The sequence below is a fragment of the Frankia sp. EI5c genome (assembly GCF_001636565.1).
Taxonomy (GTDB): domain Bacteria; phylum Actinomycetota; class Actinomycetes; order Frankiales; family Frankiaceae; genus Parafrankia.
Genome location: NZ_LRTK01000082.1, coordinates 1 through 46,926, shown reverse-complemented (window position 1 = coordinate 46,926; position 46,926 = coordinate 1). Strand labels below are relative to the sequence as shown.

The 46,926-nt window shown below is 71.0% G+C and carries 35 protein-coding genes and 12 pseudogenes; 29 read left to right on the top strand and 18 right to left on the bottom strand.

Features of this window, described 5'->3' with window-relative positions:
* Positions 1-264 precede the first annotated feature (264 nt).
* The 3 genes from UG55_RS30265 to UG55_RS28835 form a co-directional block, all read left to right on the top strand.
* Positions 265-540: hypothetical protein (locus UG55_RS30265; protein WP_206779409.1), on the top strand; the 276-nt coding region annotated here is incomplete at its 5' end.
* A 98-nt stretch (positions 541-638) separates the two neighbouring features.
* Positions 639-884 carry a hypothetical protein gene (locus UG55_RS22700; protein ID WP_066072811.1) on the top strand — a complete coding sequence of 82 codons (246 nt, stop codon included), beginning with the start codon at positions 639-641 and terminating at the stop codon, positions 882-884.
* Positions 885-1,260: 376 nt separating this feature from the next.
* A partial coding sequence (locus UG55_RS28835) for a hypothetical protein (protein WP_206779408.1) occupies positions 1,261-1,938 on the top strand: 678 nt, incomplete at its 5' end.
* A 1,898-nt stretch (positions 1,939-3,836) separates the two neighbouring features.
* Here UG55_RS28835 and UG55_RS47910 read toward each other — a convergent pair.
* The 3 genes and pseudogenes from UG55_RS47910 to UG55_RS47900 all read right to left on the bottom strand — a co-directional run.
* A pseudogene (locus tag UG55_RS47910) lies at positions 3,837-4,151 on the bottom strand (recombinase family protein); the annotation flags it as partial.
* 1 nt (position 4,152) lies between these two features.
* A partial coding sequence (locus UG55_RS47905) for a recombinase family protein (protein ID WP_396230980.1) occupies positions 4,153-4,885 on the bottom strand: 733 nt, incomplete at its 3' end.
* A gap of 32 nt (positions 4,886-4,917) precedes the next feature.
* A pseudogene (locus UG55_RS47900) lies at positions 4,918-5,070 on the bottom strand (carboxymuconolactone decarboxylase family protein); the annotation flags it as partial.
* On the opposite strand from UG55_RS47900, the gene UG55_RS29645 reads away from it, so the two are divergent.
* Entirely contained in the window at positions 5,069-5,260 is a 192-nt protein-coding gene (locus tag UG55_RS29645; protein ID WP_199865227.1) for a hypothetical protein, read from the top strand. The pseudogene UG55_RS47900 and the gene UG55_RS29645 sit on opposite strands and share 2 nt — an antisense overlap.
* Before the next feature lie 9 nt (positions 5,261-5,269).
* On the opposite strand, the gene UG55_RS22690 is transcribed toward UG55_RS29645, so the two are convergent.
* Both UG55_RS22690 and UG55_RS22685 read right to left on the bottom strand, forming a co-directional pair.
* A complete protein-coding gene (locus UG55_RS22690) occupies positions 5,270-7,294 on the bottom strand; it encodes a serine/threonine-protein kinase (RefSeq protein ID WP_066072807.1) in 2,025 nt (674 codons plus the stop codon).
* Between the two features lie 246 nt (positions 7,295-7,540).
* On the bottom strand, positions 7,541-9,118 hold the full coding sequence (locus UG55_RS22685; RefSeq protein WP_066072805.1) for a protein kinase domain-containing protein: 1,578 nt from the start codon (positions 9,116-9,118) through the stop codon (positions 7,541-7,543).
* 456 nt (positions 9,119-9,574) lie between these two features.
* Between UG55_RS22685 and lat the strand changes: the two genes are divergently transcribed.
* Positions 9,575-11,056, top strand: coding sequence for an L-lysine 6-transaminase (lat, locus tag UG55_RS22680; protein ID WP_066072803.1), 1,482 nt, complete (start codon positions 9,575-9,577; stop codon positions 11,054-11,056).
* A complete protein-coding gene (locus UG55_RS22675) occupies positions 11,053-12,654 on the top strand; it encodes an aldehyde dehydrogenase family protein (protein ID WP_066072800.1) in 1,602 nt (533 codons plus the stop codon). The genes lat and UG55_RS22675 overlap by 4 nt, the downstream gene beginning before the upstream one ends.
* 34 nt (positions 12,655-12,688) lie before the next feature.
* Here the strand turns inward: UG55_RS22675 and UG55_RS22670 are convergent, their stop codons facing one another.
* A complete protein-coding gene (locus UG55_RS22670; protein ID WP_066072828.1) occupies positions 12,689-14,155 on the bottom strand; it encodes a cyclopropane-fatty-acyl-phospholipid synthase family protein in 1,467 nt (488 codons plus the stop codon).
* A 771-nt stretch (positions 14,156-14,926) separates the two neighbouring features.
* Between UG55_RS22670 and UG55_RS22665 the strand changes: the two genes are divergently transcribed.
* From UG55_RS22665 to UG55_RS42225, 4 genes and pseudogenes are all read left to right on the top strand, one after another.
* Positions 14,927-16,219 (top strand): pectate lyase, encoded by a 1,293-nt coding sequence (locus tag UG55_RS22665; protein WP_242424958.1) that lies wholly within the window; start codon positions 14,927-14,929, stop codon positions 16,217-16,219.
* Positions 16,220-16,234: 15 nt separating this feature from the next.
* A pseudogene (locus tag UG55_RS45690) lies at positions 16,235-16,630 on the top strand (family 43 glycosylhydrolase); the annotation flags it as partial.
* A gap of 1 nt (position 16,631) precedes the next feature.
* Positions 16,632-16,771: pseudogene (locus UG55_RS42230) on the top strand (arabinan endo-1,5-alpha-L-arabinosidase); the annotation flags it as partial.
* A 1-nt stretch (position 16,772) separates the two neighbouring features.
* Positions 16,773-17,230, top strand: a 458-nt coding sequence (locus tag UG55_RS42225; protein WP_242424957.1) for an arabinan endo-1,5-alpha-L-arabinosidase, incomplete at its 5' end; no start/stop codon positions are given.
* A 60-nt stretch (positions 17,231-17,290) separates the two neighbouring features.
* Here the strand turns inward: UG55_RS42225 and UG55_RS42220 are convergent.
* The 5 genes and pseudogenes from UG55_RS42220 to UG55_RS22650 form a co-directional block, all read right to left on the bottom strand.
* Positions 17,291-18,087 (bottom strand): annotated as a pseudogene (locus tag UG55_RS42220) (OB-fold nucleic acid binding domain-containing protein); the annotation flags it as partial.
* A 1-nt stretch (position 18,088) separates the two neighbouring features.
* A pseudogene (locus UG55_RS42215) lies at positions 18,089-18,546 on the bottom strand (DNA polymerase III subunit alpha); the annotation flags it as partial.
* A 1-nt stretch (position 18,547) separates the two neighbouring features.
* Positions 18,548-20,130 (bottom strand): annotated as a pseudogene (dnaE, locus tag UG55_RS42210) (DNA polymerase III subunit alpha); the annotation flags it as partial.
* Between the two features lies 1 nt (position 20,131).
* Positions 20,132-20,827, bottom strand: a 696-nt coding sequence (locus tag UG55_RS42205) for a PHP domain-containing protein (protein ID WP_242424956.1), incomplete at its 3' end; no start/stop codon positions are given.
* A 386-nt stretch (positions 20,828-21,213) separates the two neighbouring features.
* Complete coding sequence (locus UG55_RS22650) at positions 21,214-22,635, bottom strand: aminotransferase class V-fold PLP-dependent enzyme (RefSeq protein ID WP_066072793.1); 1,422 nt, start codon at positions 22,633-22,635, stop codon at positions 21,214-21,216.
* Between the two features lie 293 nt (positions 22,636-22,928).
* On the opposite strand from UG55_RS22650, the gene UG55_RS29640 reads away from it, so the two are divergent.
* Positions 22,929-23,108, top strand: a complete 180-nt coding sequence (locus UG55_RS29640) for a hypothetical protein (RefSeq protein ID WP_066072791.1) — start codon at positions 22,929-22,931, stop codon at positions 23,106-23,108.
* Between the two features lie 155 nt (positions 23,109-23,263).
* Here UG55_RS29640 and UG55_RS22640 read toward each other — a convergent pair whose 3' ends face one another.
* The 5 genes from UG55_RS22640 to UG55_RS22620 form a co-directional block, all read right to left on the bottom strand.
* Complete coding sequence (locus UG55_RS22640; RefSeq protein ID WP_199865226.1) at positions 23,264-24,646, bottom strand: DEAD/DEAH box helicase; 1,383 nt, start codon at positions 24,644-24,646, stop codon at positions 23,264-23,266.
* Between the two features lie 667 nt (positions 24,647-25,313).
* Positions 25,314-26,765: a glycosyltransferase 87 family protein gene (locus tag UG55_RS22635; protein ID WP_083987095.1), complete on the bottom strand. Its 1,452-nt coding sequence runs from the start codon at positions 26,763-26,765 to the stop codon at positions 25,314-25,316.
* A gap of 143 nt (positions 26,766-26,908) precedes the next feature.
* Positions 26,909-28,183: a DUF445 domain-containing protein gene (locus UG55_RS22630; RefSeq protein WP_066072789.1), complete on the bottom strand. Its 1,275-nt coding sequence runs from the start codon at positions 28,181-28,183 to the stop codon at positions 26,909-26,911.
* A gap of 92 nt (positions 28,184-28,275) precedes the next feature.
* Positions 28,276-28,584 carry a DUF6343 family protein gene (locus UG55_RS22625; RefSeq protein WP_066072824.1) on the bottom strand — a complete coding sequence of 103 codons (309 nt, stop codon included), beginning with the start codon at positions 28,582-28,584 and terminating at the stop codon, positions 28,276-28,278.
* Between the two features lie 176 nt (positions 28,585-28,760).
* Positions 28,761-29,870 carry a hypothetical protein gene (locus UG55_RS22620; RefSeq protein ID WP_066072787.1) on the bottom strand — a complete coding sequence of 370 codons (1,110 nt, stop codon included), beginning with the start codon at positions 29,868-29,870 and terminating at the stop codon, positions 28,761-28,763.
* Positions 29,871-31,613: 1,743 nt separating this feature from the next.
* Between UG55_RS22620 and UG55_RS42200 the strand changes: the two are divergent.
* The 17 genes and pseudogenes from UG55_RS42200 to UG55_RS22550 all read left to right on the top strand — a co-directional run.
* Positions 31,614-33,389: pseudogene (locus tag UG55_RS42200) on the top strand (nitrate- and nitrite sensing domain-containing protein); the annotation flags it as partial.
* A 1-nt stretch (position 33,390) separates the two neighbouring features.
* Positions 33,391-35,033 (top strand): annotated as a pseudogene (locus UG55_RS42195) (histidine kinase); the annotation flags it as partial.
* Entirely contained in the window at positions 35,033-35,452 is a 420-nt protein-coding gene (locus tag UG55_RS22610) for a roadblock/LC7 domain-containing protein (RefSeq protein ID WP_006538093.1), read from the top strand. The pseudogene UG55_RS42195 and the gene UG55_RS22610, both read left to right, overlap by 1 nt.
* Before the next feature lie 125 nt (positions 35,453-35,577).
* Positions 35,578-35,775: pseudogene (locus UG55_RS42190) on the top strand (DUF742 domain-containing protein); the annotation flags it as partial.
* A gap of 1 nt (position 35,776) precedes the next feature.
* The coding region (locus tag UG55_RS42185) for a DUF742 domain-containing protein (protein WP_242424960.1) at positions 35,777-35,949 on the top strand (173 nt) is incomplete at its 5' end.
* Positions 35,930-36,553, top strand: coding sequence for an ATP/GTP-binding protein (locus UG55_RS22600; RefSeq protein ID WP_066072781.1), 624 nt, complete (start codon positions 35,930-35,932; stop codon positions 36,551-36,553). The genes UG55_RS42185 and UG55_RS22600, both read left to right, overlap by 20 nt.
* Positions 36,554-36,615: 62 nt before the next feature.
* Positions 36,616-37,614 carry a LuxR C-terminal-related transcriptional regulator gene (locus UG55_RS22595; protein WP_066072822.1) on the top strand — a complete coding sequence of 333 codons (999 nt, stop codon included), beginning with the start codon at positions 36,616-36,618 and terminating at the stop codon, positions 37,612-37,614.
* 318 nt (positions 37,615-37,932) lie between these two features.
* A pseudogene (locus tag UG55_RS42180) lies at positions 37,933-37,998 on the top strand (TcmI family type II polyketide cyclase); the annotation flags it as partial.
* Between the two features lies 1 nt (position 37,999).
* The coding region (locus tag UG55_RS22590; RefSeq protein ID WP_242424955.1) for a TcmI family type II polyketide cyclase at positions 38,000-38,310 on the top strand (311 nt) is incomplete at its 5' end.
* Positions 38,311-38,799: 489 nt separating this feature from the next.
* Complete coding sequence (locus tag UG55_RS22585) at positions 38,800-39,057, top strand: acyl carrier protein (protein WP_066072777.1); 258 nt, start codon at positions 38,800-38,802, stop codon at positions 39,055-39,057.
* 107 nt (positions 39,058-39,164) lie between these two features.
* Positions 39,165-39,659: an SRPBCC family protein gene (locus tag UG55_RS22580; protein WP_066072775.1), complete on the top strand. Its 495-nt coding sequence runs from the start codon at positions 39,165-39,167 to the stop codon at positions 39,657-39,659.
* Between the two features lie 11 nt (positions 39,660-39,670).
* Complete coding sequence (locus UG55_RS22575; RefSeq protein ID WP_066072773.1) at positions 39,671-40,096, top strand: cupin domain-containing protein; 426 nt, start codon at positions 39,671-39,673, stop codon at positions 40,094-40,096.
* Positions 40,093-41,457 (top strand): beta-ketoacyl synthase, encoded by a 1,365-nt coding sequence (locus UG55_RS22570; RefSeq protein ID WP_304440447.1) that lies wholly within the window; start codon positions 40,093-40,095, stop codon positions 41,455-41,457. Before UG55_RS22575 ends, UG55_RS22570 begins: the two co-directional genes overlap by 4 nt.
* Complete coding sequence (locus UG55_RS22565) at positions 41,454-42,809, top strand: beta-ketoacyl synthase N-terminal-like domain-containing protein (protein WP_242424954.1); 1,356 nt, start codon at positions 41,454-41,456, stop codon at positions 42,807-42,809. The genes UG55_RS22570 and UG55_RS22565 overlap by 4 nt, the downstream gene beginning before the upstream one ends.
* Complete coding sequence (locus tag UG55_RS22560; protein WP_066072771.1) at positions 42,809-43,546, top strand: SDR family NAD(P)-dependent oxidoreductase; 738 nt, start codon at positions 42,809-42,811, stop codon at positions 43,544-43,546. Before UG55_RS22565 ends, UG55_RS22560 begins: the two co-directional genes overlap by 1 nt.
* Entirely contained in the window at positions 43,546-43,869 is a 324-nt protein-coding gene (locus UG55_RS22555) for an antibiotic biosynthesis monooxygenase (protein ID WP_066072769.1), read from the top strand. The genes UG55_RS22560 and UG55_RS22555 overlap by 1 nt, the downstream gene beginning before the upstream one ends.
* 65 nt (positions 43,870-43,934) lie before the next feature.
* Positions 43,935-44,252 (top strand): antibiotic biosynthesis monooxygenase, encoded by a 318-nt coding sequence (locus UG55_RS22550; protein WP_066072815.1) that lies wholly within the window; start codon positions 43,935-43,937, stop codon positions 44,250-44,252.
* 88 nt (positions 44,253-44,340) lie between these two features.
* Here UG55_RS22550 and ligD read toward each other — a convergent pair whose 3' ends face one another.
* Together ligD and UG55_RS22540 are read right to left on the bottom strand one after the other, a co-directional pair.
* Positions 44,341-45,318, bottom strand: a complete 978-nt coding sequence (gene ligD / locus UG55_RS22545; RefSeq protein ID WP_066072765.1) for a non-homologous end-joining DNA ligase — start codon at positions 45,316-45,318, stop codon at positions 44,341-44,343.
* Between the two features lie 80 nt (positions 45,319-45,398).
* Complete coding sequence (locus tag UG55_RS22540; RefSeq protein WP_066072813.1) at positions 45,399-46,277, bottom strand: PAS domain-containing protein; 879 nt, start codon at positions 46,275-46,277, stop codon at positions 45,399-45,401.
* Between the two features lie 335 nt (positions 46,278-46,612).
* Between UG55_RS22540 and UG55_RS22535 the strand changes: the two are divergent.
* Positions 46,613-46,926 (top strand): annotated as a pseudogene (locus UG55_RS22535) (amidohydrolase); the annotation flags it as partial.

The following is a 46,926-nucleotide window of genomic DNA, read 5'->3' as shown; positions in this document are numbered from 1 at the left end:
ACGGGAGACTGTCACGCCGGGATCTGTGGGAGCCCGGGGGTGAGATCCCCCCGGGCTACCCGACCTTTCCAGGGTGGTGCGGGTTCAACCCGCGTGTCTCGACGAGGTACGGGCGTACCGAGTAGCGTCTTTTCTCTCCCGTCTTCCATCTTCGTAGGCGTGGCTACATCAGGCCGGAGCGGGACCCGAGAACCCGGGGTCGGTGCGTCTTTCTTTCTGCGTGGCATTTCTTTCCTTTCGTCGAGCCCGCGTTTTCGAGGGCCNGAACTAATCGTGACACGGAATGGCCAAGGAATGGGAATCGGCCGGTACTATCAGAAAGAAACGCAGCCTACGCAGGGAAAATTACGCATGATTACAGAAAATGAAATGGCGAGACCCGTTCTTCGTCGGGCCTACGCGAAGCAACTGACAGTCGATGTCACGAGTCAGCAGCTCGAATTCCTGGCAGGTGTGCAGCAGCGCTCCGGCCGGACTCTGTCCGATGTTGTCCGGGCCGCTGTGGACTTCTGGCGCCACCAGGTAGAGCAGGCAGGCTAGCCGTGTGGGGGAGACGAGGGAACCTGGTCGACTTTTCCGCTGATTTGCCAGGCTCTTACAGGCGAGAGGACACCCCACTAGCCCGTTTTCCCGGTCGGGTGAGCAGAACCGTGGCCCCGTTCCGCCAGGACGAAGTCACGGAGTTTGAGGCAGTCGAAGGTGACGAGACCGATGACAGCGTGACCGTGGTGGTATCCCTGCCAGGGGGTCTAGCCGCGTGGCTCGACGAACGGGCGGGGGCCGCAGAAATGAGCGTCTCGGAGCTGGTGGAACTCGCGCTTCTGGCCCAGGTTCCGGACGACGTCGACGTGTGGACCCTCAAAAGTACCATTGACGGCCCGTGAGCCCTTGTGCAGTGCACGGATAATGCGGAGTCGATCAACTCCGGAGGGTTACATCTGTCGTTTGTTCCCGAGCAAGCGACGATTTTTCGTGCGGATGATCACGGGTCCGCTATGGCGTGTCCGGTGGACAATAGAAAGAGGACCTCCGGCCGCCTGGGAAGCACCGGAGGTCCTCATCACACACGAGACGAAAGAGCACCAACTACACATGAATTTTAGCATGACTGGCGGACCATCGGCGGAGTTGCCCTGGTCACACCTTGACGAAGAGAAATTTAAAAGAATGAAGAACGAATACGGGAAGTACTGGGCTCAGTACATGCACCCGACCGGGGCCCGGATCTTTAAGAGGCTCCTATTTCACGTGGACTATGANACCGGAGCCTGTTTCCCGGCTACGGAAACCATCGCATCGAAAGTGAGAGACAAGAGCGGGAAGCCGGTCGTACGGAAAACGGTCTCCCGCTACATCACCGAATATAGCAATCTGGGAATCTTCGACATCGTCACGGCTCACGAGGTAACCAAGAGGCGAGACGTCGGCGGGCGGATGGTCTCACCCCGACTACGGAACGGTAACCGCACCAACCGGTACGTCATCGACCTAGACCGGTACGCCCTTTTGGACGGGAACGGCGGCTTCCAGGCTGTTTCGAGTCGGCCGCTGGACCTTTTTGTTACTCACTTCAATGAGGCACCGCTACCGCGTTCGCACCCGAAATACCGGCACTTCTACCCCGGTATCGGTCCCGCAGACCTTCCAGATATCCCACGTGGCGAGCTACCGGCACTGCTAGCGAAAGAGCTTGCCGATCGGGTCGGCGCGACTGTCGGTACGCCCGGAGTCGATATCGCCCGTGCGGAAGGCGACATCGCACAGGCGCTCCGAAACGTCACCCCGGAAATGATGCTGCTCTCGATTATTCGTTTTGGTGACTCCTCGCAGTTCCACTCTGGCGACGTCTGGGATGCCTTCGCGGAGAACTACGAAAGGATCATGACGAATGTGCGGAATAATTTGATCGCACGGCAGGGACTCCGGGCAGTAGCTTAACGGTTTCCCTGGGTAGTTTCCCGCGCTGACAGGAAATGGCTCCCACCCTCCNGAAAAATGGAGTGGGGGCCATTTTCTATTTCCATTTCCGACCCGCTGCTCTTAGTGGGACATCCGGTGGGACATCTGGTGGGACATTTCGCGTGTGCTATGTCCCGCGTGTGTCCCACTAAGGAAATCGGCAAAAATGTCCCGTGGCTGTCCCACCGGTGTCCCGTCGGTGTCCCGCCGATGTCCCACTAATAAGGGCTATTAAGGGGCTTAAGGGTTCTAAGGGGTTGAAGAAGAACAAAGAGATTCCCTATTAGGAATCTCTGCGCGGCAGTCGCCGCGCGGGTCAGAGAACCACAGAAACTGGGCATCCACATGCGGTGGTACCGCTCGACGTGGGTTCCGCTGATTTCTCCCGCTGATCTCGCGGGGTACCGCTGGTCTCCCTCCGGTCGACACCAGCTCACCCGCTCGACACACCCGCTCGACTTCCCGAGACGCTCGACTCATCCGGCCGCCGTGGCGGCCTCCAGAATCGATGCTGCCGGGCGCGGAGCGCACGGGGCTAGTCAGGGGCGGGAGCGGCATTTCCGGAGCCTCAGCGACGATCTGAGCGGTTCCCGCTCCCGCGTCGATCGGCCGGGCTGACGGCCTGGTGCTCCGCCTGGTTTCCGCACGCTGGCGACGGCCGAACGGCCGGAAGGCTCAGAGCCCCTGTAAGCGTCGAGACAGCCACGGCTAGCCCTTCACACCACGGCGCGGGTTTCGTCGGTATGACGCATTTCTAGACGGCACGGCGGGTATTTCCTGCGGACGACAGCGGGAGCGTTGGCGGCATCCTCGCGGTTGTCCTGGCCGTGGTGCTGGCCGTGGAGCTGTGCGCGGGCCCGGAACGGGGGCGTAGCTGTAGCTGTCGCCGTGTCCGTACCGGGTGTGCCTGCGAAATGCGTCCCGAAAAGTTTCCGTCACGCACTGTTTTCTAAAATACTTTTTGGGTGACGACGCTATTTTTCCGGGGTCGGGTGCAAAATGGAGCCGTCACGCTCTGTTTTTCTCATTAATTTCTGAGTGACGGAGGCCTGTCACTGTCTGACCGATGCCCCCGGTGCCCTGCCCCCTGGTGCCCTGCCTACGGTGCAGCTCAGTCGAACGGCGAAAGGTCCGTGGGCAGGTCGATGTAATTCGCACTGTCGGCGGTGGTCCGGGACTTCAGCACCCACTGAGACCACGTAGGCGTCTTGAAGAAATCTTCGAGCCCGTTCTTTTCTGCGGCGCGTGCCCAGAACAGGAGCTTCGACACCATCGCCTGCGAGAGCTGTAGGGCTCCGGCGTCATCCTTCGGGGCGTCGGGATCGTCCTTCATGGCCCGGAGCCACTGTGCGACGGTTTCCCATCCGGGGGCAGACCCGATCAACAGGTCGTTAAGGACTGGACTCATTTCCTCGGTGAAATGCGGAGTGAAGCGGCTGCCATCCCACGGATCCCGCCCCTGAATCCCGGGAGAAATCTCGATGTATTTAAATACCCCGAAAATGATTCCGCGTATTTCTGAGAGTGGGAGATTCCGCCATGTCGCCGCGACGCCAATGTTAATGACCGGCTGGTTTCCTGCCCGCGCCTTCTCGCGTGCGAGCTTAATTTCCCTTTCTTTTTCTAGTAGCGTCTTCTCTCGGACTCCGGCGAGTCGTAGTGTGAGTTCTCCGGCGTCGAGCGCCGTGCTGAGTTCCTGTAGGTCCCGCTCGACCCGTGAGAGTTCGTCGTCAAAGTCGCGGACTTCCGCTGACCGCCGCATGAGAGGGGTGGCGAGAATGAACCGATCGATGAGACCTGCGACGTGATCCCACGTCTCGTCATAGGACGCGCTCAGCTTGTGACCGGCTGAGCACGGGCGAGACCTACCGGGGCCNGGATGACGGATGAACGATGAAACACTGTCCGAATTCGCTGCATGACGGAATAGCGTTTGCTGGCAGGCTCCACAGCGGAAGAGTCCGGCTGTCTCGGTAACGGCATCGTGCGCGGTAGTTCGTTCGGGCTTCTGGCTACGGCCTTTAAGGTTCAACCGGACCGCGTTCCAGGTTGCATAGTCGACGATCGGCGGGAACTGCTGTTCCTCGGGCTGGACGTCGGGAACTTCCCAGACCCCGTCAACCTGAAGTGCGTACAGTCCGCAGATACGCGGGTTCTGGGTAATGGCGCTGACGCTGCTGTACTGCCAGTAGNTGCTACGGCGCGGTTTAACTCCGGCCTGGTTGAGCCGCTCGGAGATCATAGACAGGGACTCGCCACGGAGGATCGCGGCGCACATCTCGCGTACGTGCTCAGCTTCGGATTCCTCGACGACCCAACGGATTCGGGTCTCGTAACGACCATCGACTAGTTCGGGGTAGACGTCCTTCTTGAATCCGAAGGGCGCGGGTCCGCCCGTCCACCGCTGCTTCTCGCGAAGCTTCTTCTGGGCTTTTCTGACCCGCTCGGAGATCTTGTCTGACTCCCGGATGGCGTCATGGAGGGCCTGGCGGAACTGGTCGCGTCCGTGGGAGGTGCTGAAGTCGTAGGTGATGCCTTCCGGGATCTTGACCACCTTTCCCTTGGCGCGGGTCATGATGCCCATGAAGATCCCGCCGGTCTCGTCCTGGCGAGAGATCCGGGTGACTTCGGTAACCAGGAGGTTCCGGACGCCGGACGTGTTCAGTGCCTTACAGAGCGCTTCGAAGCCAGGCCGGTCGATGTCGTATTTGCTTGCTGACACGGAGTTGTCTTCGAAGTGTTGCACCACTCGGAAGCCGAGTCGGGGGCCGTGTTCGTCGATGTCCGCGCGCTGCTCAGTGACCTTCCGCTTCTTGCCCTCCCGGTCGCGTGACAACCTCTCGTAGCCGTACGAGGGCTCTAGGTGATGACCCGGGGGGCTGTCCGGGTGGGGTCGCGGCGTGTCGTGGGGTGCACTGGCAGACATGCCTGTACATCCTGCCGTACGATGTTCCTTGATCGGGAGTGCGCCCAGCCGTTGAGGATCGAGGCGCGCAGCTTCACGAGTTCCAGCACCGTCCCGTCGACAGCTGACCGGACGTACTTCTCCAGCTGCATCACGGCCCCGTAGGCCCCTGGAACGACGCTTGCCATGTCAAGGCGTTGCTGCATGACGACGACCTCCCTGGCGCGGGCGGCTCCGTCGGGGCGCGATGACCGCGGCGGAGCCCGGGTGTTCACCGTCATCCTCGCGCACGAAGCTCGCCCGGTCGCGGTAGGTGATGGATCATCGCCCGCCATCGCGCCGGGTGGACGTCACGTTCCGCAGCGGCGAACGGCCCACCCGGAGGCCGTGAACTGATCCACCCGGTCAGCAGGGCTCGGCGGTCGGGGTGCTGACGAACGTGACGGCCCTGGTCCCGGCGGGGCAGGGCGTGGCGGTCGGGGAGCTGCCCGGACTGGTCGGCGCCGGGGCGTCGGTGGTGGGGGAGGCGCTGCTCGTGGGGGACGCCGGCGCGGTGGGCTGGGCGCCGGGGCCGCGGCTCGGGCGGACCTCGGTGCTGGGGTCGGTCTGACCGGTCCTCGGCAGGCCGCTCGACGGCGGGTCGGCGTGACTGGTGCGCGGCGGGACGGTGGCGGGGGTGGTCGCGGTGGGCCGGGCGGTGCCCACGGGCGCGGTGGTCGTCGTGACTCCGAACGGGGTCGGCTCCGGCGTGGACGGACCGGTACTGCCCTCCGCGCGCTGGCCGTCCACCGTGGTGAGCAGCACGACCACCCCGACCACGAGACCGAGGGCGACCGCCGCCGCCAGGACGGCCGCCCGCTCGCGCCGCCGGCTTCCGGTGAGCCTGGTCAGCCACATCCGCGGCACCGGCGGCCACCCGTTCCCGGCGAGGCGGCCGCCCATTCCCGCGACGGCCGCGGTGAGCCGGCCGGCGCCCGGCGTGCCGCCGCCGGCGGCACTTCGCGCGCCGGACCCGCCGGACCCGCCCGATCCGCCGGACCCGGTGCCGGCGGTCGCCGCGGCCACCGGCGCGGAACCCGCGGGCGACAGGCCGGTCGTCGCCGCCTTGGCCGCGGCGGCGGAGACGCCACCGGCCTGGCCGGTGGAGCCGGTGGAGCCGGTGGGTGGGGGTGCGGTCGTGGGCTGGCCGGTGGCGCTCCGCCGCGGCCGGATCGACGGGTCGGTCCGCTCGCCCCGGGTGTCCACCGGGCCGGTCAACCGCGGCACGGGGATGGTCCCGAGCGAGGAGTCCGCGCCGGGCGCCAGCTCCCAGCAGCCGGAGTCGGCGCGGGTGGCCAGCGGATGGGTGGGCTGGTCGACGACGGAGAGTCTCGCCTGGCCGCCCGCCTCGCCCGCGAGCGCCGCCGCGCCTGGCCGGGCCGGCGCGCCGCGGGCCCCGGCCCCAGACGCCCCGCGGTTCTCCCGCGCTTCGGCGGAGCCGCCCGAGCCGCCCGGGCTGCCGGAGGGACCCGGGCCGCCCCTCGGTTCCTGTTCCGACCCTGCGGGTGCGTGCGGGTCCCACCGCCAGGAGGTGCGGGCCTCCGCGGCGACCCGGGTCGGATCCGGGGCACCGCCGCCGTCGACCGCCTCGCTGACCAGCGCCCGGACCAGCTCCACCGCGGTCGGCCGGTCCTCGGGCCGGCGGGCCAGGGTGGCCCGCACGGCGTCCAGCAGGTTGGCCGGGACGCCGTCGAGGTCGGGTGTGTCACTGCGGTGCAGCATGGTCAGCACGTCGGCGGGTTCGCCGGTGCCGAACGGCGGGTGGCCGGTGGCGGCGTAGGTGACGCACGCTCCCCAGGCGAACACGTCGGCCGCCGGGGTGGCCCGCTCGCCGCGCAGCTGCTCGGGCGCCATCCAGGAGGGGGTGCCGACGAGGACGCCGGTGTGGGTGTGGGTCGGCATGCCGCTGGCCCGGGCGATGCCGAAGTCGATCACCTTGGGGCCGTCCCACGCGAGCAGGATGTTGGACGGTTTGAGATCGCGGTGCACGACCCCGGCCGCGTGGATGGCGACGAGCGCGTCCGCGAGCCCCACCCCGAAGCCGTGCAGCAGCCGCCGCTCCAGCGGGCCGTGCCGGATGACCGCGTCGGCGAGGCTGGTGCCCTCGACGTACTCGACGGCCATCCAGGGGAAGGTGGAGTCCGGGTCGGCGTCGACGACCGCGGCGACCGCGCGGCCGCGCACCCGGCGGGCGGCCTCCACCTCGCGCCGGAACCGGGCCCGGAACTCCGGGTCGTCGGCCAGCGCCTCGGCGGGCACCTTGACCGCGGCGGCCCGCCCCTCGGGGGTGAACCCCAGGTAGACCGACCCCATCCCGCCGGCCCCGATCCGGTTGTGGATCTCGAACGGACCGATGCGCCTGGGGTCACCCGCCGCCAGCGGTGTCAGCACCGTGCCCCCTCGTGACGGGCCCGCGCGGGCTCCCTGGTCGTGCCTGCCGAGGGCGCCGCCGGCGCGGTGCCCGTGATGTCGCGACCGTGACGCGTGCGTCCAGTTCGGTCGGGTGTCTCACCATCCCAACATTGGCGCCCGAATCGCGGTAGGCCCGTCCGGGTGGCTTCGTTGTGCCCGTCACATTTTCTTGGCCTGAAGGTGACTTTTCTTCCCAAGACAACTGCTTTCGCCGCCACGTCGGTGTCAACGATGGTTCGATACCGCCGGATCCGCGGACGGAATCTCGTCAAGTGGCGTGAAGCTGCGTCCGTCCCAGTGGAACCGGACGGCCGTCGCGCCGGTGGGGGTGGTGCCACCGGCGGCGTAGGTCTGGTAGTTGATGGTCACGTCGACATCGCTCGTCTGGGTTGTCGTGATCCTCGTGCTCGGGTCACGGGTGTCGGTGCCCCGGTACTCACCGCCGGCGAAGACGAACGCCGTCTCCTGGTGGCGGCCGCCGCTCTCCCGGGTGCCCCGGACGAGGTTGAGCGGCCGGGCCCGATCGTAGGTGGACAGGTCCGGGGTGTAGCCCAGGTTCCTGACGATGCGGCCGGCTTCCGCGGCTGACAGCACCCGCGTCGGCGACCCGTCGGAAGGCGCCGCCGAGGTCCGCGGCGCCGAGGTCCGCGGCGCCGTGGGCGCCGGGGAGGTCCGGGTGGCCGGGCTCCCGGTGCCCGAGGCCGCGATGTAGTCCGTGCCGGGAACTTCCCCCCGGTTGCGCGCGGTCAACAACGCCCCGGCGGTGGCGCCGCCGGCGGTCAGCACGAGCGCGAGCACCACCAGCAGCGTGACGGGCACCGTGCGTCGCCGGTCGGGGGGCCGGGGGCCCGGCTGCGGCGTGGGGCCGGAGCCGTACCCCGCGCCGGCGACGGCCGTGCGGGCGAGCGGCGCCGCTCCGGGGCCGCCCGGCGCGGGTGCCTCGTGCCACCACTGGCGGACGAGCTGACCGGGCTCAACGTGCTCGGTCGGGGTGCCCGGGGTGCGGTCGAGCAGGTTCGCCAGGATCTGCGCCGCGCTGGGCCGGGCCGCCGGGTCCTTGCGCAGAGCCGCGCGCACCTGCCGTTCCACGGTCGGTGGCAGGCGTTCGATGACGGGCTCGCCGCTGAGGATCTGAAGGGCGACGGCCTGGGCCTGGTCGCCGCGGAAGGCCGACCTTCCGGCCGCCGCGAAGGCCACACACGAGCCCCAGGCGAAGATGTCGGCGGCCGGCCCGGCGCGCTCCCCGCGCAGCTGCTCCGGCGCCATCCAGGCCAGCGTGCCCACCAGGCTGCCGGTCTGGGTCAGTGAGGTGGTGGCCGCGTCCCGGGCGATACCGAAGTCGATGACCCGCGGCCCGTCCCAGGCGAGCAGGATGTTCGCCGGCTTCAGATCGCGGTGCACGACCCCGGCCGCGTGGATGGCCACCAGTGCGTCCGCCAGCCCGACAGCCGCGGCGACGACCAGGTGCTCCGCCAGCGGGCCGCGGTCGCGCACCGCCTCGGCGAGGCTGCGTCCCTCCACGTACTCCGTGGCCAGCCAGGGCGTCGGGCCGGTGGGGTCGGCGTCGAGAACGGCGGCCACCGCGTTCCCGCGAACCCGGCTGGCGGCCGCCACCTCCTGGCGGAACCGCGTGCGGAACTCCGGGTCGTCCACCAGCGCCGCGGAGGGAACCTTCACCGCGGCGGGGCGGCCGTCATGGGCGAAACCGAGGTAGACGACCCCCATTCCGCCCGCGCCGATGCGGTTGGCGAGCCGGTAGGGCCCGATCCGGGCTGGGTCGTCCTTGGTCAGGGGGGTCAGCACCGTCTTCCGGGCACCTCTTCTCCGTCTCCCGTGACTTGTTCCGTGACGCGTCTGCATGGCCTGCGATGTGTCGTGACGCACGTGTTGTCGGACACGCACTCCGCGAAGCCGCCGCCGACGGATCGTGTAGACCCACGCTTCCCGGCGTGGACATCACGAATCGGGATTGGAGGGATGATTCCCCCCCGTTCACCGAGGCCGATCTTCTCAGAAAGATTGCCGTCGGGTTTCGGGGGCCGGCACGGGCCGGCCACGCGGCGGACGTTCGCACTGACGGCGGATGGTCGCACTGACGGCGGATGGTCGCACTGACGGCGGCTGCGAACGGGCGGGACTGATCGGGTTCGCGGTTCCGCTCGGTAACCGGGAGGCTTGCTCCCGGACGCCGCCCGGGCCGGGAGGCGGGTGCGCCGCGGCGGCCCGCGTGGAAGCGGAGCGGGAGGGAAGGAGAAAGCCGTGGCTGTCGGGCAGTTCCAGTTCCAGATCGGCTCCGCGGCGGGCCGCGGGGGCGATCTCGGGCCGGCGGACGTGATCGCGGCCCTGTCGCGACATGTGCTGGTCGACGGGTATGACATCGTCTGCGATCTCGAGGCCAGCTCGGGCAGCGCGGTCGTCGACGCCCGCACCGGCGTGCGTTTCCTCGACCTGTACAGCTTTTTCGCCTCGGCCCCGCTGGGGGTGAACCCGCCCGCGCTGACGAACGACCGCGGCTTCCTGGCCGAGCTGGCCCGGGCCGCGGTCAACAAGCCGGCGAACCCGGACATGGCCACCGTCGCCTACGCGCGGTTCGTCGAGACCTTCACCCGGGTCCTGGGGGATCCCGAACTACCGCACCTGTTCTTCGTCGAGGGCGGCTCGGCCGCCGTCGAGAACGCGCTGAAGTGCGCGTTCGACTGGAAGAGCCGGCACAACGAGGCACACGGCCGCCCGCCCGAGCTGGGCCGGCGGGTGCTGCACCTGCGCTCGGCGTTCCACGGCCGCGGCGGCTACACGCTCTCGGTCACCAACACCGACCCGGTCAAGACGGAGCGTTTCCCCGTCTTCGACTGGCCGCGCATCGACTGCCCGGCGATGACCTTCCCCTGCGCCGGCGCCGCCCTCGACGCGCTGGTGGCGGCCGAGCGGCGCGCGCTCGCCCAGGCCGCGGACGCGTTCGCCCGCCACCCGCACGACATCGCCTGCTTCCTCGTCGAGCCGATCCAGGGCGAGGGGGGTGACAACCACCTGCGCGGCGAGTTCCTGCGCGCGATGGCGGCGCTGTGCGAGCGCCACGACGCGCTGTTCGTCGTCGACGAGGTGCAGACCGGGGTCGGGCTCACCGGCTCGGCCTGGGCGCACACCCAGCTCGGGCTGCGCCCGGACGTCGTCGCCTTCGGCAAGAAGGTGCAGCTCGGTGGCGTGATGGCCGGGCGGCGGGTGGACGAGGTGCCCGACAACGTCTTCCGGCTGCCCGGCCGCATCAGCTCCACCTGGGGCGGCGGGCTGGTCGACATGGTCCGCTCCCGCCGGATGCTGGAGATCATGGAGTCGGAGCGGCTGTTCGACCGGGCCGCGGTGCTCGGTGCCGACCTGCTCGCCGCGCTCGAGGACCTGGTTGGCCGCCATCCCGGCCTGCTGAGCAACGCGCGGGGCCGTGGCCTGATGTGCGCGGTTGACCTCGCCGACCGCGCGCTGCGCGACGAGGCGGTGCGCCGGCTGCGGGAGGACGAGCGGGTGCTGCTGCTGCCGTCGGGGGAGCGGGCGCTGCGGTTCCGGCCCGCCCTGACGATCAGCGCGGACGAGCTGTCGGCCGGAGTGCGGGCGCTCGACCGGGTCGTCGCCGGGCTCGGCCGCCCCGCGCCCGAACTCACCGCGGTGCGGGGGACCCCGACGCAGGGAACACCGGTGCTGGGAACCCCGGCGCAGGAGACAGCAGGACAGGAGAAGGGACAGCGATGACGCTTGTTCATCCCCGTCGGGTGGCCGCGGTGATCGGCGGACGCCAGCATGACCTGTACGCCGCGGCCGGCCCGGCGGGCATCGCCCCCGAGGGTGCGCGGGTGATCACTTCCACGAACCCGGCGCGGCTCGACGAGGTCGTCGCCGAGGTCGTGCTGGACGGCCCGGAGGCGATCGTCGCCGCCGCCACCACGGCGCGGGCCGCGCAGCGGGAGTGGGCGCGGGTGCCCGCGCCCGTGCGCGGGGAGGTGATCGGCGCCTTCGGGCGGCTGGTCGAGGAGAACGCCGAGGCGCTGGCCCGGCTGGTCACCCGCGAGGTCGGCAAGCCGCTGGCCGAGGCGCGCGGCGAGGTCCGCGAGATCATCGACACCTGCGCGCTGTTCCGGGCCGAGGGCCGGCGTCCCCACGGCCAGACGGTCGAATCCGAGATGCCCGACCGGGAGCTGTTCACCTACCGTGAGCCCCTCGGGGTGGTAATGGTGATCACCGCCGGCAACTTCCCGGTGGCCGTGCCGTCCTGGTACCTGGTCCCGGCTCTGCTCACCGGGAACGCGGTGGTGTGGAAGCCGGCCGAGTACGCGGCCGCGTGCGCCGCGGCGCTGATGGACCTGATGACCGCGGCCGGGGTGCCCGCCGGGGTCGCGAACCTGGTTCTCGCCGACGGCCCGGCCACCTCGCTCGGGCTGGAACGCGCCCTGGACGCGGGCGCGGTCGACAAGGTCGGCTTCACCGGGTCGACGTCGGTCGGCCGCTTCATCGGGGCCCTGTGCGGGCGCCACCTGCAGTCCCCCTGTCTGGAGCTCGGCGGCAAGAACCCGATGGTCCTCGCACCGGACGCCGACCTCGACGCAGCTGTCGCCGCCGCGGTCTTCGCCGGGTTCGGCACGGCCGGCCAGCGCTGCACCTCGCTGGGCACGGTGATCGCCCACGAGTCGGTGCACGACGCGTTCCGCCGGCGGCTGGCCGCGGCTCTGGAGGCGGCCGCCATCGGTGACCCGGCCCGGGATGTGCTGTACGGGCCGCTGCTCGACGCCCGGTTCGCCGCCGGTTTCGAGGAGCACCTGGCGAGTATCCGGGCGCATCACCGGCCGTTCGGCTCCAGCGCGCTCGGCCGCATCGGCCCGGCCAGCCCGCGCCGCGGCTTCCTCGGTGACCCCGAGACGGGCCTGTACTACCACCCGGTGGTCGTCGACGGGGTGCGACCCGACGACGACCTGTTCACCGAGGAGACCTTCGGGCCCATCGTCGGGCTGACGTCCTACCGCAACCTGGAGGAGGCGATCGAGCTCGCCAACCTGCCCGGTTACGGCCTGTCCTCGTCGATCTTCACCGGGGACCCGGTGACGGTCCGGCGTTTCCGCCGGGGGATCAGGGCCGGCATGGTCAGCGTGAACACGTCGACCTCCGGCGCGGAGGCGCACCTGCCCTTCGGCGGCAACGGGCGGTCGGGCAACGGCGCCCGCCAGTCCGGCCAGTGGGTGCTCGACCAGATGACCCGGTGGCAGTCGCTGACCTGGGAGCTGTCCGGGCGCCTGCAGAAGGCCCAGCTGGACGTGCGCATCCCCGCCGCCGATCTCAGCTTCCGCCTGCCGGGCTGAGCCTGCCTGCCGGGCCGGGCACCACCGGGACGGGTCAGTAGGACGGGCGCAGTGGCTGGTGCGAGGCGCCGGCGTCGGGGCGGACGCCGAGGACCTGGTGGATCTGGGACAGGCCGGCTTCGAAGCTGAGCGCCGAGCCGGCCATGTACAGCCGCCAGACCCGCGCCCGGCCGGCGCCGACGAGGGCGACCGCCTCGTCCCAGTGTTCCTCCAGGTTGCTGACCCAGGCCCGCAGGGTGAGCGCGTAGTGCTCGCGCAGGTTCTCGATGTGGCGCACCTCGAAGCCACCCCCCTGCATCAGGGTGGTCAGGGCGCCGATCTCGTGCAGCTCGCCGTCGGGGAAGACGTAACGGTGCAGGAAGTCAGCGTCCTTCGGCAGCGGCACCGGGCCGATGCGGGGCCGGCTGCGGGCGGCACTCGCCGGGTCACCGGGGAATGAGATGCCATGGTTGAGTAGGCGACCGCCCGGACGGAGCAGCTCGAACAGGGTTCGGAAGTAGACGGGCAGCTTGGCCCGCCCGACGTGTTCGACCATACCGACCGAGCTGATCGCATCGAAGGGGCCGTCCGTGATCTCACGGTAGTCCTGGAGGCGGATCTCAATCCGGTCCGCCAGCCCGGCCTCGGCCACGCGGCGGCGGGCTTCGGCGGCCTGCTCCGCCGAGATCGTGATCCCGACGCCGGTCACCCCGTGGTGGCGGGCCGCGTGCAGGAGCATGCTGCCCCAGCCGCAGCCGACGTCCAGCAGCCGTTCGTCGGGCCGCAGGCCGAGCTTGCGGCAGATCAGTTCGTGTTTGGCCGCCTGCGCGGCGGCCAGGTCGGTCGAGGGGGATTCCCAGACCGCGCACGAGTAGGTCATGGCCGGCCCGAGGACCAGCCGGTAGAAGTCGTTCGAGACGTCGTAGTGGTGGGAGATCGCCTCGGCGTCGCGGGACCGGCTGTGTGCCCGCCCGCGCAGGCGGGCCTCTTCCGGCGGGGGCTGCGGCGGGCGCGGGCCGAACTGCCGGGCCAGCACCACCGCCGCCCGCAGCACCGCCGCCGACGGCCGCAACCGGGCGATCCGCGTGCGCAGGGCGAGAGCTTCGAAGATGTCGCCGTCGATCTCCAGGTCACCGGCGACGAAGGCGCGCGCGAAGCCCAGCTCGCCGGGGTGGGACAGCGCCCGGCGGAGCGCGTGCGGGTTGCGGACCAGCACGCGGGTGCCCGTCCGCGGGCCGAGCGCGTAGCCGTCCCACAGCTCGACGCGAACTGCCGGTGACGGTCCGAACAAATCCAGCAGCAGCTCGCGGGACGCCTTCTCGACCGCGGGCGGCCAGTCGAACCCGCCCGGCCGGGCCTCGGGTGGCGCGGACGTCCCACCTGTCCCACCTGTCTCATCCGTCCCACCTGTCCCACCCGGCCCGCCCCTCCCGCCCGGCGCGGTGGATGGGCTCGCGGCGGGGAGCGTTCCTCCCCGTGCCGGCGTAGTGGCTTGCGACTCGACGGGGTGATCGACCGTCACAGCGTCCTCCGGGTCCCTTCGGGCACCGAGGACCGTGGCCACCACGGAGAGCGCCTGGCCGCCCGTCCGGCGACCGTCAGGCGACCGCACAGCACGGACGGCACGGCGACGTCGCGGAGGAGCATCGGCCCTGCGTGCCCACCATGTGCCAGGGCGGCGTCGGCGGAGACAGGGCGACGCGTGCCCACCTGAACCGCATACTCCCCCACCACCCGTGTTGCGCAAACAACCACGGGTCCTGCCGGGCGGGTCTGCTGCGCCACACCTCGCCATCATCAACACGATTACGGACGCCCGGGGACACGCAAGCGAGCTGCCCCGAACGCGTGCCGTGCGCGGGCTGACGCCCTTTTCGGCCCGCCGAGAAAATCAGATATCAAAAACACGGTTGCGGCCGGGTGTCGATTCACCGGACGGGTCCGCTGGTTGCCACCCGCCGCGCAGCCCGTTTCAGACTTCTTGTTTCACCGGGAAGTCAACCCGTCGCCGGGATTTCCGACCCGGCGGATCGCCCTCGACAAACAAGGCAGATCATTGGTTTGCCGACAGGCTTTCTTGATAACCTCCCCCGGTCGTCTCCGCTTCCCGGTCGAGCCTTCTCCGGATGCGCGGAACCAGTGTTTGGTTCTGCGGCCATGGCTGTTCCTGGCAGCCCCTGCCACTTCTCCTCCGTCTGCCCCGGCGCGTCGGCCCCAGTGAAAGNGGAGCGGTATGCACGACCCGGAGCGTGTCAGTCCTGATCCCGGGTGGTTCCCGTCTGAGGAGTGAACGATGAAAGCCAGAGGTGCGGCCTCTCCCGCCCCGTTACGCAGACGCCTCCGGCGGTTGCGCGCCCTCGCCGCGGCGCTGAGCATGATGGTGGTCGGGTGTACGGCGGTGGTGCTCAACATGCCGGCGGCGTCCGCGGCGACGGTGGACACCAGCGCCTGGTACGTCCTGGTCAACCGCAACAGCGGGCAGGCGCTGGACGTGTACGACCGGGCCACCGCCAACGGCGCGCGCATCGCCCAGTGGCCCCGTAACGACGGGTACTGGCAGCAGTGGCAGTTCGTCGATTCCGGCGGCGGCTACTACCGGCTCAAGTCCCGGCACTCCGGCAAGGTCCTCGATGTCTACGAGTGGTCCACCGCGAACCTCGCGCCCGTGGTCCAGTGGACCGATCTCAACGGCGCCAACCAGCAGTGGAGGCTGGCCGACACCTCCGGCGGCCACGTCCAGCTGATCAACCGCCACAGCGGCCGGGTGCTCGAGGTGCGCAACGCCTCCACCGCCAACGGCGCCGACGTCGTGCAGTACGACAACTGGGGCGGCGACAACCAGCAGTGGCAGCTGGTCCGGGTGGGCGGCGGCAGCGGCGGGAGCGGCACCACCCCGCCGAGCTGGCCGAGTGCCAGCGGCAGTCAGGGTGTCTCCAGCTCCATCTCGGTCAGTGGCACCTTCGACGGCGGCATGCGCCGCTACTACGGCACCGGTGCGCTCGGTGGCAGCAGCCAGGACGAGGGCCAGGACCCCCTGTTCAAGCTCGCCGCCGGCGCCACCCTCCAGAACGTCATCCTCGGTTCCCCCGCCGCTGACGGCATCCACTGCGCCGGCGCCTGCACCCTGCGCAACGTGTGGTGGGAGGACGTCGGCGAGGACGCCGCGACCTTCCGCGGCAGCGGTTCGCCGGCCTTCCTCGTCGACGGCGGCGGCGCTCGGCTGGCCGCCGACAAGGTCTTCCAGCACAACGGCGCCGGCACGCTGACCGTCCGCAACTTCCAGTTCCAGAACATCGGCACCGCCTACCGCTCCTGCGGCAACTGCTCCACCCAGTACACCCGGCACGTCGTCTTCCAGAACGTCTGGGTGACCACCCCCGCCAACCGCCTCGCCGGCATCAACACCAACTACGGCGACACGGCCACCTTCTCCGGCGTCACCGTCATCAACGACCCGAACCGCAAGCTCACCGTCTGCCAGAAGTACATCGGCAACGACGACGGTGACGAGCCGCGTACCAACGGCAGCGGTGCCGACGGCACATACTGCCGTTACTCCAGCTCCAACATCACCTACGTCAACTGAGCGCGGGGAGTACGCATGAGATTCGGCGACAGGCGGCGATTACCGTGCTGGCGGAAGATCACTGTTGCGGTGGCGGTGGTGGTGTACGCCACGGTCGCGGCCGGCTCCCCGGCGTTGGCGGCCTACCCGGCACCCGGTCGCGTGACCGGAAACGTGACCGTGCACGACCCGTCCATGGTGCGGACCTCCTCCGGCTATCTGCTCTACTCCACCCACAACGGCATAGAGACCCGTTTCTCCAGCGACCGGGTGAATTTCACCCTCCTGGGGCGGGCGTTTCCGACGGTGCCGTCCTGGGTGTACTCCTACAACAGCTCCGGTGACGTCTGGGCTCCCGACGTCTCCTATCAGAGCGGGCTGTACTGGCTCTACTACTCGGCCTCCAGTTTCGGGAGCAACAACTCCGCCATCNGGCTGGCGACGTCCACCACCGGCCTGCCCGGAAGCTGGACCGACCGGGGAATCGTCGTGAACTCCACGAGGTCGAGCAACTTCAACGCCATCGATCCGTCGCTGCTCGTGGACAACAACGGCAGATGGTGGCTGTCCTTCNGGTCCTTCTGGAGCGGGATCTACATGATCCGGATAGATCCCGCCACCGGAAAGCGGCTGGCCGCCGACACGACCCGATACCACCTCGCCCACCGCCCGCCTGACCCGCACGCGGTGGAGGCACCCCAGATTGTCTACCGGAGTGGTTACTACTACCTGTTCACGTCCCACGACCTGTGCTGCCGGGGCACCTCGAGCACCTATCGGATCACGGTGGGGCGCTCGGCGAACCCGAACGGGCCGTATCTCGACCGGGCGGGGGTGCCGCTGCGCAACGGGGGCGGTACCGAGGTCCTGGCAACCCACGGCGCGGTGGTCGGGCCGGGCGGGCAGAGCGTGCTGCGCGACACCGACGGCACGCTCCTCGTCTACCACTACTACGACGCGGGCGCCGGGGGACGGGAGACGCTGGGAGTCAACCTGATCGGCTGGAGCGGAGGCTGGCCCACCGTCTACTGAGGAATCGTTCGGATGCCGCCCGGCGCGCGTGGGTTGCCGAGCCCACGCGCGCCGGTGTGGTCAGGCCACGGCGGAGGCACCCAGCAGGGCTTTGAGGTCGCCCATCAGGGCCGGGGTTCGCTGGACTTTGTAGGCGTCGTCGAGCCGGAGCAGGGTGGTGCGGCTCGACGACTGCAGGCGCAGGTGGACCTCTGTGGTCCCGGGGTGGTCACCGAGCACCTCGCGCAGCCGGTCTACCGTCGGCGGGTTGACCCGCGAGGCCGGCAGGGTGATGACCACCGGCGGGCTGAGCGCATGGTCACTCAGGTCGGGCACGGTCAGGTCGGAGGCGACGAGGCGGGGAGTGTCCTCCCGCTTGTCGATCCGGCCCTTGACGATGACCACCGCGTCCTCGGCGAGCTGGGTGGAGCAGGTCTCGTAGGTGGCGGGGAAGAACATCACCTCCAGGCCACCCTCCAGGTCCTCCACGGTGGCCAGCGCCCACAGCTTGCCCTGCTTGGTCACCTTCCGCTGCAGGCTGGAGATGATCCCGCCGATGGTGACCACCGAGCCGTCCGGGTACTCCCCGCTGTTCAGGGATGCGATGCCGCAGTCCGCCTTCGCCGCGAGGATGTGCTCGACGCCGAGCAGCGGGTGGTCCGACACGTAAAGGCCGAGCATCTCCCGCTCGAGGGAGAGCAGCAGGGCCTTGTCCCATTCCTGGTCGGAGAACTCCTGGACGCCGAAGATGGGCGCGGCCTCCGCCGCGTCACCTTCGCCGTCGAAGGCGAACAGGTCGAACTGGCCCTCGGCGTTCTTCTTCTTCACGCCCATGACCGCGTCGATGGCCTGCTCGTGCTTCTCGACGAGACCCCGGCNGGTGTGCCCGAGGGCGTCGAACGCGCCGGCCTTGATCAGGGACTCGACGGTCCGCTTGTTGCAGGCGACGGCGTCGACCTTGTCCAGGAAGTCGGGAAAGGAGGCGAAACGACCCTTCGCCTTCCGGTTACGCACGATGGACTCGACCACGTTGACACCCACGTTGCGGATGGCGGCGAGGCCGACCTTGATCTCGTTCTCGCCGTGGGCGGTGTAGTCGGCGTCGGAGGTGTTCACGTCCGGCGGCAGCACCCGGATGCCCATCCGCCGGCACTCGTTCAGGTAGATCGCGCTCTTGTCCTTGTCGTCGCGCACCGAGGTGAGCAGTGCGGCCATGTACTCGGCCGGGAAGTTGGCCTTGAGGTAGGCCGTCCAGTAGGAGACCAGCCCGTACCCGGCGGTGTGCGCCTTGTTGAAGGCGTAGTCGGAGAAGGGGACCAGGATGTCCCAGAGGGTCTNGATGGCCTCGGCGGAGAAGCCGTTGGCCTTCATACCGTCGGAGAACGGCCCGAACTCCTTGTCCAGGATCTCCTTCTTCTTCTTGCCCATCGCCCGGCGGAGCAGGTCGGCCTGGCCGAGCGTGTAGCCGGCGACCTTCTGCGCGATGGCCATGACCTGCTCCTGGTACACGATCAGGCCGTAGGTGGTACCCAGGATGTCGGCGAGCGGCTCGGCGAGCTCGGGGTGGATCGGGGTGATCTCCTGCTGGCCGTTCTTGCGCAGCGCGTAGTTGATGTGCGAGTTCGCGCCCATCGGCCCGGGCCGGTAGAGCGCGAGGACGGCGGAGATGTCCTCGAAGTTGTCGGGGCGCATCATGCGCAGCAGTGAGCGCATCGGCCCGCCGTCGAGCTGGAACACCCCGAGGGTGTCGCCGCGGGCGAGCAGCTCGTAGGAGGCCGGATCGTTGAGCTCCAGGCTCATCAGGTCGACCCGGAAGCCGCGGTTGGCCTCGACGTTGCGCACCGCGTCGTCCATGACGGTGAGGTTGCGCAGGCCGAGGAAGTCCATCTTCAGCAGGCCGAGCGTCTCGCAGGTCGGGTAGTCGAACTGCGTGATGATCGCGCCGTCGGCGTCGCGGCGCCACACCGGGATGTGGTCGATGATCGGCTCGGCGGACATGATCACGCCGGCGGCGTGCACGCCGGCCTGGCGGATGAGCCCTTCCAGGCCCTTGGCGGTGTCGATGACCTTGCGGACGTCCGCGTCGGACTCGTACAGGCCGCGGATCTCGCCGGCCTCGCTGTAACGGGGGTGCTTCGGGTCGAAGATGCCCGACAGCGGGATGTCCTTGCCCATGACGGCTGGCGGCATGGCCTTGGTGATGCGGTCGCCGACCGCGTAGGGGTAGCCGAGGACCCGGGAGGAGTCCTTGATCGCGGCCTTCGCCTTGATGGTGCCGTAGGTGACGATCTGCGCGATGCGGTCGTCGCCCCACTTCTCCGTGACGTAGCGGATCACGTCGCCACGCCGACGTTCGTCGAAGTCGATGTCGATGTCGGGCATGGACACGCGGTCGGGGTTGAGGAACCGCTCGAACAGCAGGCTGTGCGGGATGGGGTCGAGGTCGGTGATGCCCAGGGCGAAGGCGACCATCGAGCCCGCGGCGCTGCCACGGCCGGGGCCGACCGGGATGCCCTGGCCCTTGGCCCACATGATGAAGTCGGCGACCACGAGGAAGTACGACGGGAAGCCCATCGACAGGATGACCCCGAGCTCGTACTCCACCCGGGCGCGGTGCTCCTCGTCGAACCCGTCCGGGAACCGCCGGGCCATACCCGCCCAGGTCTCCTTGCGGAACCAGGACTCCTCGGTCTCACCCTCGGGGACGGGGAAGCGGGGCATCAGGTTGTGCTTGGCGAACATGCCGGCCGGGTCGACCCGCTCGGCGATCATCAGGGTGGTCTCGCACCCCTCCCGCCAGGCATCCGAGGTGTCGATGGCGTACATCTGCTCGGCGCTCTTGAGGTAGTAGCCCGAGCCCTCGAACTGGAAGGTCGGGTTCGCCACCGTCGAGGCGGTCTGCACACAGAGCAGTGCGGAGTNGGTCGCCCGCTCCGACTCGTAGGTGTAGTGCGAGTCGTTGGTGACCACGAAGCGCATGTTCAGTGCGCGGGCGATGTCGACCAGCCCGTCACGGACCCGGCGCTCGATCTCGATGCCGTGATCCATGATCTCGCAGTAGAAGTTCTCGCGGCCGAAGATCTCCTGGTACCTGGCGGCCGCCTTCAGCGCCTCGTCGTAGTGCCCCAGGCGCAGCCGGGTCTGCACCTCCCCGGACGGGCAGCCGGTGGTCGCCATGAGCCCTTCGGAGTGCTCGGCGATGATTTCGGCGTCCATGCGCGGCCATTTGATGTAATGGCCTTCGATGGAGGCCCGGGAATTGAGCCGGAAAAGGTTGTGCAGGCCGACGGAGTTACGTGCCCACATCGTCATGTGGGTGTAGGAGCCACCGCCGGAGACGTCGTCGCTCTTCTGGTTCGGGTCACCCCACCGCACCCGCTGCTTGAGCAGGCGTGACTCGGGCGCGACGTACGCCTCGCAGCCGATGATCGGCTTCACGCCGGCCGCCGTGGCCTGTCGGTAGAAGTCGTACGCCCCGTACATGTACCCGTGGTCGGTGATCGCGACGGCCGGCATCCCCTGCCGGGACACCTCGGAGAACATGTCCTTCAACCGGGCCGCTCCGTCGAGCATGGAGTACTCGGTGTGAACGTGAAGGTGGACGAAGGAGTTCGCCATGTCGTCGGACCTTCCCGCGCGCGGAGGGCACGCCGGTCGAAGCTGGTGGGGAGGGGAGCCCGGATGCGGGGCGGGCGGCGGCCGGCGGCATCCGGACGGGAACGGATGGTCACGGCGGCGCACGGAAAACCCGGACGAGAATCGGATAACCCGCCCGCCCGATTGTTCTCCGGTTGTTTCCGGTTGCTACGGTGACGTCATTGTTCCTCTCGGTGGTGAAGTCGGCCGGTGGCGCTCGCCCGGTGGCATTGATGCAGCCTAGCCCGGCCTGTCGGGCGGGCCTCGGGAACCTACGGACGTGTCCACGTGAAGGCCACCGGAGGGGCCATCGCGCCTTGACACGCGGCTCGCGCCGCTCCGGCTCGCGCCGCTCCGGTGGGCCGCGGTCAGGCGCGGGCGCGGGCGCGGGAGCGGGCCGCGGCGGCCGCGGCGGCGATGGCCGCGACGGCACGGTCGACGTCCGACTCGGTCGTCAGCCAGTTGCAGACCGACACCCGCATCGCCACCGCGCCCCGCCACACCGTGCCGGAGACGTAGGCCTCCCCGCCCGCGACGACCCCGGCGGTGGTGGCCGCGGTGGTCGCGTCGTCGTCGTCGAACCGCAGCAGGACCTGGTTGAGCTCGACGTCGTTGAGCACCGTGACGCCGTCGAGGCTGCCCAGCGCGGTGGCGAAGCGCCGCGCGTGCTCACAGCAGCGGTCCACCAGGTCGGTCAGCCCTGCCCGGCCCAGTGAGCGCAGCGCCGCGTAGAGCGCGAAGCCGCGGGCCCGCCGGCTGAACTCGGGTGTCCACTCCAGCGGTTCGTGCTCACCCTCGCCGGCGTGCGTGATGTAGTCGGCCCGGGTCGACATGGCGACCCGGTGCGCCTGCTCGTCGGCGACGATCGCGATACCGCAGTCGTAGGCGAGGTTCAGCCACTTGTGCCCGTCGGTGGCCCAGGAGTCGGCCTGCTCGATGCCGGCGACCAGCGCGCGGCGCCGCGCGGAGCCCGAAACCGCCGCCCACAGCCCGAACGCGCCGTCGACGTGCACCCAGGCCCCGTGCTCGCGGCTGACCGCGCAGATCCGCGGCATCGGGTCGAAGGCGCCGGTGTTGATCTCGCCGGCCTGGGCGATCACGATCGCCGGGCCGGAGCCGCCCGCGAGTGCCGCCCGCAGCGCGTCCGGCCGCATCCGCCCGGCCCGGTCCGCGGCCACCACCCTCACCCGGCGGGTGCCGAAGCCCAGCAGGCGCAGCGCCGCGTCCACGGTGACATGCCGGGCGGCGCCGACGAACACCCGCACCGGCGGCGCCCCGGGCAGGCCGTCGGCCTCGACGTCCCAGCCGTGCCGGGCAAGCACCCGGTGCCGGGCGGCGCCCAGCGCCGTCACGTGGGCCATCTGGGTTCCGGTCGTGACGCCGACCGAGGCGGACGCGGGCAGGCCCAGCAGCTCCTTGACCCACCGGCCCGCGACCGCCTCGGCGGCGGCCGCCGCGGGGGAGAGGCTGGTCAGGCCGGCGTTCTGGTCCCAGGCGACCGCCATCAGGTCCGCGGCCAGCGCGGCCGGCAGCACCCCGCCGATGACGTAGCCGAAGAACCGGGGCGACCCGGTGGCGGTCAGCCCGGGCCCGGCCGCGGCGGCCAGCGCGTCCACCACCTCGGCCGGGTCGGTCGGACCGGCCGGCAGCGGCATCTCCAGCCGCGCGCGCAGCTGCTCGTAGCCGGCGGTCGCGCCGACCGGCCGCGAGCCGAGCTCGGCGAGGTAGCCGGTGATGTGGGTGAAGGCCCGCGCCGTGGCGGTGCCGGCGTCTCCCGGCGGAGTGGTCAACGCTTTCCTTCCCGCGGGGAGCCCCGGAGCCTTCGACCAGGCCCGCTGTCTGCGGCCGGCCCGATGCGCGCGGTCAGCCAGCAGGCCGGGGACCCCTGGCCGGCCCGGTGCCCCCGGACGGCGTGTACGAGCATGCCTGATGCCGCGGTGCGCCCGCCCGAACTGTGGCGCCGAAGAGTGATGCCGACCGACGTCACTGTGACCGCCGACACCTCCCCGCCTGGCCGCCACGCCCGCTCGATACCGTTTTCGTATCCAGTGTCGATTCGATGACTCTTCGAAAGGTGTTGCGCATGGATCAGGACGAGTCGGTCGACCCCACGCCGGGGTCCGTGGCGTCCCTCGAGCTCGAGGTGGTCCCGGCGGCGCCGGCGGATGGCGGCGAACTCGCGGAGAGCTCCGCGGGGGAGCTGAGCTTCGGGTCGGTCGCGAACCCGAACCGGCTGCGACTGGGCGTCTCGCGCTCGCTGTGACCACGCGGAGCATCCGCGGGTGATGTTCCCGAGAACCACCAGTGCCCCGGAACGCCTGAAGCGTTCCGGGGCACTGTCGCGGGTGGGCCCGCCGCGCCGCGGGCACCGATCGCGGTCTCGTGGTCGGCCCGGGCCGCTGGGGCCCGGGCCGGTTCTCAGATGCCCGGGGCGGGCGCGGCCGTACGGGTGGTGGTCAGGCCGCGGGCCGGTCGGCCCGGGCGGTGCCCGTCAAGGCGGTGGCGCGGCGTCGCGTCGCGCTCGCCGCCCACCCGTGCGCCGGGGCCGCCGCGGCGGGCGCCATCCCGGCCGGAGCCTTCACGCCGACCGCCGCCACCGTCCCGGCGGGGGCCGTCGCGGCGCCCGCTGTCCCGTCGGCTCTCGCGCCGGCGGGCCTGGATGGTGGCCGGGTCGACCGGCGGCGCCGGCGGACCGGCGAGCTCGGTGACGATCGGGTCGTCGGGCAGGGTCGGTACCGGCTGTGCCGGTACGCCCACCGCGCGCAGCAGGGAACGCGCCTTGCCGCGCTCGGCCGGCACGGTGATCAGCACGTCGGCGCCGTCGGCACCGGCACGCGCCGTGCGGCCCCCGCGGTGCTGGTAGGTCTTCGCGTCCTCGGGCGGGCCGAGGTGCAGCACCAGGCTGATGCCGTCGACGTGGATGCCGCGGGCGGCGACGTCGGTGGCGACCAGGACCCGGTAGAAGCCGTCCGTGAAGCCGGCCAGCGCCCGGGTGCGGGCGCCCTGGGGCATTCCGCCGTGCAGCGGCTCGGCCGGGACGCCCGCCTCGGTGAGGGTCTGCGCGACGCGGTCGGCGTCCCGCTGGGTACGGACGAACACCAGGGTCCGTCCGGCACCGGCGGCCAGGGCCGTGACCAGCCGCAGCTGCGCCATCCGGTCCACGGACTCCAGCGCGTGCCGCGCCAGGGTCGAGACCTGCGACACCTCCGGGTCCACCGCGACGAGCACCGGCTCGGGCAGATAGCCCCGGACGAGGACCTCGACCTCACGGTCGAGCGTGGCGCTGAACAGCAGCCGCTGGCTTTCCGCGGGCGTCATGTCCAGCAGCGCCTTCACCGCCGGGAGGAACCCGAGGTCGCACATGAAGTCGGCCTCGTCCAGCACGGTGATCTCGATCTCGTCGAGGAGGCAGGCATCGCGCTCGACGAGGTCGGTGAGCCGGCCGGGGGTCGCCACGACCAGGTGCACACCGCGGCGCAGCGCCGAGATCTGCCGGCTGATGGACGTGCCGCCGTAGACCGGGGTCATCCACAGCCCGAGTGCCCGGGTGAGCGGGGCCAGCACATCGTTGACCTGCTGGGCCAGCTCCCGGGTCGGGACGAGGATCAGCCCGCGGGGCTGGCGCGGCCGGGCGGGCCCGGTCGCGGCGAGCCTGGCGAGCAGCGGGAGGCCGAACGCCAGTGTCTTGCCGGAGCCGGTGCGGGCCCGGCCGAGCACGTTCTCGCCGGCCAGCACGTCGGGCAGGGTGGCGGCCTGGACGGGGAAGGGCCCGTGGATGCCGCGGTCGGCGAGCGCCGCCACGAGCTTCGGGGGGAGGCCGGCCGCCGCGAACGACTCGGCCGGCGGGCGGGGGGAACGGGTGGTGAGTGCCGGACGTGCGACCGGGCGCTCACCGCCTCGGAACTGGGCGGGACGGGGTCCACCGCGACCGTGCCCGGTGGGGCGGGTGCGGCCGCCCCGGGAGGGACGGGCCGAACGGTGGGCGGTGCTGGGCTGGGTGCTGCGGGGCTGAGTCAGGGGATCCGCCGATCAGGTCAGGGCCGACAGAACACACGCCACGTCGGTTCCACGCGCCATGCGGCGTAGTTCACGAACGCGGAAAGTGTCATCCGGCGGCCAGGGGGCGGCCGGTTTTCACGCGACCGGACCCAACCGCGGTTTCGGACCGCCATGGCGCTCGCACCGACCTTCGGACATCCGGCCAATCTGACCGGAAGTCCCAGAGATCTTGTCTTCGCTCCGAGGGTGGTTGCCCTCGGTGACGCCGACAGTAAGACGTTACCCCGGACCGGGGCGTGATCGGGGGCCGTGAGGTGTGTGGTTAACCATCCGGGGAGGACGTTCTGCGTCACATCCGGCCCGCTGAACCACCGAACTGCGGTTCGAGGTCGCCCGGACGCCATTTCCTGTGCCGATGACCATGGAGACGTGAGTGTCGGCCTGATTGCCCATGCCTGGCGGGCATCTGTTACCGGCGGTGCATCCGGCCCGTTCGGGTGCGCGGAGCGCCCGCGGCGGGCGTTGCGGCCGTGCTCGTACTCCCGGCCGTGCTCCCGGTTGTGCTCCCGGACGTGCCGGATCGCCGGCACGCCCAGACCAGCAGCGTCACCGTGCCGACGAGCGCCCCGTAGGCGCCGATCACCCGCTGGTCGTCCCCGTGGACGCGGGCCGTGGCCCACAGCGCGGCTCCGATGCCCGTGACCGCCAGCGCCACCAGCGTCGCGCGCCGGGCCGCGCTGGTCGGGGGAACGGGGGGAGCCGGGCGCAGGAGCGGGACGGCGACCAGCGGGGCGAGGATGGCAGCCGCGGCCAGCAGCTCCGCCGGCGTGCTCAGATGCGGGGTGACCAGCAGCCAGCTGCCGGCGGTGAACACCGCGAGCGGCCGGTCGGGATGGCGCGCTCGGCGGTCACCCGGCGGCACCGGTGAGCCGCGGGTGATGGCGAGCAGTGGAGCCACCAGGAGCAGCAGGTAGTGGCTCCACACGATGGGGGAGGCCACCAGCGCCGTCGCCACGGTGGCCGCGAAGATCAGCCCGTCCCCGGCGGCCCGCCCGGACCGCCGCGCGACGACCACGCATCCGACCAGCAGGAGGCCCGCCGCGGCCCGGGCGGCCCAGGCCGCTGTGCCCGCGCCGAGCCCGGTGTTCATCAGCAGGCCGGTCAGGCTCAGGCCGTCCGGCGCCTCCTCGCGGGCCAGGACGCCGAGCATGTCGGCATAGGTGCCGGCCCGCACCGGGCTGTAGATCTCCCCGACGGCGAACAGCGCGGCCAGCGCGGCGACGGCGTACCCCGCCGCCCGGGACCGCCGGGTGAGCACCAGCCACAGCACGACCGGCAGCAGGAAGAGCTTGCTGTAGACCAGCAGGGCGGCCACCGCCCCGGCGCCCACGGGGGTGTCCCGCAGCCGCCACAGGGCCACCAGACCGAGGAACAGCAGTGCGTTCAGGGTGCCCATCTGCAGCCCCGTGATGGTGCAGGACGCCCCGAGCACCAGGGCGGACGTCCACCAGCCCGCCCGGGCCAGGCGGCAGGCGGCGAAGAGCGCGGCCACCGACAGCGCGATGAACACGGTGTCCGCTCCCGGCAGTGCGGAGAGCGGAACGAACGGCAGCGACATCAGGTACGGGTAGACGAAGGCGAACCCGGAGTACACCTCGGGCGTGCCGGGCGGCGGATACGGGTCCTGCCCGTCGCCGACGGCGGCACCGGCGCGCAGGAACACATCGATGTCGAAGTGGGCGATCGGGGCCACGAACCCGACCCAGATGAGGCCGATGATGACCGTGAGGGTGAGTGGGCCCGCCGCGCCGGCCACGACGGCCCGGGCGACCCCCGCGCCGCCGCCGCCGGTGCCGCCGCCGCCGGTGTCACTGCCCGGGTGGGCACAGGTACCGGTGTCGTCGAGGCGGTCCGTCGTCATGACTGCTGCTCCGGTCGGCGCTGCACCCAGTCTCCAGGATCGTCGGGGCCTGCGACGTTCATGCTCCCACCCCGGCCGGCCCGTCGATGACGCAGACCACTCGTCGGCTCACGTGCCGTGCGGGCGCCGGCGCGCCGCGGTGCTCAGAGCAGGAGCTCGGTGAGCAGATGGATCACCAGCCCGGCCAGCGCGCCGACGACCGTGCCGTTGATGCGGATGAACTGCAGGTCGCGGCCGACGTGCAGCTCGATGCGGCGGGACGCGTCGTCCGGTTCCCACCGGGAGACCGTGTCGCCGATCACTGCGACGATGTCCTCGCGGTACCGGCGGACGGCGCGGGTGGCGACGTCGGCGGCGGTGCGGTCCACCGTGGCTGCCAGGGCGGGCTCGGTGGCCAGCCGGGCGCCGAACGCGGTCAGTGCCTCGGTGGCCCTGGTGCGGGCCGTTCCGTCCGGATCGGTGGTGAGGTCGAGCAGCACACCGCGGGCGGTCATCCAGATCGCCGTCACCGCCCGGTCGGCCTCGGGGTGGGCGACGATGCGGCGTTTGAGCGCCTCGACCTTCTCGCCGAGCGCGGGGTCGGTGCGCAGCCTGTCGGCGAAGGAGAGGAGAAAGGTGTCGAGGGCGCGGCGCAGCCGGTGCCCGCGGTCGGCCCGCAGCTCGGCGGCGAACCGCAGCGCCTCGGCGTAGGCGCGGGCGGCGACCGCCTCGTCGAGCCACTTCGGAGACCACGAGGGGGCCTGCTCGCGGACCACCCGCAGGACGGTGTCCGGGTTGGCCTTCAGCCAGTTCTCGATCTCACCGACCAGCAGGTCGACAAGATGGTGGTGGGTGCCCTCGGCGACCACCCGGTCGAGTGCGAGCCCGAGGGCCCCGGCCCAGCGCCGTTCCAGCAGGCGAGGCAGGACCGTCTTCTCCACCAGCTCGCGGACGAGGTCGTCCTCGATCCCGGCGATCATGGCGGCGGCGCGGGTGGAGATCTCGGTGGTGACCCGCTCGGCGTTCTTCGGGCGCCGCAGCCACTCACCCGCCCTGGCGGCCACGCCGAGCTGGTCGAGCTTCTCGCGGACGACCTCCTCGGAGAGGAAATGCGTCCCGACGAAGGTCTGCAGCCCGCGCCCGAGGGCGTCCTTGCGGCGTGGGATGATCGCGGTGTGCGGGATCGGCAGCCCGAGCGGATGCCGGAACAGGGCCGTGACGGCGAACCAGTCCGCGAGCGCGCCGACGGTGCCGGCCTCGGCGGCGGCCGCCACATAGCCGACCCAGCCGGGGGCGCCCGAAGCGTCCCAGCGCCAGGTGATGATGTAGACGGTGACCATGAACGCGAGCAGGCCGGCGGCGATGCCGCGCATCCGGCGCAGCCCGCGGCGCATCGCGGCCTCGGAGCTCGCATCCGCGGCCAGGAGCCCAGGTGCCATCCGCGCCGCTCCGCTCTCCGCCGTGGGTCCGTCGGCAGGGGCGGGGCGCGGTCAGGGGCGAGCGCGCCCGCACCGACGGGATCCGCCTCACCTTATGAGCGCGGGCGCCCGTCCCGCCGAGCCGAGACCGTGCGACGGTGGATGACCACCAGGTCGACGAGGGCGGTCAGCCCGATCACGGCCAGCGCGACGGCGGGCCCGACCTGCCCGGCCGCCGCGCTGAGGCCGGCCGTGACACCGCAGAACACCAGGCCGAACAGTGCCAGCGCGCGGCGCAGGCCCAGGGCGCTGCCGGCTGGCGGCGCTCCGGTCCAGCGGTCGCCCCACGAGCCGGCCGAGCGCCACCACGGTTGTGGGCGCGTTGGGCGCTCGGAGCGTTGGCGCGGTACCTGGCGGGTCACGCCTGCGGTGTGCCCCGCCTCCGCGCCGACCAATCGGGGTCAGTGCCGGAGAGCTGAGTTGAATCGTCTGATGTAGTCAACTACCCCAAAAGAAATTGGCATGAAGTTGCCAGCGGAATGTTCAGTCGCGGTTCACTCGCCCGGTGCGTGAGCCCTGCGTGAATCGGCACCGCGGCTCAGTCTCGTGGATCAGCCTGGTGGGCGAGGACGTCGACAAGAAGCTTCGTGGCCGTGAAATCCACCGGGACCTCGATCACCCGGACGCCGCGCCCCCGCAACGCGGCGCGCAGTCGCTCCCGGTGGTCGGCGGCCGAGCGGAGGCCACCCCGGCGCCCCCAGACCTCGACGAGGAGATCGACGTCCAGCGCGGACGCGAGATGCAGCAACGTGGCCGCGGGCCCGACCGGCGGTTCGTCGACCACCGCGACCGCGGGACGTCCCTCCCGGCCGGCCAGCAGCGCACCCGCCACGGCGACCGGGCCGCCACCGGACCGCAGGACACGTGCCTCCCCGCGGGCCGGCGCCGCCGGATGCCCGAACCAGGGCCCGGCCTGGCCGGAGGCCGCGATGATGACACCGTCGGCGGGCAGCGTCTCGGCCAGGTCGACAGCCGCGCGGGCCGGGGTGAGCGGTGCCGCGTCCCGGGCGGCGAGCTGGCCGATGAGCTCGGCGAGATCGCCGGCCCGCTCCGCGGGGACGGCCGGCAGCCCGGTGCCGTCGGCGGGCGGGGGCCAGGAGGGGGCCGGTGCGGCGGCACGTGCCGGCCGGTCGCCGGCCGGGCCTCGGTGGTCCCCGGCGGCCTGGTCACCCGGCGGGCGCGGGCCTCCTTCCCGGTGCGGTTCGCCTTCCGGGGCGGGGGAGCTCAGGAGGAAGTCCGGATGCGGCCGCAGCCGCAGTTCACCGGCACCGGCAAGCCGTGCCGACTCGACGGCGCGCAGGAACTCCGCCGGCGTCGAGACCGGGACCGGGACCGCAGACTCGGGGTGCCCCGGGTGCCCCGGGTGCCCCGGGTGCCCCGGGTGCTCGGGCAGGTCCCGGCCCGCGTGTGCCGCTGCCGGCCGGGCCCCGCTGGAAAGCAGGGTGAGCACCGTACCGTCCCAGTAGGCGCCGAGCCCGTCGCCGAGCTCGGCGGCCGCTGTGGCGAGCAGCCGCGCGCAGGTCTCGTCCGGCGCGGGGACCAGCCGGGGTCTGGTGGCTCCCGGGGGCAGGGCCCGGGCGGACCGCGAGCCGGGGAGGGCGACCAGGTGGCCGACTCCGACCGAGGTGAGCAGCTCTCCGAGAGTCATCGCCGCGAACGCTCCTCTTCCTTTTCTTCAGGGCTCGGTTCCGCTGGGCGCCGGGCACCTGCTGGCCCCGGACCGTCCAGGTGGGGTGGTGGCCGGCCCGGGGGCGGGCCAGGGGCGTGGTGTCGTCCCCGCGTGGTTGTGTCCTCTGCGTCCACGTTGGCCTGCCGGTGGTGGAGGCGAAAGTGATGCGACGTGCATCAGCCCAGGTCGGCACCTACCCGGACCGTCTCCGCTACGGAAGGTGGGTCTTACGTCACGAAAGAGGCCTACCGTGACACGACGTGCCGTTCGGGCCGCGAGGGGCGCCTGGGATCACTGGTGGACACCTGAGCGCTTCGGTACGAGCGCCCTGGTTGCGACCGGTGGCCCCTCGGGCGCCGTGCCCTGCTGACCCGGCTGGTCAGCTAGCCCCGGCCGGGCCGCCGGCCGGCTGGGAGTAGCCGGTTCCGTGGGGGGCGCTGTGGCCGGGCCGTGGCAGCACCTGAGGCCGGAGCGGCTGGCTGTGGCGCGGCTGGCTGTGGCGCGGCTGGCTCTGGCGCGGCTGGCTCTGGTGCGGCTGGGGCGGCAGGCGAGCTGGTTTCCGGCATGCGGTCTGTGCACCCCTCGGTGCCGCATCGGATCTCTGCTCACACTATGCCCGATCAGACGGTGTATGCCGGATGACAACCCGGGCGGCCTGACATATTTTGGATCCAATACGCGCGATGAGTGGGATCCCGGAACGGGTTCCGCGGTGCGAGTTGGTGTCGGTAACTCGGGAAGAGCCGTGGCCCGAGGCCTCATGACGGCGTGTCGTCCGTCCCGGGCGGCCCGACTTCCTTGTACGGAATGCCCATTTAGTCCTTTTGTCTGGAACCGGGCTGGCCGTGGTTGGCGGTGCTCCGCGCGCTTCCGGCCGCGTGACCCGGCCACCCGCGGTCCGTCGGGGAGTTGCCGGGCCCGCTCCGGAGGAGTCGCGCGCCGGGTCGGGGTGTGTTCCGGTGCGGGCCGGGTGCTTGCGGGGCCCCGTGAGCGCTGAGCGGGTGCGCGGGGAAGACCGGCGGAAGTCAAACGTCTTTCCCGGCGGTGACAGGTGCGTCCGCGGATTCGCTCCGGATCGCGAACCTGCACGCGACCTGCACACAACGGGCGACGGTGTTGCTCACCCGCGGGGCTCTGGAGGATGTCGGGATCGCAGATGGGGCAGCCGATGCGGCGGGTGTGGCTCAGATCGCACGAGCCCGGGCCGCGTGGTCCCCCTGTCGTCTCGTCGAGGGGGTCCCGGCCTGCGGGGACTTGTCATGCTGGAGTGGATCATCTTTGCGTCTACGCAGGTAGAGCGCTTGCCGACGGTCATCCGGGGCAGGGTTCGGACAGGATTGATGTGAGCTCCATCACCGTTACTGTCGGCATTCCCGTACCTCTAATGCGTATGCCCTTTAGGGGGCGCGGAGCCGGTAAGCGATCACAGCCTGTGATTATTTGATTCCTGGTGTGAATGTGTCTTCCGCATGTTCCGGTTGACAATGGCCGGTGGCGTCCGTAGCCATCATCGGCGGATGGCGGGAGGTGTTGAAGGGCTTCTGTACCGGCTCGCTAGAGTTGTCCGACGTCGGACGCTTTCAGATGGGCGCGGCCCGCGTCTCAATCCCGCGTGGTCCGTACTTGTCGCGTGCCGTCCGTCGCGGATCAGGCATCGAATGAGCGATTCGCTCACCCCGCACACGAGGCGCCCAACCCCGGGGCGTCGGACGAGAGGACTGGATGCTCCGGAATTGGCCCATCCGCTCGAAGCTGGTGGTGATTCTCATCGTCCCACTGGCCGCGCTGGCCGTGCTGAGCGCGATACAGGTGCGCGGGGACGTCGACAACGTCCGGGCCGCGGACCGCATCGAGGCACTCGCCAACTTCTCGATCAAAGCGAACGATCTCGTCCACGCGCTTCAGGTCGAGCGCTACGCGAGCAACGCCTACCTCGGCTCCAACTACAGCTTTCCGGCGCTGGGTGAGGCAGTCATGTCCTCCCGCCAGCCGGTGGACGAGGCGCTCAGGGTCTACTGGGCGGGCGAGCAGACACTGCCGGACTCGGCCCGTGACGAACTCGGCGGAACGCTGTCGGCGATCACTGAGCAGCTCAACCAGCTTCCCGAACAGCGCAGGCAGTTCGACGCCCACCAGACGCAGGTCGCCACGACCATCGCCTTCTACGACGCGGGCGTGAAGAACCTGCTGCGGCTCAACGCCCAGGTGGCCTCGGGTAGCACCGACGCCCGGCTGGCCAGCGCCGCGACCACGCTCGCGGGTATCTCGCAGGCCAAGGAGCAGGCGGCCCAGCAGCGTGGTGCGGTCGCCCAGATGCTGTCGCTGCGCAGCGCGACGTCGCAGACGATCTGGCAGCTTGAGGCCACCGCCGGTGCCGAGGACGCCTGGATCGAGCAGTTCCGCACCACCGCGACCGCCGATCAGCAGGAAGTCTTCAACTCCACGGTCGGCCGTTCCAAGACCAACGTGGACCAGGTCCGGGAGCGGATCATCGCCGCGCTGACCGCCGGCGACCCGATCACCATGGGCCCCCGGGACTGGACCCAGCTCGCGGACGCGAAGATCGCGCAGATGCGTGAGGTCGAGCGCCGGGTCGCCTCCGACCTGGGAGTCACCAGCCGCACGATCTCCGATGACGCCTCCCGCGGCGCACTGATCGGCAGCGTCGGCGTGGCCGGCATTCTGATCGTGTCGATCGTGATCTCGCTGCTGGTCGCCAGCCCCATGATCAACCAGCTGCGGCGGCTGCGGCGTGGCGCCCTCGACGTCGCGACCGACCGCCTGCCGGCGGTCGTCGAGCGGCTGCATCGGGGCGAGCCCGTCGACATCGACGCCGAGGCCTTCCCGGTTCCCTCGACGAGCAAGGACGAGATCGGCCAGCTCGCGGACGCCTTCGCGACCGTGCACGAGGTGGCGGTGCGCACGGCGGTCGAGCAGGCCGCGATGCGCAAGAGCATCGGGGACACCTTCCTCAACCTCGCCCGCCGAAGCCAGGCCCTCATCCATCGCCAGCTGAAGATCATCGACGCGCTGGAGCGCAAGGAGACCGACCCCGACGAGCTGGAGGAGCTCTTCCGGCTCGACCACCTGGCGACCCGTATGCGTCGCCACGCGGAGGACCTGATCGTTCTCTCGGGTTCGAAGCCGGCCCGTGGCTGGCGCCGGCCCGTCCCGATCAAGGACATCGTCCGCGGTGCGGTGGCGGAGGTCGAGGACTACACCCGGGTGAAGGTGCTGCCGATCACCGGTGGGGCGGTTAGCGGCCACGCCGTCGGTGACGTGATCCACATGTTCGCCGAGCTGATCGAGAACGCCACCTCCTTCTCCCCGCCGCACACCCCGGTCCAGGTCTCCGGGCATCCGGTCTCGAACGGCTTCGTCGTCGAGATCGAGGACCGCGGGCTGGGAATGAGCCAGGAGGAGATCGACGCGCTCAACCACCGGCTGGCGAACCCGCCGCCGTTCGACCTGTCGACCAGCGAGCGGCTGGGACTGTTCNTGGTCGGTCGGCTGGCCCAGCGGCACGCCGTCCAGGTGCGGCTGCGGCCCTCGCCCTACGGCGGGACGATGGCGATCGTCCTGCTGCCCGAGGCCCTGCTGCGCGAGACCGAGGAGAAGACGGACACCGCCGATCCGCGTGAGTTCGCGGCCGTCGGGGCGGCGAGCGCCGGCACGCAGAACGGCAGCCTCGCGGCCCTCAACGGCCTGGGCGAGGTGCCCAACGACCTCGCCGAACTGGACGCGTCGCTCCCCAGCAGCAACGGCCGCTGGTCGGGTACACCGGGTACGCCGGGCACACCGAACATCTCCGGCGACGAGCACGACGGCGGGGCGGACGCCGCCCAGGCGAAGCTCGGTACCGCTCCCGCCACGGGTCCGCGGACGGACGAGACCCTGATCGACGACCTCCCCGTCTTCGCGACGGCCCGCTCGAGCTGGTTCGTCGCCGACCGGCCCCGGGGCGGGCGGCCGGCGGACGAGGACGGCACGGGCTCGCCGGCCGTGCCCGGCGAGCTGACCAGCCCGATGCCGCTCGCCGAGCTCACCGCCGGGGAAGAGGAAGCCGCCGGGGCCGGAGAGCAGTCGTCCGCGGACGACTCGGACAACTGGGGGACCGGGCGGTACGGCCGGGCGGACCAGGACCCCTCCGACGGGCGCTACCGCTCCTCGGGCTCGCTGTTCAGCCCGCCCGCGAACGGTTCGCTGTTCAGCGCGCCACCCGACACCGGCCAGTTCACCAGCTACCGGCCGGGCGGCTACGACAACGGCGCCTTCGGTGGCTCGGGAGGCACCGAAGGTGACGCCCGCGGTGCCCGCGGCAACATGGGCTACGGCAACGACGGCTACGGCGACGACGGCTACGGCGACGACGCCAACCGGCCCTCGGACTACCCGACCTCGGAAGTCAACCGGGCGAGCTTCACCCCGCCGAACGGCCTGCCCGGCAGCGGGTCCGCCGGTCCCGGCTTCGCTCTGGGGCGTCCGGCGGATCCGCCGGACGGCGCGCTCGAGCCGCTGCCGGGCAGGGATCTGCCGTCACGCCGGCGCGGTCCGCGCGGCACCGGTGGAGATCAGCCGGCATCCGCGCGCCATGGTTCCGAGGAGGGGTACCGGGAGCCGCGCGCCGACCGGGGCGGGGAGTTCGGCCGCCCGCCGCGAGACGGCGGGCAGTACGAGACGCCGCGGGACGGTGGCTACGGCGACCGTGGCTACGGCGACCGTGGCCGGAGCGCCGGCTACTCGGCACCCGGCTACACGGCGGCCACCTCCCCGGGCGATGCGGGCGCCGGCGACGGCTACCGCGCGGGGAACTGGGCGCCGCCTGGCGCGGACGCTGGCCGCACCGGCCGGATGGCCCGCGAGGCGGATCCGGGGCCGGCCGCGACCGGCTTGCCCGCGAACGACGAGGACCCCCTCGGCGAACTGGACGAACTCGGCCTGCCCAAGCGGCGGCGGCGCGCCAACCTGGCACCTCAGCTGCGCCGGGAGAACACGGACGCGAGCCGGTCGGCCGTGGCCGCTGGTCCGCGTTCACCCGAGGAGATCCGCAGCATGATGTCGTCCTTCCAGGCCAACTTCGGCCGTGGAATCGAGGACGGAACGCTGTCCAATGACGGAGATGATGTGAGGAAGGTAACCTGATGCGTCCGCTGGGGCCGTCCGAGAACATGAACTGGTTGCTCAACAACCTGGTCAAGAAGGTCCCCGAGGTCACCTATGTGATCGTGCTTTCTTCGGACGGTCTGCTGCTCGCGACCTCGCGGGGTATGGACCGGGCCACCGCGGACCAGCTGGCCGCGGTCGCCTCCGGATTCAACAGTCTGGCCCGGGGTGCCGGCCGTTTCTTCGGCGGCGGTAACGTGCGGCAGACGATCGTCGAGATGGAAGCGGGATTCCTGTTCGTCACCGCAGTGGGCGACGGATCGTGTCTTGCGATCCTCAGCAGCCCGGGTGCTGACATCGGGTTGATCGCCTATGAGATGGCATTGCTGGTGACGAGGGTGGGTGAGTTTCTGACGCCGGAGCTTCGCGCCGAGATCCAGTCGGCGCTGCCGATCTAGGACCTGTCCGAATGCGGGCGCGGCGGCGCGCCATGGTTCTCCCGGCCCGCTGTGCGGCCGGGAGAACCCATGACGCGCCGGCCGCCGCCGGCACATGACGATCCAAAAAAGGCAGGAGGACCGCGGTGTCAGGGGATGAGGAATGGTTCGACGACGATGCCGGGCCGGTGGTACGGCCCTACGCCGTCACGGGAGGGCGGACTCGCCCCAGCAACCGGACCCTTGATCTGGTGGCGTTGGTCACCACCTCGCCACAGGGCCGCGCGGTCGCAAACTCGCTGGAGCCGGAACAGCGCGCCATTGCGGTGCTCTGTCAGCGGCACNAGTCGGTTGTCGAGATCTCCGCCCGGCTGAACCTGCCGGTCGGAGTCGCGCGTGTCCTCGTCGGCGACATGCTCGATGCCGGGCTGGTGACGGTGTACCGGCCCGAACAACCATCGGACCGCCCCAGCGTGGCGATTATCGAAAAGGTACTCAGTGGACTCCAGGCTCTCTAGGACCCGAGCGGCCGAACCCGCAGCGCCGCATCCGGTCAAAATCATCGTGGCCGGGGGATTCGGGGTGGGGAAGACCACCTTCGTCGGTGCCGTCAGCGAGATTCCTCCGCTTACCACCGAGGCCGCAATGACCTCCGCCAGCATCGGTGTCGACGACACCAGTGCCGTGGCGTCGAAGACAACGACCACGGTGGCGATGGACTTCGGCCGTATCACCCTGGTCGACAGTGTCATTCTGTACCTGTTCGGGACGCCCGGCCAGGACCGTTTCTGGTTCATGTGGGACGAGCTGGTGCTCGGTGCCATCGGAGCGGTCGTGCTGGTGGACACCCGGCGGCTCGCCGACTCCTTCCCGGCGATCGACTACTTCGAGGAGCGCGATATTCCGTTCCTCATCGCGCTGAACCATTTCGACGGCGCGCGTCGCTACCGCAGCGAGGACATTCGCGCGGCGCTGGACCTGGATCCGCGCCGGCCGATGGTGCTCTGCGACGCCCGCCAGCGGGAGTCCGTCCGCCAGTCGCTCATCGCGCTCGTCCGGCACGCCCTTGAGGTGGTGTCGGCGGAGAGTCAGCGTCCCGGACTGCCGACTGGCACCCGGTGAGCGGCACCGCGCGTGCCACCCCGGCGCCCGCGGACCATTCGATCCGACCCGGGAAGGGGATCTTGCTCGAGTTCCTCGGTCTTGACGACGTCACGCTCGCTGCCTACCGGCTGTGGCTACGACATCCTGAAATGGGTGTCGACGGGGTTGCCGCCGCCGTCGGCCAGCCCGCGGGGGCGGTCCGCCGATCACGAGATCGGCTCGTCGAGCTGTCACTGTTGTTGCCGTCGACCGAGCGTCCGGGCCACCTGGTGGCCGTGCATCCGGAGGCCGGTCTGGAACATCTGCTCCAGGCCCAGCACGAAGCACTGATCCGCCGGCACGAGCGGCTCGTGCGGGCGAGGGCACAGGTCAACACCTTCGTCTCCGAGTACCTGGACAACCGGCCCGGTGGGGACGGCGCGGAGGTCGAGCACATCGACAGCGCCGACCAGGCCAGGGTCGAACTGTTAACCCTTCTCGGCCGGTCCGAGAAGGAGGTGCTGGCGCTGCACACCCGCCAGGGGATGCCGCCGGCGCTCACCGCGGAGGTCCTCCCGGTGGAACTGCGCGCACTGCGGCGCGGCGTGACGATGCGCAGTGTGCTGCCGCGCACGGTCAACACCGACGAGACCGGGGTCGGGTATGTCCGGACGGTCGCCTCGCACGGCCTGGAGGCGCGGGTCACCGACGACCCCCGCATCGACGCCACGACGGTGGACGGCAGGGTCGGGCTGGTGCAGTTCATCTCGCCGGGCGCGGACCAGCTGGCGCTGATCGTGCGCTCGCCGGCGCTCGCGAACCTGGTCACCCAGCTGTTCGAGCAGGTCTGGGAGAGCGCCGAGCCGCTGGCCTCCCCCGATGGCGGGGTGGCGGAGAACGGGGCCGACGACCGGCCCAGCGACACCGAGCGGCTGCTGCTGCGCCTGCTGAGCCTGGGTGTCAAGGACGAGGCCGCGGCCCGGCATCTCGGGGTCTCGGTCCGCACGGTCCGGCGCATGGTCGCGGACCTGATGATGCGCCTCGATGCGCGCAGCCGATTCCAGGCCGGGACGGTCGCCGCCCGCCGAGGATGGTTGTAACGATGTTGTGATCAGCTGGTCTGTGCGTTGGCAGTAGATGGTCAGGGCAACTTCCTGCCACCCGGTTCGCCGGACAGAAGTGCCGAAGAGCCGCATGATTCCGATGAGCAACCGGAATGCACCTGCCTGGCAGGTTCCACCACAGCAGGAACCTGTCAGGGATCTCCGCCGATCCGCGGACACACGCGATACCGGTGGCTCTGCGCGTCAGTGCCGGGCGCGACCGACTCCAGCCGCCGTGAACCTCAGGGTCCGGCGGTGGCGGGCCGCCCGCGCCCGGCGCAGCCAGTTCACCCTCACTCCGAAAGAGGAGATCGAGTGCCGACGGAATCCGGCTCGGTTCCGAACCAGAGCACGCCCACCCAGCGGACGCTGATTGTCGCCNGAATGGGTCCAGACGACGCCGGCGCGGTCGCCGACATCTTCGCGGAGTCGGATGCCGGTGAGCTTCCACACCTGGTGGGCGTCGCCCGGCGTGATCTGTTTCGTTTCCATGGCCTCTACTTTCATCTCATTGAAAGCCGGGCGGACATCAACGGGACGCTTCCGCCGGTGCGGGACCATCCGCTGTTCGTCGACGTGAACAGCAAGTTGGAGAAGTACATCACCGCCTACGACCCACAGACCTGGCGTGGCCCGCGGGACGCGATGGCGCAGAGCTTTTACACCTGGGTGGCCGATCAGAGCGGTTCCTGACACCCCCGGGGCCACCTCCGGTACGCAGGCCCGGCGCCGCGCGTCGTTCCCGAGCCCTGCCTGACACGCCGACGTGCCCGGCAGCGCCGCCCGCCGCGCCGGGGTGCGTACATCCTGCCGGGGAACACCCCCGGCCGGTACCCGGCCGTTGACCGCCGGCTCTCCCGGCGGTGGCCCGCCGTCCACCGACGGCGGACGCCTGACAGCGGACACCTGCGGCGGACCCCGCCGCCGGCAGTGCCCGAGCACCCCTCGTCCGGTCCGAGGTCGGCCCGTCCCGAAGTTCTCCCGTTCCTGAAGCCCCGCGCCCGCCGTTGTGCCGCGACGGCCTCAGGTGGACCCCCAGATCGGCCGCCAGGCCGACCAGGACGGCCGGCGCGCCGCCGCGGCTCAAGCCGTCGGCCGGCGCCCGGCGCCCGCCCGGCCCCGCGAGTTCCATGTCACAACAGTGCTCCGCCTGTGCGGAAAATGTGGGAAGGAATAAAACGCATGTCAACGCAGTGGACCGCTGACGAGCTTCTCGGTTTCCTTGAGGAGCAGGCAGGTCTCCCGCCGGAGGACCGGCCGGCGAACCTCGACGTGACGTTCACCGACATCGGCCTGGACTCGCTCGCCTATCTACAGCTGCAGGCGGAGGTCCAGGAGCGTTTCGGTGTGGACCTCCCCAACGAGGCGCCCGAGGGCTTCACCCTGGCCGACATCATGGCCACCGTGAACAACGCGCTGCTGGAACCCGAGCTCGCCTGAGCGGCGCAGGACCCGGCAAAGGCCGGCCGCCGTCCGGCCCGGGAAACCATGCCGGCGGCGGCCGCCCCCAGCTTTTTGTTCCGTCAGCCAGCAGAGCGGAGAAGCACGTGAGCGGACACACTGACAACTCGATTTTCATTGATGCCGACATCGACCTCGTCTGGTCGATGACGAACGACCTGGAGTCCTGGCCCCAGCTGTTCACCGAGTACGCCTCGGTGGAGATCCTGGAGCGTACGGACAACACCTTCAAGTTCCGGCTCACGATGCACCCCGACGAGTCGGGGACGGCCTGGAGCTGGGTTTCCGAGCGGATTCTCGACCCGGTGAACCACAAGGTCCGCGCCTATCGGGTGGAGACCGGTCCCTTCGAGTACATGCACATCGAGTGGACCTACCTGCCGGAGGGGACGGGCACCCGCATGCGGTGGGTCCAGGACTTCCAGATGCGGCCGTCCGCCCCGGCGAACGACGAGCAGATGACCGCCCGGATCAACACCAACACCCCCCGCGAGATGGCCGCCATCCGCGACAAGGTCGAGCAGGCCGCCCGTGCCGGTGCCACCGCGCTGGTAGGCAGCCAGGTCCCCGAACAGGTCTGAGGAGTAGCCCGGTGAGCACCGCAACCCCGCCCGCGTCCCTGACGGTCCCCAAAGTCCTCTCGATCCACGACGTGCCCGCCAACCGGCGTCGCGGCGGCGACATCCGCACGCTGCTCTCGCCGGCGACGGTCGGCGCGAAGTCCGGCTTCCTGGGCACCCTCACTCTCCAGCCCGGCGAGGTGGTGACCGAGCACTGGCACCCCTACTCCGAGGAGTTCCTCTACTGCGTGTCCGGGGCGGTCACCGCGCGCCTCGACGGTGAGCACACCGCGCTGTCGGCCGAGCATGGCCTGTTGATCCCGATCGGGATGCGGCACCGGATCGTGAACACCGGCGACGAGGTGGCCTTCCTCGTCTTCCACCTCAGCCCGCTCGCGCCGCGGCCGGACCTGGGGCACGTCGACACCGAACCGCTGCCCGAGCAGCCGCAGCCGTGAGCGAACCGATCAGGCGGGCGCGGCCGGAGGGTGCCCGCTCGGCGGCGTCCAAAGGCAGCGGGCCGCGTCGCGCCGCGGTGACCGGGATCGGCGTGGTCGCGCCCGGTGGCTCGACCCGCAAGGAGTTCTGGAGCCTGCTGACCGACGGCCGCACCGCCACTAGGCGGCTGTCCCTCTTCGACCCGTCGCCCTTCCGCTCCCAGGTCGCCGCCGAGTGCGACTTCGATCCGCTGAGCGCCGGGCTCACCCGCCAGGAGGTCGCCCGCAACGACCGCTTCGTCCAGTTCGCGCTCGCCGCGGCGATCGAGGCCGTGGCGGACAGCGGGCTGGAGCTCGGTCTCGATGACGGTGAAGGCCGCGCGACCAGCGAGCGTGACCCGGACGACGGGCCGATCGTCGGCGTCAGCATGGGCAGCGCGGTCGGCGCGACCACCAGGCTGGAGAACGAGTACGTCGTCGTCAGCGACAGCGGCAAGCTGTGGGAGGTCGACCCGCGGTACGCGAGCTCGTTCCTCTACCACGCGCTCGTGCCGAGCTGCCTGGCGACGGAGATCGCCTGCCGGTTCGGCGCGCACGGCCCGTCGTTCGTCGTCTCCACCGGCTGCACCTCCGGTATCGACGCCGTGGGCTACGGCCACCAGCTCATCGCCGACGGCGAGGCCGACATCGTGATCGCCGGGGCGTCCGACGCCCCGCTGTCGCCGATCTCGATCGCCTGCTTCGACGCGATCCGGGCCACCTCGGCCCGCAACGACGATCCGGAGCACGCCTCCCGGCCGTTCGACCTCAGCCGGGACGGGTTCGTCATGGGTGAGGGCAGCGCCGTCCTCATCCTGGAGGAGCTGGAGCATGCCCGGGCCCGCGGCGCGCACATCTACTGCGAGGTCGGTGGCTACGCCTCCCGGTCGAACGCGTTCCACATGACCGGCCTGCGCCCCGACGGCGTCGAGATGGCCGAGGCCGTCCGGATCGCCCTCGACCAGGCCAGGCTGGACCCGACCGCGGTGGACTACGTCAACGCGCACGGATCGGGCACCAAGCAGAACGACCGGCACGAGACGGCCGCCTTCAAGCGCTCCCTGGGCGCGCACGCCTACGAGGTGCCCGTCAGCTCGATCAAGTCCATGGTCGGCCACTCGCTGGGTGCCATCGGCTCCATCGAGCTCGCCGCCTGCGCGCTGGCGATCGAGCACGACGTCGTGCCGCCGACGGCGAACTGGACCACCCGGGACCCCGAGTGCGACCTGGACTACGTCCCGAACATCGCCCGGGACCGCAAGGTCGACGTCGCGCTGTCCGTGGGCAGCGGGTTCGGCGGGTTCCAGTCCGCGATCGTGCTGGCCGCGACGGGAGTGTCATGACCGCCCTCGAACCGTCCGCCGACCCGAGCGGCGGCGCGGTGGGCGCGGTGGGCGCGGTGGGCACCGTCGGCACGGTCGCGCGGCCGGCCGCCCGGAGCCGGGGCGGGGTGCCCGCCCCCGCGGTCCGGCCGGTCATCACCGGGCTGGGGGTCATCTCGCCGAGCGGGGTGGGCACCGAGGAGCACTGGGCCTCGACGCTGCGCGGCGAGCTGCGGATCGCCCCGATCACCCGCTTCGAGACCGACCGCTACGAATCGCGGCTCGCCGGCGAGATCACCGGGTTCGTCGCCGAGAACTTCGTCGACCACCGCTACTTGGTGCAGACCGACCGGTGGACCTGGCTGGGCATGGCCGCCTCCAGGCTGGCGATGGCGGACGCCGGCTACGACCCGGCCGACCACGACCCGTACGAGACGTCCGTCGTGTTCGGCGCCGGTTCCGGCGGCAACGACTTCGGCCAGCGGGAGCTCTCCCGGCTGTGGACGCGCGGGCGCACCGCGGTCAGCGTCTACCAGTCGATCGCCTGGTTCTACGCGGCGACGACCGGTCAGACGTCGATCCGGCACGGCCTCAAGGGCCCGTCCGGTGTCCTGGTCAGTGACACCGCCGGGGGCCTGGACAGCCTCGCGCAGGCCCGGCGCACGATCCGGCGCGGCACACCGACCGTGCTCGCCGGCGGCGCCGAGTGCGGACTGACTCCCTACGCGCTGACCTGCCACCTCAGCAGCGGGCGGGTCAGCACCGCGACGGACCCGGCGGCCGGTTACAAGCCGTTCGACGTGCGGGCGAACGGCTACCTGCCCGGTGAGGGCGGGGCGACGCTGCTCGTCGAGGATCCGGCCGGCGCGGCCCGCCGCGGCGCCCGGGTGTACGCCGAGATCGCCGGCTACGCCGCGACCCATGACGCCGCCCACTACGAGCAGGCCCCGGGCGACCCGCGCTGGCTCGCCGCGGCGATGCGGCGCGCGCTGGCCGACGCCGACCTGAGCCCGGCCGACGTCGACGTCGTGTTCGCCGACGGTGCCGGCTCCCCGGACCTCGACGCGCTGGAGGCGGCGGCCATCCGCTCCGTCTTCGGTACCGGTGCCGTGCCCGTCACGGCGCCGCAGGGGCTGATCGGACGCCTGTGCGCGGGCGGCTCGGCGGTGGCCGCGGCCACCGCCCTGCTCTCGATCCGCGACGGCGTGATCCCCGCGGTCGGCAACCTGGACGAACCGGATCCCGCCCACGGGCTGGATCTGGTGCGGACGCCTCGGGAAGGCCGGGTCCGGGTCGCGCTCGTCAACGCGCGCGGCCACGGCGGCTTCAACAGCTCGCTCGTTCTGCGAGCGGTCGATAGAGAGGAACACTGATGTTTCCAGACCTGGCCGGCAAGCGTGCCCTGGTCACCGGTGGCACCCGCGGCATCGGCCGGTCCGTCGCGCTTGGGCTCGCCCAGGCCGGCGCCACCGTCGTCGTCGGTCACCAGCGGGAGACCGAGGACGCCGAGAGCCTGCGCCGCGAGCTCAAGGCCACCGGCAACGAGCACCTGCTGGTGCAGGCCGACGTCGCCGACCCCGCCCAGATCACCGAGCTGATCTCGGCCACCGGCAGCCATCTCGGCGGCCTCGACATCGTGGTGAACAGCGTCGGCACGATCAGCCACATCCCCTACGCCCAGCTGCCGCTGGAGGCGTGGACCCAGGTGCTGGCCACCAACCTCACCGCGACCCACCTGGTCACCCAGGGCGCCCTCGAACTGCTCGGGAACTCCGGCTCGGTGGTCAACATCGGTTCCGGCGCCGGGCTGGTCGGCGTGCCGCTGCGTGCCCACTACACCGCCGCGAAGACCGGCCTCATCGGCCTCACCCGCTCGCTGTCCAAGGAGCTCGGCTCGAAGGGCGTCCGGGTGAACCTGGTCTCGCCGGGAGTCATCGAGACCGACCAGGCCGCCGGCATGCCCGAAGCCGCCCGCACGGCCTACACCAACCGGATCCCGCTCGGCCGGCTCGGCGAGGCCCACGAGGTCGCCGCCGTCGTCCTGTTCCTCGCCAGTGACGTCTCCAGCTACGTCAACGGCGCCACCTTCACGGTCGACGGAGGCATCTGATGGGTCACCCGCAGCCGTTCCGCATCATCCTCACCATGCACATCCACCCCGGCCGCGAGCAGGAGTTCGAGCAGACCTGGCTGCGGATCGGGGACGGGGTGACCAGCCACCCGGCCAACCTGGGGCAGTGGCTGATCCGCTCCGAGGACGAGCCGAGCACCTACCTCATCATCAGTGACTGGGTGGACGAGGCGCAGTTCCGCGAGTTCGAGCAGAGCCCGGGCCACCTGGAGCACCGCAAGATCCTGCATCCGCTGCGCGCCAGTGGGTCGATGGTGACCGGCACGGTGCTCACCCACCTGGTCGGCGCGGCGGCGGCGTGACCGCCGGCGAGGAGGCGGCGGCGGGTTCCGCCGTCGCCGCCGCGACCGGCGGCCGGGTCCGGGTGATGCTCTGGGCGGTCGAACCGCCCGAGGATCCCGGCGCGGTGGAGCGGGCCTACCACGAGATCAGCTCCAAGCTCGTGGGCACCCCCGGCCTGCTCGGTAACCGCCTGCTGCGCTCGGCCGCCGAGCCGTCCCACTTCGCCGTGGTCAGCGAGTGGAGCAGCATGGCGGAATTCGCCGAGTGGGAGACCGGGGCCGATCACAAGCCGGCCACCTCGCCGCTGCGGCCCCTGCAGGATCCGGCGAGGCGGGCGGCCATCTACACCGAGGTCGCCGCCTACGGCCCCGACGGCCCGTTCACGGCGCCCGACGGCGGCTGATCCACCGCCGGGCCGGTTGAGGTTGGGGCCGTGACCGAACCACCGGTCACGGCCTCAACTTCCGCGTGGCCCCGACTTCCGCGTGGACTCAGCCTTCGCGGGTGGGACGACCGGTGTCCTCCCGCACGGCGTCGAGCGGATCCACGTCGTCGCGCAGGCCCTTGAAGGACGGGTGGCGCAGGCGGCCGTCGGGCGTCCACGCGGTGTACTCGACCTCGGCGACCAGCATGGGCTCGACCCAGACCGCGGTGCGCGCCTGGTCGCGCCCGACGTCGGGGAACGGCGGCCGGTCGGTGCGCAGCGGGGCGAGCAGTTCCGCGAGCCGGGCCAGCGTGGCCTCGGAGAAGCCGGTGCCGACCTGGCCGGCGTAGCGCGGCCCCGCCGGGGTGGACACCCCGACGAGCAGCGCGCCGACGCGGTCGGCCCGCCGGCCCGCGCCCGGCTCCCAGCCGCCGATCACCACGCTCTGCCGGCGGACGTTCTTGACCTTCACCCAGTCCGGGCTGCGCCGGCCCGGCCGGTAGGGCGAGGCCCGGCGCTTGGCCACCACGCCTTCCAGCCCGGCCGCGGCGCTCGCCCCGAGCACGGCCTCGCCGGCACCCGGCGGCCCGCCGGGAAAGGAGTCCGGCACCTCGATACCCGGCAGCGCCGCCAGCCGCGCCCGCCGGGCGTCGTAGGGCTGGTCCAGCAGCTCCCGCCCGGCCAGGACGAGCAGGTCGAACACCAGGTACCGGACGGGGACGGCGGCCGCGGCCCGGCGCACCCGGTGCGGGTCGGTGAGGTGGATCCGGTGCGCGAGCAGGGCGAAGTCGGGCACACCGCCCGCACCGAAGGCGACGATCTCACCGTCCAGAACCGCCTCGGTGGGACCGAGCGCGCCCGCGACGGCCGCCAGCTCCGGGTAGGTCGCCGTCATGTCCCGCCCGGAACGGCCGTACGCGCGCAGCCGGCCGCCCGAGATCTCCGTCAGTACCCGCACGCCGTCCCACTTGATCTCATACGCCCAGCCCGCACCGTGGGGAAGGTCCCCGGGGACGGCGAGCATCGGGGCGAGCGGTGCTGGCATCGCGGGTGAGGCTACGCCGGGTGGCGCCGCGCCGCGGCCCGTGCCGGCACGGCGCGCGTCAGGCGGCGAGGTACCGCGTGTCAGGCGGCGAGGTACGGGGTGCTGTCGGGGGCGTCCGACGTCTCGGCGAAGAACAGGAAGCAGCGGGTGCCGACGAACTCGCCGTCGCGGGTCACCGCGCTGGAGTAGACCCGCATCGGCAGCAGCGAGCCGTCGAGGCGCCGGATCGTGGTCGGGAAGTTGAGGATCGCCTTCTCGGTGGTCAGCGACCCGCCGAGCGCGATCAGATGCTCCTCGACGGCGAAGATGCTCAGCAGGTTCTGGCCGACGAACCTGTCGGGCTCGTCGGCACAGCCGAGGAACTCCAGGTGCACCTGGTTGGTCCGCCGGACCTCGGCGGCGCGGGCCATGGCGTGCAGCGGCACGGGCAGCAGCTCGAAGAGATCCTCCAGCTCCTTCGTCAGCGCGGTGACCCGGTCCTCCCCGAGCTCGTCGACGAACCGGCTGACGTCGGTCTCGCTCCACTGCTCGTGCCACACCCGGGTGTCGGACTCGTCGGTCCCCGGGAGGGATCCGCGGAACGCGGGCCGGGTGACCAGGCGCAGGATGCCGCCGTCGGCCTCGCCGTTGGCGTCGAGCAGGGCGCTGGCCGTCGTCCCGTCCGCCCGCCGCAGTTCGACGGGCAGGTTGTGAAGGGCGTACCCGTCGACCGCCGCGGCGGTCACCCGCTCCCAGACGTCGGCGCCGAGCAGGGTGCGCGCGGACGGCTTCGCCGGGCCCGTCCCGCCGGGCGCGTCGGCCCAGCCGGCGAGGCGGCGCTGTGCCGGGTTCGCCCGCCGGACGCCGCCGTTGAAATCGGTGACCATGATTCCGATGTTCGAGTTCTCGAAGAGGTCCACGAGCTCCCGCAGGTAGTCGGCGGCGGGGGTCGCGGCGTACTGGGTGGCATCGATGGGCATGTGGACCAGCCTTTCCACGGCGCGTCGTCCTCTGCTGCCCGCGGCTTTCGTTCCCTGCCGCGGAGCTGATGCCGGGAAGAATCACCCTGGCTGGTAGCGCGCCCCCAACGGACTGGTAGCGGGCCGGCAGCCCGGGTAGCGCCTGGCCGCTACCCGCCGGGCTCGGGCCGGGGCGCGAGCCTCCGTGGCCGTTCCAGTCGTATTTCTGGCCGACGATGCGGCGACGGCCAGAGGGGTGAGGCGTAAAAGTAGCAGTACGTCGCCGGGGCCACTGTTGTCGACCCGCCGAGGCGTATTCCGGTGTGTATTCCCGATCCCGCAGCCCGAGGTGGATCATGAACATCGACGACATGATCCTGGTGAGCATCGACGACCACGTCGTCGAGCCGCCGGATATGTTCGACAACCACGTGCCGGCCCGCCTGGCCGATCAGGCCCCCCATGTGGAAACCGACGAAAACGGCGTCGACCAGTGGATTTACCAGGGCCGGGCCACCGGTGTGGTGGGTCTGAACGCGGTCGTCTCCTGGCCGGCGGAGGAATGGGGGATCGACCCGGCCGGGTTCGCGGAGATGCGGCCGGGGGTGTACGACATCCATGACCGGGTGCGGGACATGGACCGCAACGGGATCCTGGCCTCGATGTGCTT

Excerpts from the sequence above, each read along its gene's own strand:
- UG55_RS22555 (WP_066072769.1), top strand. The coding sequence starts at position 43,546 with ATGGGTCACCCGCAGCCGTTCCGCATCATCCTCACCATGCACATCCAC.
- UG55_RS29645 (WP_199865227.1), top strand. The coding sequence starts at position 5,069 with ATGACGACGACCTCCCTGGCGCGGGCGGCTCCGTCGGGGCGCGATGAC.
- UG55_RS22630 (WP_066072789.1), bottom strand. The coding sequence starts at position 28,183 with ATGGCACCTGGGCTCCTGGCCGCGGATGCGAGCTCCGAGGCCGCGATG.
- UG55_RS29640 (WP_066072791.1), top strand. The coding sequence starts at position 22,929 with ATGGATCAGGACGAGTCGGTCGACCCCACGCCGGGGTCCGTGGCGTCC.
- UG55_RS22620 (WP_066072787.1), bottom strand. The coding sequence starts at position 29,870 with ATGACTCTCGGAGAGCTGCTCACCTCGGTCGGAGTCGGCCACCTGGTC.
- UG55_RS22675 (WP_066072800.1), top strand. The coding sequence starts at position 11,053 with ATGACGCTTGTTCATCCCCGTCGGGTGGCCGCGGTGATCGGCGGACGC.
- UG55_RS22565 (WP_242424954.1), top strand. The coding sequence starts at position 41,454 with ATGACCGCCCTCGAACCGTCCGCCGACCCGAGCGGCGGCGCGGTGGGC.
- UG55_RS22540 (WP_066072813.1), bottom strand. The coding sequence starts at position 46,277 with ATGCCCATCGATGCCACCCAGTACGCCGCGACCCCCGCCGCCGACTAC.
- UG55_RS22585 (WP_066072777.1), top strand. The coding sequence starts at position 38,800 with ATGTCAACGCAGTGGACCGCTGACGAGCTTCTCGGTTTCCTTGAGGAG.
- UG55_RS22550 (WP_066072815.1), top strand. The coding sequence starts at position 43,935 with ATGCTCTGGGCGGTCGAACCGCCCGAGGATCCCGGCGCGGTGGAGCGG.
- UG55_RS22610 (WP_006538093.1), top strand. The coding sequence starts at position 35,033 with ATGCGTCCGCTGGGGCCGTCCGAGAACATGAACTGGTTGCTCAACAAC.
- UG55_RS22560 (WP_066072771.1), top strand. The coding sequence starts at position 42,809 with ATGTTTCCAGACCTGGCCGGCAAGCGTGCCCTGGTCACCGGTGGCACC.
- UG55_RS22635 (WP_083987095.1), bottom strand. The coding sequence starts at position 26,765 with ATGACGACGGACCGCCTCGACGACACCGGTACCTGTGCCCACCCGGGC.
- UG55_RS22665 (WP_242424958.1), top strand. The coding sequence starts at position 14,927 with ATGAAAGCCAGAGGTGCGGCCTCTCCCGCCCCGTTACGCAGACGCCTC.
- ligD (WP_066072765.1), bottom strand. The coding sequence starts at position 45,318 with ATGCCAGCACCGCTCGCCCCGATGCTCGCCGTCCCCGGGGACCTTCCC.